Origin of the sequence: Flavobacterium gossypii, assembly GCF_014138495.1 — a bacterium.
GTDB lineage: Bacteria > Bacteroidota > Bacteroidia > Flavobacteriales > Flavobacteriaceae > Flavobacterium > Flavobacterium endophyticum.
The window spans coordinates 2,003,984-2,061,654 of the sequence record NZ_JACJIS010000001.1 but is presented as its reverse complement, the minus strand read 5'-3'; the positions used below and the strand labels follow the sequence as shown (position 1 = coordinate 2,061,654).

Below are 57,671 nucleotides of genomic sequence, written 5' to 3'. Positions count from 1 at the left end.
CGGAATCTGTAAACGATCAAGTGAATATGCCTGTGGTAGAGTTAATTTTAGGACTTGGAAACAGAAAGACTAATCTGCAAAAAGAGCTCCAACATTACCAGCGTGCGCTTTATCTGTACAAAAATCTAAATCACAATGAAGCCATTATATCGATGTATCATAATTTGAGTTTTTTCTATTTCTCGGAGAAAGACTACAGAATGTCCAATACTTATATCGATTCTGCACTCGCTATGGCATCGAAATCGAATGTCTTGAATTATAAGGCCGATATTTTCCAGATGAAAAGCGACATTATGGAAAAACAAAATAAGTCGGATTCTGCTTTATATTATTACAAAACAGCATCAGAAATTTACAAGGAATTCAATAATGAACAGCGAGACCTGAAAGTAAAAGAACTCGGATTGCAATATAATTTTGAAAAAGAACGGTCTGAAAAAAAACAACTGCAAAAAAACATCAGCAACACCCGAAGATTCACTATCAGCTTGCTTATACTACTTTTTGGGCTACTTTTCTTCCTTTGGATGCAAAACAAATACCGGAAAAAAATAGAAAATCAGAGGAAGAAAATTACCCAAAAGAATGAGGCATTACAGAAAAATCTGGAAGAAAAACAATTTCTTGTACAAGAACTCAATCATCGCGTAAAAAACAACCTCGCCGTGATTCTCAGTCTTATAGGATTTCAGAAAGATCAAGCCGACAACGAAGATTATAAAAAACGATTTGACGAACTTTATCAGCGTATCAAAACCATTACGATTGCTCACGAGCTGTATTCGTACAATGTCAATCACAATGACGATTCGTATATCGAGATCAAAAGATATACCCGCAAAATTTTTGAAACCCATTTTTCAAGCGGTAATCGTAACTTTAGTTATGACATAGACATGAATGATATTCAACTAAAAGTAGATAAAACATTACCTTTAGGATTAATTATCAACGAATTGATTACCAATTCGATCAAACACGCAAAGCCAGAATCTGACCTGCTTTCACTTTTTTTCAAACTGAAAAAAACAGAAAAAGGCGAAATTGTGATGGATTACAATGACAACGGAACAGAATTTAGTTTTGATATTAAAAATGATTCGCTTGGAATTTTTATTATCGAAGGTATGGTAAAACAACTAAAAGGTAGCTATACTAGGGAAAAAGCGAATTACAAAATCGTATTTCCAAATGACTGAGCATAAAAGCAGGATATTGATTGTAGAGGACGAAGTTTTAATTGCTTTTTCGCTAAAGAAAATGCTGGATCCTTTTTTCTCAGCTGAGATTGCCAACGATTATGAAGAAGCGCGGATCCTGTTATCTCACAAATTATTCGATCTCGTCTTAATTGATATTTCTCTTTCGGGAGAAAAAACAGGTCTTGATCTGGCCAATTTCATTAATACTACCCTATCGCTTCCTTTTATTTTTACAACCGCATTGACAGATCCCAGCACTTTGGAGAAAGTGACAAACCTGAAGCCTGCAGCTTATCTTTCCAAGCCTGTAGAAAGTGTCAACTTAATTACAGCCATCAATCTGGCATTGGCCAATCAGGATGCGATTATTAAAATTGAAATCGGGAAGCAGATCTACTATTTTCAGTCGAAAGATTTCCTTTTTGCGCAAGCCGACCATATCTATGTGGAAATATATTTGAAATCAGGCAAAGACCAAGTTTTGAGAACAACCCTGTCGTATCTGGAAAATGTCTTTCCTCCCAAATATTTCAAAAGAATCAACAGAAGCGTTGCCGTGAACCCATATCATGTTTCAAAGGTCATAAATGATAAATTGTTTATTGAGGACAAGGTTTTCAAAATCTCCAAAAATTTCTGATTTAGTTTCAGAACAAAAAGAAGGGGTTTCAGAACATTTTTTCAAGTGATTGTATTGGTTGGGTCTAAATTTAGACTCGAAAACAACACAATACATTATGAAAAATACAGATTCTTTAACATTTGGGGCTATTTCTTTTAAAGCTTCTCACAACTCCTATCAGCGCAATGAAACCATTTCTGAGCAATTGGATTTTGACCCAACTGCGCCTTACCAAAGCGGCTGTATGGCCATAGAACTTGATATCATCAGACAATCCAAAGATTATAAGGATGGAGAAATCACTAGTGGGTATTTTAAAGTATCTCATACGTTAGGAGCATCGGCCGCTTCCCATCTTGACGAATGGCTAGGTTATATATTTGGCTGGCACAATAGCAACCCAAATCATTTGCCGATTGTAGTGTATATAGATATAAAAAGCGAAAAAGACGGCTATTTGCATTTTGGAGATCGAATTGACCAGTATTTGACTAAATATTTTGACAAATCGATTATCTATACGCCGGGAATGTTGTATGCATCTCAACCAAAAACGGAAAGCGACACCTATAACGACCTGTGTTCGTTTGTGGTTGAGAAAGGCTGGCCGCAGATTGACCAAATGCGTGGAAAAGTTATCTTCTGTTTAACTGGCAATCCCGATTGGAAAAGGGAGTATGCTGATGCTGCCGATCTGCTCACCAAAAGACTTTGTTTTAGTGATAATGGCTCGGAAGAAGAAAATCCCCCTGAAAAAGGCAATCGGGTATTTTTCAACTTCGATACTAAAAAGAAAGACAAGTGGCAGGATATAGTCAAAAAATACAGTAAGAAAAACTTAATTACCCGAGTATACGAAGTAAACGATGCAGACCTTTGGGAAAAAGCGCTGAATTCTACTTTTAGTGCCATTGCAACAAATAAAATCCGAAACAACAAATGGGCATACGTGAGCAATGAAGGTCAGCCTTACGTTAAAAAAATGATTGATTTGCCACCGTTGCCTCCCTCCGAATTTAAGTCGATGAAGAATATTGCCAACAATGAGTACAGAACCGATCATGCGACAAAAATGACAAAAAATTACGACAGCTCAACTTGCAAGTTCGAATTTGAAAGCCTATATGACGGACCTACTATTTTTGCCATTAAAAACACCAAAAACAAAAAGTATTTCTCTGATCATATTACCACTATGCAGAGTGAAGTCAAGAGCATTAACCAAAAATGGAAATTGATTAAAATTGAAGGTAAGGAAAACCAATACTATATTCAGAATCTTGGTAATCTTAAATATATGACCAAGAGAGCCTCTCAATTATCAGAAAATAATGGCAGTAATGAAATTTACGAATTAGTACCGAGATAATCTGCTTTCCATTTAAATTAAAACAGGCCAAAATTCAAATTCTTTATCATGAAAAAACACTACACTTCTATTTTAATAATGCTATTTTTTATCTTTTTTTCAGATAGCCTATATGCACAACAACCTTACTATACACTACCGGCTACTGGTAATGGAAACTTTAATGTGGGAAACGTTATAGTTTCTGTTACTCGACAAGGAGATGCCAGTACCTTTACTTGTTTTGGAAATCCTTTGCCCTACTTTCAAGGAATTCGTAATAACGGTAAAGTCAGTTATACTTTCAACAAACCTATTGCTGGTGTCAAAATTTACGGTTTTGTTTCTACTGCCGTCAACAATATAATTTCGGTTTCTGTAAATGGAAGTCCTTATGCATTGCAAAATTCCAATTTCTCTGCTTATTCAGGAATGTGTGCCTGGGGTTCAGGAGCAATATCGGGAGGCAAGCTCATCAATGGAGATGGGGTACTGACTATTATTCAGCCTGGTATTACTTCTATCGAAGTAACTAATACAGGAGGACTTCCGGGTGGCGAGTGGATATTCAATACTGACATTTTGCCTCTAGTTACCACAGCTAACGCTCCCTGTTTAGGAAGTGCATTAAACTTGGCATCCGATTTCGGAGGACTCACGAGCGGGGTCACTTACAATTGGACGGGGCCGAATGGATTTACTTCAACGCTTCAAAACCCAAGTATCAACAATGCTTCTACTGTTAATGCAGGTACGTATACCGTAACCGCAAGTAATGGTACGATAACCGCTTCTCAAACACAAGAGGTTTATGTCAATCCAATACCGACAGTAAATAATGTTAGTAATCAGACTGTATGTAACAGCAGTATGACTAATGCTGTAAATTTTAGTAGCAATACTATAGGAGTGTTATGTGGCTCAGTACTCGAAGGAGGCACCCTAAACCTAAAAGCTCCTCCAGGTTCTACATTCACCAATGTATTGTTTGCTAGTTATGGAAATCCGACAGGAAGCTGTGGCAGTTTTGCTTTAGGATCTTGCCATTCGTCAAGCAGCATTAGCGTCGTATCTGCAATTGCTTTGGGGCAGAATTCTTTTCGTCTTAACGCTACGAATGACAATTTTGGAGATCCTTGTTCCGGCACTCCGAAAAACCTAAAAGTTCAATTGAATTACAGCACTCCGGTTACGTATTCCTGGACAAACAATCAACCTTCAATTGGACTTGCTTCATCCGGAACAGGAAATATTCCTTCTTTTACGGCAACCAATACAACCAATGCACCTATTACGGCTACTATAACGGTTACTCCTAGGTATAACAATTTAGGCACTACTTGTTCAGGAGCGCCTATTACGTTTACAATTACGGTAAATCCTTCTCCTAGAATTTCGACCCAGCCTTTGTCAAAAACAATCTGTGCAGGAGCCAACACCACCTTTTCTGCAACAGTTAACAATGCTACAGCTTATCAATGGCAAGTGAATACCGGTTCTGGCTTTACAAATTTGTCTAACACACCTCCTTATTCTGGAACGACAACAGCAACTTTAACCGTTACCGGAGTGACAGCGACCATGAATGGCTATTTGTATCGACTAACTGCAACAGGAAATTGCTCTCCTTCTACGACATCAAACAATGCTACTTTAACGGTTCCGACTATAAGCTGTACTTTGATTGTAGGTAATGTGACTTGCAATGGAGCATCTACTGGAAGCATAAACCTGACACCATCCGGAGGAACTTCTCCTTACGCCTTCGATTGGGGCGGTGGTATTACTACAGAGGACAGGACAGGTCTTGCCGCCGGAAGTTATACCGTAACCATAACAGATGCTAATGGATGTACTGGTATTGTTTCAGCATCTATTGCAGAACCGACTGCCTTATCTGCTGCTGCTGCGTCACAAAACAATGTAAATTGTAATGGCCATGCCACAGGATCTGCTACGGTAAACGTTACTGGCGGAACTGGCTCCTATTCGTATTCTTGGGATACTACTCCAGTACAAACGACTAGCACAGCGACTGGATTGGCAGCCGGAACTTACGTAGTGACTGTAAGAGATTCCAACAATTGCAGCACGACCCGATCGTTTACAATTACCGAAGAAGCTCCGATAATCGCTCCGACAGGAGACCCAGTCCAAAGTTTTAATGCTGGTGATGATCTGAGCGTTTTAGTCATTAATGGCCAAAACATTAAATGGTATGCTACAGCCGAAACAGCTGCCAATCATACTGATGAATTGCCAATCAATACTGTATTAATAAATGATACGGTATATTATGCCACACAAACAATCAGCAATTGCGAAGCTTCAGCCTCTTTAGCTGTTAGAGCTTTTAATCCTGCTTTGGCTATTGGCGAAAATGTGAAATACAATTTCATATTGTATCCCAACCCAACAAAAGATATTTTGAATTTAATTTCAGAAACTGTTATTGAGAAGGTTATTATATATGATATGAACGGAAGAAAAATAATGGAACAGCGACTCAACGGAGATACTAAAATTGATGTACATTCTTTAGCAAAAGGAGCTTATCTGACTCAGGTTTTTGCAGAAAATAAATTTGAAACCCTTTTATTTATTAAAGATTGACAACCTTAATTTTTTGATTTTTCAAAATCCTAATAAAACTTCTACCACCTATACTTCACCATTTCCAAAAAACTGGAAATATCGTGAAAAGCCTAAGTATTAAGATTACTTAGGCTTTTCTTATAAGTAATAAATCCCTAATTATTGAAACATTATACATTCAATAATTCTTAAACAAATGTTAAATATTGTTTTTAGTTAGGATTCCTTACTAAATTTGTACTGCGATTTTGCAATTAATATTTAAAACAACAACATGAAAAATTTAGCACTCCTACTCATCACTTTATTTAGCTATTATACAGCTAGCGCATGCGACAAATGTGTCAATTACAATAACGAAGATTTTAAAATCAAATCGGCCTCTGTCAAACACGATAAAAAACTGGGCGTAACGATTTGGGAAATAAAAGTGGCTGGCCAAGCTGGCGCTACAACTCCTAAAAAAGCTGGACAGCTGAATGGAGCTCCCGTTCTAGGATATGTTTTTCCTACAACATTAAAGCCTACCGATGTTGGATTCAACAAAACAGAAGGCATCGTAGCTTTGGCATTAACATCACATCCTGATTTTGACGACACTCCTATTTGGGACGAAAACGCAGACGGTATATTCGACAATGACGGTATTATCTGGCATCCGCATTGGGTAATTCTCACAGAAGATAAAAGAGTCCCAGGTGGCTTGTCTGTAAAAGAATTTAAGAAAGAGGACAAGTCGGTTATCCTGCCAAAAACGGCCCCTAATATGCCAATGTATATGGACAGCCCTGGATTTAATGTAGTTACAGAAGGAAATTCTATTAAAGTAATTGTTCCAGATTACCGCATAAACAACCAAACTAATTTTAAATTTGATGCTGTAGCCTGTTTTATGGAAGTAAATACTAGCGGAAACAGCGCTCATACAGAAACTGGAGAGAAACCTATGTTAGGCGTTTATAAAGTATATGCTGTAGCCAGCGGAAATTTGTCATTGCCTTACAACGTAAAATAATAACTCTAAAGACACACTTATGAAAGTAGCTGTTTGGGACACTTATGTCACTAAAAAAGACGGAAGCATTATGCATTTTGACATCTTGGCTCCGGATGAAATTTCAGATTTAGAAACCATATACGATTTTGGAAAAAAGTATCTGAAATCAAAAAACGAGGAAGATTCAACATTGACCTCTAAAGAATGTAACTTTTGTCATATCGAAAAGGCAACGGAAGAAATCGTCACCAGTATCGAACAAAAAGGGTATTTTATAATCGAAATGGAAGGTTGCTAGCCAATCAGCAAACGGTTTATTAAGTTTCACATCTAAAATATTGGGTGTGAAACTTTAACGATTTAAGAATCCTAAAAATTTACAGAAGAGAATATAGCTAGCTAAAAATGGTTATTTTTGGCAAGAGACGACAGCAAGAACAGGTAACATGCTTTAAAATTTATATTATGTCGGTTTTTAACCTTACTACGCAAAACGAAAATCTTGACAACAAAATAGTTGCAGGCCTTGAACGGCTGTCGCAAGTTTTTAAGGTATTGTTATGGGAAAAAGCCAAGGAACATTCACTAAGCCCGATTCAGATTCAGCTGCTCATTTTCATTCACAATCATACGCAGGAAAAATCAACAGTAAGTTATTTGGCAAAAGAATTTAACGTCACCAAGCCAACGATAAGCGATGCCGTCCGAATTCTGGAAGTAAAGAATATGATTGAAAAATCAGTCGATTTGAATGATTCACGAAGCTATACAATCCTACTTACTCAATTCGGAAAGAGAATCGTTGTCGAAACGGAAGACTTTCCAAACCCAGTCACTAAAATCATTTCCCAAACCAGCGAATCAGACAAAGAAATTATCTGGAAAAGCATTTCAGATCTTATTATCGGGCTGAATAAATCACACATTATTGATATCCAGAGGACTTGCTATAACTGCAAGTTTTATTCTCAAGTTGGTTCTGAACATTTTTGCGATTTGCTCGTAATGAAATTAGAAGCCAGAGACATTCGTATCGACTGTCCTGAGTTTCAGGATAAATCCATGGCTTACTAGCCTCAAAAACCAATCTTTTATATCGTGTCAATGGTTGTTATTACAGCCGTTGCAACAACTTCATCCGATGCAAAAATTTATCCTTTTTGCATTTATTTTACTTTTTTACTGCAACCTTTTCAGATTTTTCGCTCTTATCATAAAATTAAAGTATATTAACTCAATTTATTTTTTATTATGAAAAAGATTTTACTTACCCTGATGGTATTTACTGGCTTATTACAAATTTCCTGCAGTGAGGATTTAGTGGATACTGATACTCCGACTAACAACTCTGTAGATGTTTATGTTGCTGGCCAGAAAAACAGCCAGGCTTGTTATTGGAAAAACAACCAACTTGTATTGCTAGATTCTGGAGGAATCACGGCTCCAACAGCAAACAAAATTATAGTAGCAAACAATGACGTGTATGTCTTAGGAATCGGTGTTGGAACAACTACAACTGAAACTTTCCCTATGTTTTGGAAAAATGGCGTGCTAACCAATTTAAAAACCAGCCTAAGCACTGATGGAGAGGAAGTCATGGCTATAACTGATTTTGAAGTAGCTGGAAATGATGTTTATTTTGTAGGCTACACCAAAAGAAGGATAATCACTTTTGAAGATTATAGCCTTGCATATTGGAAAAATGGCGTCAAGACGGTAGTTCGTGATTATGGTGCTTACGTTCAGAACTATCCTAAAATAAAAGCAGTAAACAATACTGTTTATATAGCTGCTTCCAATACTGGCGCTTTAACCTTAAATGGTTATTATACAAACAATGTTTTTACAGAAATCCCATTTGCTACACTAACTGGCTTAGCTAAAAATAATAACGAAGTATATGCCTACGGAACTGCAAACAGTGGTGGCTATTATAAAAACATAACTACTGGTACAGAAACTTCTTTTCCAGCTGTCGCTGCAATTTCATCTATGTTTTTTGAGAATAACAACGTGTATCTTACTGATGTTGCTAGCATCTATAAAAACGGCGTATTACATGATGCAGGACAACCTCAATTGGGCGGAATTATGGATTTTAAAATTCTAAATAACAACACTTACAAAATCACTCAGGTAGGGATTGATAGCTATATTAGCTACCTGACCATAAACGGAGTCGAGGCAGCTGAACTTCCAGATTCCCAAGGTACATTCTTATCGCTTTTTGTAGTTCAAAACTAAACCATGAATAGCATCAACTGGAATGATATTTATACAAAGACATCCCCAAAACTCTTGGGGATTTGTCGCAGATATATAAAGGATGTTGCCACAGCCGAGGATATCGTCCAAGATTCTTTTATTGTAGCAATCCAAAAAGAAGACACTTTAAAGGATAAAAGTGCCTTACAAGGTTGGTTGAGCAGAATTGTCATAAACATGGCCATCCATCATTTGAAAGAGGTAAAAAAAATAAACTTTTCAACGCATCAAGATTATGAAATTGTTGATTCAACTACTATTATGAATACCCTAGAAATAGATAACAAAAGTGTACTCCTCTCTGCCGATTTAGAAAGAAATGACATATTAGAGGCCATAGATCATTTGCCTGAACATCATAAATCTGTTTTTAACATGTATGTGGTTGATCAATTTTCACATAGCGAAATTGGCAAAATACTTCATATCTCGACTGGCACTTCAAAATCGCATTTATCCAGGGCTAGAAAAACAATCCAGCTTTTTCTATTGGAAAGAATAAAAGAAAAACCAGTTGATGAGAAAAAGAAACGTCGTATTGCTTTCTTGCTCTTTTTAGGTTTTGAAAACCAAATGTTCGCTAATTTTTATAAAAAACAATTTCAAGATTTTGAAATAAAACCTTTAAAAGCTTTCGAATTAACTCCAAAAAAGACAGCAATTCCAAATCAATTTATAGGCTTGGCTAAAATAGCTTCAGCGTCAAAAATCATAACGATAAGCATCTGTTTGGTATGTGCAATAGGTGTTGCTTTTTATGCCTATGATTTTAATCTAAAAAAGGTGGTGCAAAAAAAAGAACATCAATTGAATGTTGAGACTACAGATAGTATGTCTAAAAATCAACTTGTTATAAGCCCTGAAAATGTTGTAATAAATGAAAAAACTGCGATAGAATCCAAAAAAACAAAAACCATTTTCACACAAGAAAAAGCAACACTTTCAAAGAATAATTCTCAAAAAATGCCAGAAGAATCCACTCATGTTTCTCCCAAAGATTCTGCAAAAAATGAATCTCAAAAAGTAGTGATCATCAAAAAACAAATTATAAAAAAAGATACCATTTATGTTTCAGAATAAATTCCTATTTCTTTTTTTAACCATAACTTCTTTTGCTTTTTCTCAAGAAAAAAAAGTCGATACAATTTTTGTCTATGAGGAAATTATCATACACGATACAATTTTTATCGAAAAGCCGGTAATTAAAATAGATAAAGCAATTTTTACTTCGGAAGACAATAAAAAAGACAAATTAGAACTGACTCAAAACGGAAAAAAAATCCAAATTCCTATTGACACTCTTGTTCTTATCACCAATAAAAGAAATATTAAAAAAGAAGAAAAACAAACCTGGTTTTTTGGAGGCAAATTGCATCTTGGTCTGTCCAGCAACAGTTTGTTTAAAAAGATGGATGCTTCGAATGCCATCGGATTTGGCTTAGGAATTTGGACACGAAAAGAACTTTTCAATTCTAATTTTTCTGTAGGAATTGGAGTCGATGCGTTGTATTGGGCAAGTCCGTTTTCGTTTGACGCATTACAAAAGGACAGCGATCTCAATGGTTATTATTTTACAAACAACAAGCCTAAATTATTTCAGTCTATTGAAAACAAACATTTTCAGTTTCAAGTTCCAATTCAATTCTACTACAAAATAAATAAGTTTATGCCTTCCATAGGTGGGTTTTTCAGTGCAAGCAACTATAAATCCTACTTTTTAGGATCGTCTAAAGAACTGCCTTCTACTCTAAATGAAACACAAACATTTAAAGCCGAAGCCTTACAGATAGGCTATTTAGCCGAAGTGCAGTATTCTCTTTCAAGACATCTTTCTGTTGCGGTGCATTTTAGTTCTGGAAAAGCAAACAATTTGGTTTTCACTAATAAGCAGGATGAGAATGAATCTTTCAAGACTAAAAATGATTTTTCGGAGAAAAGATTTGTATTGCAACTGGTTTATAGTTTATAATTAACAGTTTATAGTTGAAAGTAGATAGTTGATAGTTAGCTCCTCAAAACAGGCATGAACAAATCATAATTTTCTTATAATAAATCCTTCTTAGTTTCCGAGCCTCCATTTTTATAGGTATATTTAAATGAAATACTAAAAGAAATTCTATGGTTTGGTGGAAAAAAGTAGTGATCGGAATTGGATGCTTGCTCGTTTTAACCCTTGTCTTGAACATAGGCCTAAACTATTGGATCAGGAAGCAACTTCCTGTCATCATTAACGAAAACAATAATTCTCCTTATCAGATTACTTACAAAACGCTAGAAGTTGCTTTGTGGGACGGAAACGCAGTTGCTAAAGACATTACTGTTGTACCCAAATCATCTTTGCAGAAAAAAGACGTAAAGTCTGGAATTTACGCTACCATCCAAAGTATTAAAGTAGAAGGAATCAGCGCTTGGTCAATCGTTTTTGGCAAAAGGATTGTAGCTGATAAAATCGTCATAAACAAGCCCGAAATTATTCTTTTTAAAGATAACGACAAGGCTTTAAACGATCCTAAGAGCATTCGCGATAAGGTCATTGCTCCTTTTAAAAATACGATTTCCGTATCCGACATTTATCTTTTTAATTCCGGCCTGCAGATTATTTCTACAGTCAACAATAAAGCTTCGTTGATTGTACACAATCTTTCTATGCAGCTTGACGGCATCACTTTGGACGACACAACGCTAAAAGAAAAAATTCCTTTCAGTTATAAAAATTTTGAAATTGACTGTGACAGTATTTATTATCGAGCCAGCGAATTCTATCATTTGACTGCTAAAAAAATACATACCGACAAATCGGACTTGAAAATAGCCGATTTCAGCATGATACCGGAATACAACCGCCCGGAATTCGTTAGAAAGATTCCGAAAGAAAAAGATATTTTTACCGTAAATGCACAAGAAATAAGCATCAACAATATGGATTGGGGATTTAAGAACAACGTTTTTTATTTCAATTCGACCAACATCTTCTTAGAAAAGGTTTTTGCCAGCATCTACCGTCCGAAAATGCCGCCTGATGATCTTTCAAAAAAGCCTCTGTATAATAAATTGCTCCGTGAAATCAAATTCCCGCTGCATGTCGATACGCTTGCGATTCGGGAATCAACGTTGGAATATGAGGAAGAAAAAACGTTTGAAAAAGGAGCAGGATTGCTCTCTTTCAACAAATTCAATATGTTTGTAACCGACATCAACAGCGGCTATAATCAGAAAAAGCTTCCTGACGTAAAAATCACCATTAATTGCAAATTCATGAACGTCTCGCCTATGAAAGTAAACTGGCGCTTTAATGTATTGGATAAATCTGACGGATTTAACATCAAAGGTAGTATTTTCCAGTTTCCTGCACATAAACTGAGGCCTTTTACAAAACCGTATATGAATGTAGCGGTTGAAGGCAAGCTCAATGAAGTCTATTTCAATTTTACGGGGAACGACGTGAAATCCAAAGGAGATTTTGCTATCAAATACGATGATATAAAAGTTACGGTTTATCAGAAAAAAAATCCGCAGAAGAAAAACAAATTCCTTTCTGCGGTTGGTAATCTTTTTGTGAAAAACGACTCTAATGAAAAAATCGTCGAGACAGAAGTTGAAGTAGAACGAATTCAAGAAAAATCTTTCTACAATTTTTTCTGGAGAAATATTGGCGAAGGCTTGAAAAAGACCTTGCTATAATTTATTGCTGATTTGGCTTCGTTTCTTGGATTTCTTCTCCGGTTTTGCTAAATACTTTGATTTTTGGATTATCCTGTGTTCCTGTCACAACTACTGGTATTCCGATTAATCCAAATGGAGGCAATCCGACACGTATTTTAAGGTTCAACTTGCCATCAAAACTGGTTTCTCCTTGAAGGCGCAGCCTGAAAAGCGCGACCTTCATCTTGGTCTGCTCGATTCTGATTATATTATTTTTGATAGTCGATTTGATATCTACCTGGCTCAAATCTGGGTTGTCAATACTCTCAAAATCGGTCTTGCTACTCAATTGGTTAAAAAGCCTCAATCCATTGACTTTGACTTTGCTGAGCGAAACAACACCTTTTCCAACCAATGTTGGATAAATTGGCTTCATTTCTTCATTTAATTGGCCTTTCACGGTATAATCTAGCGAAATAATACCTTCTGCCTTTTCGGCGGCTGTAGCCAATTTCCTGAACATCTCGATTTCATTATAGGCTTTTTTGACATTGAAGTTTTTAGCCACAAAATGCACATCAAAATCAGCTTGTTTCATATTGTGGTCATCATAAAAACCATTGATTCCTACCCTGCAGCCTATAATCTCGAAACCAATTTTCTGGAAAAGCAGTTTGCCTTTGTTCAGGGCTGTGCTTCCCGTAACATTATCTAAAACCAGCCCGTCGTATTCTAATTTTTTCACATTGGCCAATAACGAAACATTTAAATTTTCCGGCAAAAGGATCACTCCAGATGCTTCCGCTGTTTTTGTATTTTTTTCAGCATCAGATATTGATACTTTTTCGGTTTTGGCAGATTCCTGGGCCATGAATTCGTCCGCTGCAATAAAAGCAGAATTCACTTCGAAATTGCCTTTCAATACAGCATTTTTCTCAAGGACAAAATTAATTACGTTATCCAATCGGCCTTTCATAGCAAAATCTGATTTGCCATAATTAGCGCTGAACTTGTCAAAATTCATCTTGTCTTGGTGAAACGTAAACAGTCCTTCTTTAATAAAAAATGGCTTCGGAAATAATTCTGACGTTGCTTTTATGTCTCTTAGCAACAAGCTTCCTTTATTGTTTAGCTTGCTATATTGTCCTGTCGTAGCATAGCTTTGTTTTCCTTTCAGTGACAGATTTGCTTTTGCATAGCCTCTCACATCTAAACCTTCTTGCCTAAAGACTTTATAAATCTTGGCAATATCAAGTTCTCCTTTTGCCACGATATCATAGCTGACATCATCAAAATCAGACAAGATCGCTTTTACATAAATTGGATTCTGTTCAAAAACAAAGGACGCAGGTGTTACATTTACTTTTAAGTCTTTGTATTTGCCTGTCGGGTTTTTAACCGAGGCGATAAATTTGATGTCGGTAATCGGATTTGGATAATATTCCGTTTTCAAGAAACCCTCCTGAAGATTGATCGTTCCGTCCGTGACCGGAAACAGTTTTTTCTCGCTGTTGTATTCTCCTTTTGAATTGATGTCGGCCAAAAGTTTTCCTTTCAATTCTATATTGCTTATTCCTAAAGCATTGATTGCTTTGGAGAGGTCTAATTTTGATTTCAAGTTAGCAGACAAATCAATATTCTTTATGCCTTTCGATTTTATCTTGGCGCTTAAATAATCATCGCCTATATTAAAATGCAGCGTATCGAGACTTACTTCGAGTTTTTCCGTCTCTAACGAAGGTAATTTTGTGTAAAACTTTAAAGCGATATTAGACGTTTCAAATGGCGCATCTTTATACGCTATATTTCCTTCCCTGATATTCATTCCAAATGCTAGGTCGGGCTTGCGATTCAGCGAGGCGTTATAATTTCCTTTGAAAGTCAGCAACAGGTCTGTTCTGCCTTTTACTTTTGTCTTTTCAAGCCAGGTCACGTATTTTGGAGGCAAAGCTGTAAAAAGATCATTCAGCCTGCTGTTCGTCGACTCAATCTTTATGTCGATGTCATAGCCGTCTTTAAGGAAATTCATCTTTCCTATAAAGCTTATCGGCAGCTTATTGATGAGCAGGTCGTTCTGCTGAAAAACAAAAGACAGGGAATTCGTATTGATTTTGGTAACCAGATCGGCATCAATCTTTTTGTTTTCTAGATATTTTTCTCCATCAAAAGCAAAATCCAAGGATTCTATTTTTGCTTCTGTGTAGAGGTCGAAAATCGATTTGTCGAGATTACCCTTACCGAGATAATTAAACCCTCTGGCTTCTAGATTTATCTTTGCAGAAATATCCTCGTATTTCAGCAATACGTTGTGAATATCGATTCTTTCCAAGCGTATCGAAGTTCCTGTAGTATCTTTTGAAACTTCTTTGTTATCAGAAATATATACATTGTAATTGGCCTGTCCTTTTTCGTTTACTTTTACATTGATAAGGCCTTTAGAAACATAAATTTCGTCAATATTGACAATACCATCAAAAATCAGGTTTTTCAGATTTATACCAAAAGACACATCTTTGGCGGCAACCAGGGTATCATTTTTATAGGGAGCAGAACCTTTAAGCGAAAAATCATCCAAGGTAACTGTAAGAGAAGGAAAATGTTTAAAAAAAGATAGGTTGGATTCTGAGAAACTCAATTCTCCATCCAGTTTTTTATTGGCGAAAGCTTTCACTTGTTCGGCAATCCTTCCAGGGAAAAGCAACGGCAAAAGAAACATCAGCAAGAGAATGCTTGCGATAGTTATACCCGTTATCTTGAGAACTTTAATCCCAATTTTTTTAAATGACATTTTCATACTACAAAAGTAATGGGATGAAAGTTTATTTCCTAACAAGAATTTTCTGCATCTAAATAAAAAAATGCCTTTCCAATTTCTCGAAAAGGCATTTTTAAAAACCTAACTTTAAAACTAACTCAAAAAATTATTGTTTCATCAGTTTCAGCGTAGCTTCTCTGTCTTGAGCGTCTACTACTTTAACGATGTACATTCCTTGATTCAGATTTTCAATTGAATACTGATATTCTTTATTGAAATCTCCTTTAAACTCTTTAATTAATTGTCCAGCAATCGAATAAATCGACACTTGTTTGGTCTCGATACTGATGCTAAAAAGTCCTCTCGACGGATTTGGATATAGCGCTACAGCTTTTGTATTGAAATTAGTTCTTTCCAACAAGGCCTGTTTGTTTCCAAAAATCCTGAACCCGTCAATCTCGATTGGAATAGCCATATTTACATCGGTCACCGTTATCGGCGTACCGTCCATCAAATTGTACCATGTTCCTGCATAAGGAAATCCTGCAGTAGCATTATATGCTGTATTTGTAGCATTGGTCAGGACAAAAACATAGCTCAAATTCTCTGTTTGCGAAGTGCTTGTCCAAATATCAAGTCTTGGTCTTCCGGTCTGAGAAAAGTTCCAAGCATGCGTTCCGTTTTCAAAAACATTTTCATTCTTTTTGAAAGCGATCATTTTTGCCCAATCGTCATATACTTTTTTTCTGGCTACATCAGCAAGCCAATTGCTTGTCCATTGAGGCTGTGGTTTTGTATCTAGCTTGCAATCGCCAGCCGTTGCGTCAGAAGGCGTATTTACCGTTCCATTATTGCATGTAAAGATAGAGCTGTTGTAGCCCAAGTCTCCAAAATGATAGATCATCTTAGGTCCAGGCACTAGCAAATGAAGAGCGCCCATTGCAGACAATCTTGTCAATATTTTTGGCAAGTTTCCGTTAGTCTGACCTGATTCTGTAAGTGCTTTATACACTACTCTTTCTTCGTCATGGCTTTCGGCATAACCGATAAATCTGTCAGTAGCATCTGCAACACCGGCAAGATTTGTACTGTTTCCTTTTAAGAAATTGGCATATGGGTCGGTCATTTTTCTCCATTGCATGATTCCTTTGGAAATTCCGTCAGCATCGCCTGTTTTTCTATAATTGGCCCATTCTACTTCTTCGTTGTAAGAGCCACCAGTTCCTAAATGTTCAAAGATTACATAGAAATTTGGGTCGATAGCCCATTGCAGATCTGCATAGTATTTCAATTTTGCAACACGGTCTGCTTGGTAATTATTGGTACACGCATCTTGAGCGGAAGCACTTCCAGTGTACGGACAATTTTGCGTAAATCCTTTGGTCAAATCCCAGCGGAAACCATCTATTTTGAAATCGTTGATCCAATGCTGTATTGTTCTTTGGACATAATAGCTTGTAAGATTGTTTGGCTCGTTAAAATGATCCAAGTCTCTTCCTACGCTGTACGAATGCATCGCGTTTTGATTGCAATATGGATTTTCAGGTGTAACTCCATTTGCCCAGCCGTCGTTGTCTGTATCGAGCATCCACATTCTTTCTAGTGGTGAACGTCCATATACGTGATTAAGAGCAACGTCAAAAATTACGGCAATACCGTTTTGGTGGCATAGGTCGATAAATTCTTTCAGCTTTGCTTCGGTTCCATATCTTTTATCCAAAGCCAGATGATAAACTGTATTATAACCCCAGCTTTCATTGCCTTCAAATTCCATAACCGGCATGAGCTGGATTGCGTTTATCTTTAGGTTCTTAAAATAATCAATCTTGTCGATTAGGTTTTGGTAGGTTCTGTTAGCATCAAAGTCTCTTACCAAAACTTCATAGATTACTAAGTCCTTTTTGCTTGGTTTCACAAAATTAGTTGTCGCTGGACTCCAATTGTAATTATAGAATGCTGTTGGTCCGGTTTGAAGAACGGTAACTTCTCTTTCTTGGCCGGCAGGATATATCGGCAAGTTTGGGTAAACGCCCAAAGTAGCTATTTCTGGATCATCAAACGGACTCAAGACCAATGTAGAAAACGGATCTGCCGTCTTTACCAAAGCAGGTGAATTCGCAGGAAGATCAGTCTGATCGCAAACCCAATATTGATAAGTATATGCTGTTCCAGAAGTCAGTCCTGTTACTTCAAGCCAAAATTTTCCGGATGCTGGGTCTTTTTTCATGGCATAAGTTCCAGAAGGTTGCCAGTTATTAAAACTTCCCGCTACATATACGAAATCTTTGTTTGGAGCATTTAAAACCAGCGTAGCCTTTGTCGGATCTGCAGAATTATAATTGACTCCGTCGTTCATTCCCGCTGGCAGGGCTTCGCTAATGGCGCCAGGATTTACAATAACTGAAAAGTTTTTTATAATCGTAGTGCCTGTTTGGGTCACTTCCAGGGAATAGTTTTGGTTGGAAGTAATTCCTGTGTGATTAAATGAATAGCTTGCCGTGCTTGCATTTGTATTAATCGTGGCTCCGTTGGATTTCAACACATAACTGGCATTACCGCCTGTATTGGTTGCTGAAATCGTAAAATTGCTACCCGATGCAAGTATCGTACTGCTGTTTTGAACTGGGGCCGTCAAGTTGACTTGAAAAGTTCCAACTTCTACTAAAATGTCTTGGGATTTTTTATCTCCGTTGCCGTTTTTAGCTTTGATCAGAAATCCTATTCTTCCGATACCTGTCCTGTTGTAAAATGTATTCGGCACAAAAGTTATGGAATATCTATCCGTCCCAGCATTATAAGTCAGCCTATTGGCTTCGTTTGAATTATCCCAAGATCCATTCGTAGGGCAATCGGCATTATTTTGATCATTGAGATCGAAAGACCATGACCAAAGGTAAAGCGCATTGCCTGTCACTCCCCACGTTGCTTCATTGATACTGCTTCCGTTGAAGGTTAATGTAATTGATTGGTTTTCTTCAAAGGTTGTCGGAGCCACAGTATAAGTAACTGTTTGTTGCTGCGACCATGCGTAGGAAACCATCAATAGAAATAATAGCGTAATTTTTTTCATCTTATCTTAATTAAAAAAAGGCCGCCTGAAATCGGGCAGCCTTTATTTTTTGTTTTTATAAGCCTCCTACAATAGCTGTACCATCAAAATTAATGGTCAGTTCTAGGTTGGCTGTTCCTCCTGCTACCGCAAAGTTTGGCGCATCAGGATTGTAAGCTACTTTCGGATCGCTGTTACCAACATTAAATTTCCAAGCATTGCTTGCAATATAATTTCCTGCATTTGCTGCTCTGAATTTCATTTCTCCAGCGCTAAGCGGAGCAGAGATTGTAAATTTATTAGCTGCGAAATTATAGGCCATAGCAGTTTCATTTTCCCATGCTCCTGCAGTTGCAGAACCAATGATTCCCCAATTCATCTTAACCGATTTGTATTTTAGGTTATCGATATCAACCCATATATAGTACAAGCCATTTCCGTCATTTTCTGCTACTTTAATGTCGCCACTGTCTCCTCCATTTTTAAGATTTCCGTCTTGAACTCCACCAATAACTCCATAGTTTCCAACTACGTCTGCCCAAGAAGCTTGGTTACCGATAAATTTAAAGGCTTGTCCTACACCCACTTTTACATAAGCCTCATAAATTCTTGTTACTCCGTTTCCAATATATCTCAATTCCATCGCTGTTTCTGGTGACCATTCTCCTAATCCATAAGAACCTTGAGGGTGTCCTACAAGAAACAATTTAGGAATAACTGCTACATAAGGTGTAACTGAAATTGTTGCTACATTACTGTACAATGGCTCAAATGTGTCATTAACACTAGCTTTTATTCTTACTTCATATGTGCCTTCTACAAATGCTTCACCACCTGCAGCTCTCACTTTAGTGTTTAGTGTTTCTACAGAAACTGATAATTGGTTTGCTCCGATTACAGATCCTAAATCTTGTGGATTTGCAAATTCGTTTCCTGCCTTATCAAGTTGCACAGTATAATTCACTGCAACATTTTGATCAAAATTAGCAGATGTCCAAACAAAACGCTCTGCTTGATTTGCCGCATTTTCTATTGCCAATACATAGACATTACTCCCCTCTGGGGCAACAAGTACTGGCGCATCTTTTGCCGTAATTACCGGCCTGTCTTCCACATCGTCTGAGCTACAAGAAACAGCCAAGACAGCGAATAATGCAATTAGTGATTTTGCTATATTTTTCATATTTATGATTTTTATTTTATTAATATCCTGTGTTTTGTACTAAAGTTGGATTAGCTGCTTTTGCTCTATCCGGAATTGGGAACAATTTCAAGTGATCTGAAATAGGCGCTCCATTGGCAGAGTTGCCTTTCCATTGCCACAGATACGAACCTCCTGTGAATTTTCCAAATCGAATCAAATCTTGACGTCTGTGGCATTCCCAATACAATTCTCTCGATCTTTCTGCTAGGATAAAATCTAAAGTAAGATCGGCTTGACCTACAGTTCCGGCATTTGCTCTAGTTCTCAAAGCATTCACATAAGTTACAGCTTGCGATAATGAACCATGGCCTCTGGCTGCTAATTCAGCATACATTAAGTAAGCATCTCCCAAACGGAATAGTGGAAAATCTGTATCTACAAATGCTCCTGAAGGGTTAGAACCATTTGAACCGTCTGATTTTTTATTTGTCCATTTTGTTACGCCATAGCCTTGAGTCTCATCTGCAATACTTGCGATGTCCAAACTCTGACCCGTGGTGTGGAACATCGCTCTGTTGTCTGAAGCTCCAGTTACATCGGCAAACTTGTTTACCAACTCTCTTCTAGCTCTTAGTCCTTTCCATCCACCATCGACACCGAAGTCGCTGGCATTCATTGAGCTTAGGATAGAAGCATGAACTAAATAATTAGTCCCACCACTTGTAGTATATTGTCCGTCAAAACGTACAGGGAAAATAAATTCATTTTGAGCGCCATTCACGTCATTATCCGCCATGAACAGGTATTTGTAAGGAACATTTGCAATCTGATAGCTTGAATTTAAAACTGGCTCTAGCGCAGTTGCTGCTTCAGCATATTTATCTTGTCCGATATATACTTCTGCATTCAAATACAATTTAGCCAACAGCATTTTTGCTGCAATTTTGTCTACCCTGCCATATTCGTTGGTTCTTGATTCTTTCAAATCGGCATCAATAGCAATCAGCTCATCTTTTATATAATTGAAAACTTCAAGCTTCTCTCTCTGCTGCGGATAGAAGAAACCAACAGGATCATTTTCTGTAACGATCGGAACTTTACCAAATAAATCCATAGCATGATACAGTGATAATGCTCTCAAGAATCTAGCTTCTGCTCTATATGATGGCATATCGCTTAAAATGGCCGGATCTACATTTCTGCTTCCTATTTTTTCTGGAGTTGACTGTCTTAGAAACTCATTGGCCAAACTGATTTGGTAAAAAGTTCTAGAGTACATCACATAAATGAATTCATTGTTACTTGTCCATGTATGAGTATTCATTGAAGGCAAATTACCATCCTGCCATGCAATTACAGATTCGTCTGTTGGCAATTGCTGCAAAGTATAGAAAGCTCTCAAATATGGACTAAAGTCATTTCTAATTCCTGCCAAATCTTCTCCGCCATCTCCTTCACCGTTTCCGGCTTTTGCTAAGCCTAGGTAAAGTTTTGCCAAGAACATTCTATATGCTTGAGGATTTTCGTAGAATTTTTCAGCTGTGAAATCGTCATCGTCTTCTGGCGTCACATCTAAATCATCCGTACAAGAAACGCCTATTGCCAAAATAATCAGCAACAACAAGGCTTTCTTCCCTAATAAATCTAACATTTTTTTCATTTTCATATTTTTTAAAAATCTAAATTAAATCCTAACATAAACATTCTTGGTCTTGGATAAATTGTCTTATCAATACCTCCAAAAATTTCAGGATCTACTCCGTCATAATCCGTAATCGTAAATACGTTTTGAACGGCTCCATAGATTCGAAGTTTTGATTTCTCTGTTGCAAACGGGTTTTGTACCGTATATCCTAATGTGATGTTGTCTAATTTAAACCATGAAGCATTTTGGACATAGTAGTCTGAGAAAAGCCTATTGTTTCCTTCTAACAGGAAGCCAGAGTTTAGGTAATCTGCATTAATGTTACTGATTACGTCATTGTAACGAACCCCTGCCTGCAATACTCCTTTATTAGAAGCAACGTTGTTATACATGTAGTTGCCTAAGCTAGCTCTCCATGCAAAAGAAAGGTCAAATTGCTTATAGCTCATGTTGTTCATCATACCAAACGTAAAGTCTGCATTTGGTTTTTTATATCTGTATTGATCGGCTGTTGAGATAACACCATCTTGGTTTCTATCTACATAAACACCTTCTACCGGTTTTCCGTTTGAATCGTAAACCTGTTCGTATACATAAAATGCGTTTGGATTGTAGCCTACAGAGTTGATTTGGATTTTATTACCACCACCACCATCAATATCACCTACAGCATTGTCAGAAGGAATGTCTGTAATTTCTTGGTCGTTATAAGTAGCATTGAATGTTGAAGTCCAATTAAAGCCTTCTCCTCTAAAAATATCATAGCTTACACTAAACTCGATACCTTTTGTAGTAAAGTCTCCATAATTTCTGAATCCTTCGTTGGCCAAGTTGGCACCATCAGGAAAAGGAACTCTTGCTAGAAGGTCTGTTGATTTCTTTTCGTACAAATCCAAAGAACCTCTTAGGCTGTTGTTGAAAAAGCCATAATCGATACCAATGTTTCTGGTTTCAGTTTCTTCCCATTTCAAACCTTTGTTATAACCTTCAGGTCTTCCTACTGGAACGAAAACATTTCCAAACTGATATTGTGCCTGTGTAGTTCCTGTTGTATATCTTTCAATATAAGCGAAACCATCATTAATGTCTTGTTGTCCTGTAATACCCCAACCTAATCTTAATTTCAAGTCAGAGATAACGCTTACGTCTTTTAAGAAACTTTCTTGAGAGATTTTCCAAGCAAATGCTGCTCCAGGGAAGTTACCCCATCTGTTTTCTTTAGAAAATCTAGACGTTCCGTCTCTTCTGTAGTTAAGCGTCAATAAGTATTTATCATCGTATCCTAAGTTCATTCTTCCAAAATAAGACTGTAAGTTTACGGTTGGTCTTGTGAATACGTCAGGTTGTGCATTTGGATCGTATACGTTTCCTGTAGAGAAACCAACCCATTTGAAGTTTTGGTACGAGTAACCTGCTGTAACATCTAAATTGAATTTGCCAATTTCTTTAGTATAAACTAAATAAGCATCTAATAATTTATTCTCCTTGTTTTCATTAAAGTAGGTATGAGAACCAAAATTTTGGTAAGTTCCACCACTATAACTTCCTGTTTGGAAACCTGCCGGGCTGAAAGGCGCCAACGTATTTGTTCCGTTACCATCCTGTTTGTCGAAACCAACATTTACGACAGCCCTGATATCTTCAAAGAAATGCAATTTATAATCTACTTGAAAATTACCATACATTTTACGGTTGTCTGTAACGTTTCTTCTTTGGTTTAATAAAGACACTGGATTTTGCTGTGCACCTGTCACAACTCTATCTCCATCTGGTTCAAGCCATTCGAAATAGCCTCCAAAATAAGAAGTAGGATCATAAACTGATTGTGTAGGATCGAAACTTAACGCATTTCCGATGGCTCCTTCTTCTGCAAAACGGTTATCTTGCCAAGAAATATTGGCATTCAAATTAATTTTTAAATGATTGTCAAAGAAAGAAGGGTTTAACGCTATCGAAGTCGTTGTTCTTTTAAATTCTCCTGTTCTTAATAAACCCGGAATTGAAGTATAACCAATAGATAACCTAGCTGGCATTACGTCAAACAAGTTTCCTCGGATAGAAAGGTTGTTGTCTACCGACATGCTTGTTTGGAAAATCTCATCTTGCCAATCGGTATTAGCAGTTCCTAGCAAACCAATCTGTGTTGGATTCCCAACTTGATTTACTAATGCTCTAAATTGGTCAGCCGACAAAACATCAACTTTTTTGGCTAACGTATTTACAGTTGTCACCGAATTGAAAGATACTTGCATTTCACCTTGACTACCTTTTTTAGTCGTAATAATGATAACCCCATTAGAGGCACGAGAACCGTAGATTGCGGTAGCAGAAGCATCTTTTAAGATAGAGAAAGATTCAATATCATTTGGGTTAATTGAAGAAAGCTTGCTCGTTGCTCCACCACTATCTTCATTGTCAAGAGGAAGACCGTCAATTACAATTAATGGGTCATTTTTAGCATTCAATGAAGATCCTCCACGAATTCTGATTGTAGAGCCCGAACCTGGTGCACCGCCTGTTGAAATAGTCAAACCAGCAACTCTACCGTTTAGTAGATTTTCGGCAGTTGCATTCAACCCGCGGTTAAAATCTTTTGAAGAAATTACTTCTACAGCACCTGTAGCATCTTTCTTCTTAACAGATCCATATCCTACAACTACAACCTCATCCAATTGTGAAGCATCTTCTTGCAAAACAACACTAATAGTGTTTTGTGAAGAATAGGTAATCGTAGTGGATTTGTATCCTAAAAAAGAGAAAGAAATTACGTCCCCAACCTTCACTCCTGAAAGCGTGAAATTTCCGTCAAAATCTGTTGTAGCTCCGTTCGTTCCGCCTTGGACAGTTACACTGACTCCCGGCAACGGCAATCCTGAAACTTCATCCCTGACATTACCATTTAATGTGTTCTGTGCCAGCACACTAAACGGAAGCAGCAGTACTAAAAGCAACAACTTTTTATAAATTGTTTTCATACATTTTGTTTAGGTTAAAATTGAGTTTGTTTACCTTATATTTTTACTTCGAATGTTAAATTTATGTAAATATTTAAGAGAAAAAAATCGTTTTCGTAAAAGCACCCACCGAAAACGTTTGCGTGTTGAAAACTTTATTGAATGCGTAGATTTTTCGGCTAAAAATCGCTATTAATAAAAATTAAATTTATCTTTATTCAGAAATATTTACTTGATATTAAATACCATGCGAAGAAAAGTCACGCTAAAGCAAATTGCCAAAGAGTTAGATGTCTCTATTTCTACTGTCTCAAAATCCCTCAGAGACAGCCCCGAAATCAGCGAAGATACGCGTCAAAAAGTGCAGGCTTTTGCCAAATTATACAACTACAAACCCAACCTGATTGCCTTAAGCTTAAAGAACAAAAAAACCAAGACAATCGGCATCATTATTCCTGAGATTGTCCATCACTTTTTTGCGACAGTAATTAGCGGTATCGAACATGTTGCCAACGAACATGGTTATAATGTTATCGTAACCTTATCTGATGAATCTTTTGATAAAGAAGTCATCAATATGGAAATGCTCGCGAACGGTAGCATTGATGGATTTATCATGTCGCTTTCTAAAGAAACCCAACACAAAAAGGACTTTCATCACATTACCGAAGTCATCAACCAAGGAATGCCCGTTGTTATGTTCGACCGCGTGACCAATGATATCTTGTGCGACAAAGTTATTATAGATGATAATCTGGCCGCTTATGAAGCAGTACAAAACTTAATAGATAAAGGATTCAAAAAAATAGCGTTGATTACTACAGTCGATTATGTGAGTGTCGGAAAATTAAGGACTGACGGATACATCAAAGCGTTAAAGACAAACAATATAGTTGTCGATCCTAAATTGATTCTCAAAATCGAAGATATCGACATCTGCGACCATCAGATAGAAGAACTGATCGCTAATAATGAAATCGACGCTGTATTTGCCGTAAACGAATTATTCGCCGTAACGGCTATCAAGGCAGCCAAAAAAATAAATCTAAAAGTGCCAGACGACATATCGGTTATCGGATTTACAGATGGTATTATTTCCAAATATTCATCGCCAAGCATTACCACGGTAAGCCAAAACGGAATAAAAATGGGTGGAAAAGCAGCCAAAATGCTTATCGAAAGGCTAGAATCTGAAGAGGAAGAAGACGAGCATTACAAAACAGAAGTTATAGAAACTCACTTGGTTTTGAGAGAATCTACGCCATCGTTGTAGTTCATATTAACTAATTGAAAATCAAATAAATAAAAACAGTATTTTTCATTTCTGCCAATTGTTAAATATCTGAAAATTAATTTTAGGCATAAAAAAATTATATATTTGTATCAATTATCAACGCTTATATTTTTACTTCGAACGAAAGATTAAGTCTTGATAAGCAATAACGCTTATCGTATATAAATCAACAAATTACGATAATGAAAAAGCGTAAATTAAGTTTCTTCGATATCTGGAACATGAGTTTTGGATATTTGGGAATACAAATGGGATTTGCCTTGCAAAATGCAAATGCCAGTAGAATTCTGCAGATCTTCGGAGCCGACGTACACAGTCTATCGTGGTTTTGGATTGTAGCCCCTTTGATGGGACTGATTGTCCAGCCGATTATCGGACATTATAGCGACAGAACTTGGACGCGTTTCGGCAGAAGAAAACCTTACTTTTTAATCGGATCAATTTTAGCAGCTATAGGATTAATCCTGATGCCGCAATCTGCTATGCTTACCGCTTTCATGCCTGCTCTTTGGGTGGGTGCCGGAATGCTGATGATCATGGATGCTTCGTTTAATATTGCAATGGAACCTTTCCGAGCTTTAGTAGCCGACCTGCTTCCTGCCGATCAAAGAACGTTAGGATTTAGTGTTCAAACAGCTTTAATTGGTTTTGGCGCAGTCATTGGTTCTTGGCTTCCATACGCATTGAGCAACTGGTTTGGTGTTTCTAGTGAAGCTAATCCTGGAGAAGTCCCGTACCATCTTATTTTATCCTTTATTATTGGAGCTTTTGTTTTGGTAGGAGCTGTATTATTGACCGTTTCTACAACTAGAGAGTATTCTCCCGAAGAACTAGAAGCTTTTGACAAAGCCGAAGGAATTGTCCATGAAAAAGAAGAAAAAGCCAGTCTGCTGAATATTTTTGAAGACTTCAGGAACATGCCTCAAACCATGAGACAATTAGGTTGGGTGCAATTCTTTTCGTGGTTTGCCTTATTTGGAATGTGGGTTTTTACCACTCCAGCCATAGCGCATCATGTCTATAACCTCCCGCTCGAAGACACGCACAGCAAAACCTACCAAGAAGCTGGCGATTGGGTCGGAATCATCTTTGGAGTCTACAATGCCGTTTCTGCTGTCTTCGCCTTCTTTTTGCCAGCAATTGCGAAAAAGATTGGACGAAAATCTACACATTCTTTTTCATTAATCGTAGGAGGAATCGGACTGATTTCAGTCTATTTTGTTCCGAATCCTAATTGGTTGATTGTTTCAATGATTGGTGTCGGAATCGCTTGGGCCAGCATTTTGGCCATGCCTTATGCTATTCTTTCGGGCTCTATTCCGGCCAAAAAAATGGGCGTCTACATGGGAATTTTTAATTTCTTTATTGTAGTTCCTCAAATCATTAACGCCATCATCGGCGGTCCTATCGTTAAATACATTTATGGTGGAAACCCTATCTACGCCATCGTAACCAGTGGAGTTGCCTTCATCATTGCGGCCTTATTTGCCTTCCGCGTAAAAGATGAAGACGACACCGTAAAATTATAATACCTTGAAAACAAAAGCATTCATATTCGATCTTGACGGAGTAATCGTCGACACCGCCAAATACCACTATCTGGCTTGGCAGAAAATTGCAAACCAGCTCGGAATCGAATTTACACCAGAACATAACGAAGGACTAAAAGGCGTGAGCCGAGTCCGTTCCTTAGATCTTATCCTTGAATTAGGAAAAATCGAAGCCAGCCAAGAAAATAAAGACAAATGGCTTGTGGAAAAAAACGAAGACTATCTCTCTTATTTAGTAGATATGGACGAAAGCGAAATTCTAACAGGAGTGGTGCCCGTCCTTCATTATCTAAAAGAGAATAAGCAGCTGATAGCTTTAGGCTCGGCAAGTAAAAATGCAAGGCCTATTCTAGAAAAAACCGGAATCATCCACTATTTTGACGCTATTGTAGACGGCAACGATGTCTCAAATGCGAAGCCCGACCCTGAGGTTTTCTTAAGAGCCGCAGCTTTATTGAATATGGCGCCGGAAAATGCTATTGTTTTTGAAGATTCAGTAGCCGGAATTCAAGCCGCAAATATTGCGCACATGACAAGCGTAGGAATTGGAGATGCCAACATTCTGCATGAAGCTGCATATATCTTCCCTGATTTTGCGCACATAGAAACAAATTTCATAGAAACCTTAGTGAATAAATAAAATGAACCAAGATTATATAGTACCAAATAATTGGTCCGTCATAGAAGAAGGATTTGATGCCGAAAGAGTAAAATCATCAGAAAGTTTATTCAGCATCGGAAACGGCGCTATGGGCCAACGCGCCAATTTCGAAGAAAATTATTCCGGCGAGACCTTCCAAGGAAGCTATATTGCCGGAATCTATTATCCAGACAAGACAAAAGTAGGCTGGTGGAAAAATGGCTATCCGGAATATTTCGCAAAAGTATTGAACGCTCCAAACTGGATCGGAATTGAAATTGAGATTAATGGAGAAGATTTCGACCTAAATACTTGCCTTGAAGTTAAAAATTTCGAGCGCGAACTAAACATGAAAGAAGGCTGGTATCACCGTTCTTTTGAAGCCACCTTAAAAAACGGAACAGAAATAAAAGTAGACGTGCGCCGTTTTCTTTCTTTAGATTCTGATGAATTAGGCGTCATCAATTATGAAATCACGCCGTTGAACAAAGATGCCAAAATTGTCTACAAGCCTTACATTGATGCCGGCGTCAAAAATGAAGATGCGAACTGGGAAGAAAAATTCTGGGAACCTTTAGAAACAAAATATTCTGATAATGAAGCATTTGTTGTTGCCAGAACATTCAAGACGCATTTTAATGTGGCGACCTACATGTCGAACAGCATTTTTTTAAATCATAAAAATTTAAATAGTTCTCCTGTAAAAGTAGATGCTTCAGCAGATAAAATTCAGTTTGCCTATGAAGTGGAAGTTGCTAGCGGCCAAAAATCATCCATTCAGAAATTTGGAGGATATACCGTTTCCTTAAACCATGAAAAATCAGAATTAATTTCTTCTGCCACTAAAGTAATTGCTGCCGCTAAAGCAAAAGGCTATGAAGCGTTATTACAAGAACAGATTGAAGCCTGGTCAAAAATCTGGGAAATGTCAGACATTACCATCGACGGCGATGTAAAAGCACAACAAGGCATCCGTTTTAATATTTTCCAATTGAACCAGACGTACTTAGGCAAGGATTCCCGCCTAAATATAGGGCCTAAAGGTTTTACAGGAGAAAAATACGGCGGTTCCACCTATTGGGACACTGAGGCCTATTGCATCCCGTTTTATATGGCAACCAAAGACCAGCAGGTCGCTCGAAATCTGCTAACCTACCGATACAACCAATTGGACAAAGCGATTGAAAATGCAGAGAAATTAGGCTTTACCAACGGTGCTGCTCTATATCCGATGGTAACCATGAATGGTGAAGAATGCCACAACGAATGGGAAATTACCTTTGAAGAAATCCACAGAAATGGCGCAATTGCTTTTGCTATTTTTAACTATTTCAGATTTACCGGAGACTACAGCTACATTCCGGAAAAAGGATTGGAAGTTTTGATTGCTATTGCCCGCTTCTGGCACCAAAGAGCGACTTTTTCAACACATAAAGACCAATTTGTCATCCTTGGTGTTACAGGACCAAACGAATACGAAAACAACGTCAATAACAATTTCTACACGAACTATCTCGCCAAATGGTGCATCAATTATACCATCGAACAGATTGAAAAAGTAGAAAAAGAATATGCTTCCGACTATTCCAGAATCTTTTCGAAAGTAAATCTAGATGCTGCCGAAATAGTTCATTGGAAAAAAGTGGCAGACAAAATGTACCTTCCTTTTTCAGAAGAACACGATGTTTACTTGCAACAGGACGGCTTTTTGGATAAAGAACTTGTAAAAGTTTATGATTTGGATAAAAGCCAAAGACCAATCAATCAAAAATGGTCTTGGGACCGAATCCTTCGTTCGCCATACATCAAACAAGCAGACGTATTGCAAGGTTTTTACTTTTTCGAAGATCACTTCTCAAAAGAACAATTGGAAAAACATTTTGATTTTTATGAGCCATTTACGGTGCATGAATCTTCGCTTTCGCCATGCGTTCACTCGATTCAAGCTGCCAATTTGGGCAGAATGGAGCAAGCATATACCTTCTACTTGAGAACTTCGCGTTTGGATTTGGATGATTATAACAAAGAAGTCGAAGAAGGCTGTCACATCACAAGCATGGCTGGAACGTGGATGAGCATTGTCGAAGGTTTCGGAGGAATGCGTGTCAAAAACGATGCATTGCATTTCGAGCCAAAAATACCGGAACAATGGCAAGGCTATTCGTTTAAAATCAATTTCAGAAACCAGATATTGCAAGTTTTTGTCAATGCGAACGAAACTAAATTTACGTTAGAAGGAAGCCAAGAACTTACCGTTTATGTCAACGGAAAAGCGGTCTTGGTACAACCGAATACTTTAGTTACCGTATAAATAATCACCACCCACCCTTTCAGAGTTTCAGACTCTGAAAGGGTTTTTAAATAAAAAAGTATGAACTTCAAAAAAAACCTAAGCCTGCTGGTACTGTTTTTATCTGTTTCTGCCTTCGCTCAAATTGATAAAATGGAACCTCCTTTTTGGTATGCCGGAATGCATAATCCTGAGCTTCAGATTATGTTCTACGGAAAAAACATCGCGCAATACGAAGCCTCCGTTTCCAATAACGTAGTAATCAAAAACGTGGTAAAAACTGAAAATCCTAACTACATTTTCATCACCATCGACACAAAAAATACTCCTGCTTCTGATTTTGTCTTTTCTTTCAAGAACAAAAACAAGGTAGCTTTTACAAAAAAATACACGCTGAAAGCAAGACGTCCAAATTCGGCACAACGCAAAAGTTTTGACTCATCTGATATGATCTACTTGATCATGCCGGATCGCTTTGCAAACGGAGATCCGAATAACGACACCGACAAATCGCTTAATGAAAAAGCCAACAGAAACGCTCCTGGAGGGCGTCATGGCGGAGATATCGAAGGAATCATAAAACATCTAGACTATCTGGAAGAATTAGGAGTCACAGCACTTTGGAGCACGCCGCTTTGCGAAGACAATGATAAAACGCATTCCTACCATACTTATGGACAATCGGATGTCTATAGAATTGACCCTCGTTATGGAACGAATGAAGATTATGCTCGCCTTTCGGCAGAATTGAAAAAGCGAAACATGAAACTCATCAAAGATTATGTGACGAACCATTGGGGTGCTGAGCATTGGATGTATAAAGACTTGCCGACTTATGACTGGGTACATCAATTTCCAGGATTTTCGCAGTCGAACTATCGAATGACGACACAATTCGACACCAATGCTTCGGCTATAGATGCTAAAAATTGCATGGACGGTTGGTTTGTTCCGTCAATGCCCGATCTAAATCAGTCGAATCCTTTAGTCTTAAATTATCTAATTCAAAACGCAATCTGGTGGATCGAATATGCCGATTTAGATGGTTTTAGAGTAGATACCTATTCGTATAACGATAAAGTCGGAATTGCAAAATGGACCAAAGCTATCACCGACCAATATCCTTATTTCAACATTGTTGGCGAAGTCTGGATGCATGACCAAGCCCAAATGTCGTATTGGCAAAAAGACAGTCCGATAAGTGCTATCCAAAGCTACAATTCTTATCTGCCAAGCGTCATGGATTTTACGCTGCACGATGCTTTCGGAAGCGTTTTCAACGAAGACAAAGCTTCTTGGAACGACGGTATGATTAAAGTATATGACAATTTTGCTAATGATTTCTTGTATGCAAACACAAATAATCTGTTGACATTTGTTGAAAATCACGACACTGGAAGATTCAACCAAATCTATAAAAACGATTTCAAGAAATACCAGATGGCCATGGCCTTGATTGCTACTGTTCGTGGAATTCCGCAGACGTATTACGGCTCTGAAATTGGTATGGCAGGTGATAAAGGAAAAGGCGATGCAGACATCCGACAAGATTTCCCAGGTGGCTGGAATGGCGATAAAAACAATGCGTTTACCAAATCCGGAAGAACAGAAGAACAAAACAAGTTTTTTGATTTTACTTCAAAATTATTCCAATGGAGAAAGAACAAAACCGTTATCCACACTGGAAAAATGACGCACTATATCCCAGAAGACAACATATATGTGTATTTCAGATATGACGACAAAGAAACTGTAATGGTGGTCATCAATAATACTGTGGAAACCAAAACATTTAAGACAAAACGTTTCCAAGAAAACATCAAGAATTTTACTTCCGGAAAAGATATCTTGACAGGAAAATCAATCGATATAAAGAATGAGATTTTTTTAGACGGAAAATCGGTCTTGATCTTAGAATTAAATTAATTTTAAAAACATACTTATGAAAAGAATATTCTTTTTAGCGCTGACGCTAGCTTTCATCAGCTGTAAAGACGACAAAAAAGCGGAAGAAACAACAGCTGAAAAAACAGAAACTATCGCTCCAATAACCGATGCGACTGCTGAAAATGCCGTTATTTATGAAGCCAACATTCGCCAATATTCTTCAGAAGGGACGTTTAATGCTTTCACTAAAGACATCCCTGAACTGAAAAAATTAGGTGTAAAAGTCATCTGGTTGATGCCCATCTATCCTATTTCTATGAAAAATAGGAAAGCCACTGGAGATCTTTCCGTCGAAGATATCAAAGACCCGAAAGAAAAAGCAAAATATTTAGGAAGCGCTTACGCAATTTCTGATTATACAGCCATAAATCCAGATTACGGTACCAAAGAAGATTTCAGAAATCTGGTAAAAACAGCCCATGAAAATGGTATGTATGTTATTTTGGACTGGGTGGCCAACCACACCGGATGGGATCACAAATGGATTACCGAACATCCTGAATATTACCATAAAAATGCCAAAGGCGAAGTGACCGATCCGCTAAATCCAGAAACAGGAAAATCGTGGGGCTGGACCGATGTAGCTCATTTAGATTATGCTAACCAAGGTCTGCATGAAGCCATGAAAAACGAAATGCTATACTGGGTGAAGCAAGAAAACATCGACGGTTTCCGTTGTGATGTTGCCGATAATGTGCCAGCCGAATTTTGGCAAAAAACAATTCCAGAATTAAAAAAGGTAAAACCTGTTTTCATGCTGATGGAATCTAACAAAAATTATCTTCTAAAAGACGGCCTTTTTGATATGGGTTATGGTTGGGAAGCGCATCACGTAATGAACGATATCAACAAAGGCACAAAAACCGTAAAAGATTTAGATAACGTAATTGCGAAAATTGGCAAAGAATACGAGAAAAACGACTTCTTCATGAACTTTACATCCAATCACGATGAAAATTCTTGGAACGGAACCGAATACGAAAGAATGGGAGACGGCGTAGAAGCTTTTACTGCTTTGACCTATCTACTTCCTGGAATGCCTTTGATCTACACGGGCCAAGAATATGACCTGAACCGCCGATTGAAATTCTTCGAAAAAGACTCAATTCCGAAAGCAAAAGCAAAAATGTTTTCTATCTACGAAAAATTAGGTGCTTTAAAAAACAGCAACATTGCGCTGAACGGAGGAAAAAATGCCGCTTCTTACAAACGTCTGGCGACTTCAGCAGACACCAATATTCTTGCTTTTGAAAGAGGGAAAGAAAATGAAAAAGTGTTCTTTATAGGCAATTTATCTAAAAAAGACCAAGAATTTACGGCTCCAGTTGAAGGAACTTATACCAATTACATGACAGGCGAAAAGGTAACTTTGGCAAAAGACCAGAAGTTCAATTTCAAACCTTGGCAATATTATATTTTGGTTAAATAAAAAAGCGTTAATTATTATTTAGAATGTTTAAAAATGCTAATTTAGTATCTCCGTAAAATAACTTAGCATTTTTAGATATGGCCTTTGAATATATAGAAATAGAAAGGGTTGAAAGACTTACCAAAAAAGAGTTTATCGAAAACTATTATAAGCCTCAAAAACCTGTAGTAATCACGAATCAGATTGAAGATTGGCCCGCTTTTTCTAAGTGGAATTTCAAATTCTTGAGAGAGGTTGCCGGAGATAAGACAGTTCCGCTGTACGATAGCCGAAAGACGGATTATACAAAAAAAGTAAACGAGCCAGATTTCACGATGACTATGTCAGAGTATATTGATATTCTTGAAAAAGGCCCGACTGATTTGCGTATTTTTCTATACAACCTGATGAAAGACGTTCCTTCAATGAAAGATGATATGAAATGGCCGCAATTGGGACTTCGATTAATAAAAAGTTTGCCGTTAGTATTTTTTGGTGGCGAAAATGCCAAAGTTTTCATGCATTATGATATTGATTTCCCGAATATTTTTCATATCCATTTCGAAGGGAAAAAACAGTGCGTACTCGTAGATCCAAAAGAAACAAAATACATGTACCGCCTGCCCTATTCATGGATCTGCAATGAAGATATCGACTTTGACAATCCCGATTTCGAGAAATTTCCAGCGCTCAAAATGGTAAAACCATACATCACGAATCTGCAGCATGGCGAAATGCTTTATATGCCCGAAGGTTGGTGGCATTACATGAAATACCTAACGCCAGGGTTTTCGCTAAGTTTGCGTTCATTGGCAGGAAGACCGAGCAATTTGCTAAAAGGTCTAGCAAATGTAGCCGTCATACGCTACTATGATAACTGGATGCGGAAACGCAAGGGTCAGGCTTGGCTGGATTATAAAGATGCCGAAGCCATCCGCAGGACAAACGAACTTCTCAAATAATTTAAATGCCCAGCAAAATTTGCTGGGCATTTTTATTTTAGACCATGCAATCCATCCTTAAACTTTGCCCAACATTTCCAAAAGCGTTACTTTTACCAAATAAAACCGGCTCTTGAAAAAAACACTTAATATCGGACATCGCGGTGCCAAAGGCCATGAGCCTGAAAACACGCTTCCTTCTTTCCAAAAAGCATTAGATCTGAATGTTGATGGAATTGAATTGGACGTTCATGTCTGCAAGACCGGCGAGCTTATCGTTATCCATGATTTCACTGTCGACAGGACTACAAATGGTTCTGGAACCGTATCAGAGTTAACACTTTCTGAAATAAAAGCATTGCGTATTAATGGCCATATTGAAGTGCCTACTTTAGAAGAAGTTTTGGAATTAGTCGGCAAAAAATGCCTGATTAATATTGAATTGAAAGGTCGCCACACAGCTAAACCCGTTTCACACCTTATTGAAAAATATATTCTCGAAAAAGAGTACAAATACGAAGATTTTATCGTTTCCAGCTTCCAAAGAGAAGAACTAGAAATGATGTATCTCATCAATCCAAAAGTCCATCTAGGCGTTTTATCTCAAGCGAGTGTCACACAAGCTTTAGAATGGGCAACAGCGTTTTCAGCCAAAGCCATTCATCCACATTTTAGCCTTTTGACAGAAGAAAACGTACAAAAAACGCAAGAGCAAGGTTTCAAAATCTATACTTGGACCATCAATGAAACTGAAGATATCGAGAGAATAAAAACCTATAACATTGACGGAATCATCACTGATTTCCCAGAAAGAATATGAGCCAAAATTTTGACATAATCATCGTAGGCGGCGGAGCCGGAGGTTTTTTTACGGCTATAAACTGTGCAGAAAAGAATCCGAAATTAAAGATTGCCATACTAGAACGCGGCAAGGAAGTGTTGACAAAAGTCAGGATTTCTGGCGGAGGAAGATGTAATGTGACACATGCTTGTTTTGAACCTAACGAATTGGTAAAGTTTTATCCCCGCGGCGAAAAAGAGCTTCGCGGTCCGTTTCATCAGTTTTGTTCTGGCGATACGATTGAATGGTTTGAAAGACATGGTGTCGAGTTAAAAATTGAAGACGACGGACGCATGTTTCCCGTTTCCAATTCGTCTCAGACCATTATTGATTGTTTTACGACAGCCACAAAAAAATTAGGCATTCAAGTCTTGACTGGACAAAGCGTGCAATCTATTTATAAATCCGAAACTCCTGATGGAAATTTTTGGAAAGTCGAAACCCAGAACGAAAAATACCTCTGCGAAAAATTAGTTTTGGCTACAGGAAGCAATCCGAAAATGTGGGAAATGCTCCAAGAATTTGGACATTCCGTCGTAAGTCCGGTGCCATCTCTATTTACGTTTAACATCAAAGATCCTCGCATCAAAGAATTGCCAGGCGTTTCGGCACAAGTTTCCGTAAAAGTCAAAGACACTAAATTGACTTCAACCGGACCATTATTAGTCACGCATTGGGGAATGAGCGGTCCTGCAATCTTAAAATTATCCGCTTGGGGTGCCCGAATCTTGTTTGAGAAAAATTACCAGTTTACCATTTTCGTCAACTGGTTGAATGATATTGATGCTGAAGATGCAGAAATTATCCTGAAAGATTTAAAACAAGAACATTCCAAAAAAACAGTTTCAAAGAAATCGCCTTTTGATTTTCCGAATCGTTTATGGGAAAGCTTGGTTTTGGCCTCAGGAATTTCCGAAGAAACAAAATGGGCCGATTTATCTAAAAATCAACTGCAAAATCTAACAAACCAACTTACAAATGCGCAATTTCAAGTCAATGGAAAAAGTACTTTTAAAGAAGAATTTGTAACTGCTGGCGGAATTGATCTAAAAGAAATTAATTTTAAGACGATGGAAAGTAAAATCCATCAAAATCTTTATTTCGCTGGAGAAATCACGAATATCGATGCGATTACAGGCGGGTTTAATTTCCAAAATGCTTGGACAAGCGGCTTTATCGTTGCCAATTCAATTTAGATTACTGATTCAGCCACCAAATACTCGCATTCAAAACCGTCGCAAAACTTACCCAAAGTAGATAAGGAACAAATAAATACCCTGAAAATTTATTGATTCTCACGAACTTTATGTATGTTTCATAAATCATCAACCAAAGCAAGACAATCTCGACTAAAGCCAGCAACGGATTTTTCAATCCGAAAAACAAATACGACCACAAGGCATTCAGTGCTAATTGGATGGCAAAAAATTTCATTGCTTTTTTGACTTCTTCTTTTCTTGAGGAATCGATTTCATGCCAAACAAGGCCTCCGGCAATTCCCATCATGATATATAGCGTTGTCCAAACAGGTGCAAAAAGCCAGTTTGGCGGATTAAAGCTTGGTTTTTGAATCGTTGGAAACCAGCTTTCAACAGCCGGACGCGTTACAAGACTTGAAAAGTAGCCTACAGCCAGACAGGTTACGACCAAAACTAAAATTCGTGTGTATTTATTCATCTTTCCTTATTTTTATCAAAATTAAGTTATTTTCACAGATTAGCCCTAATGCCAATCTGCTATTTGGCTAAAAAAAGTATCTTTGCGCAAATTCATGACTATGATTTCTGAAAAGGATTTTATTCCGTCAAACTATACGCATTCAATAGAAAAAGGACTTTATAAATGGAGCGCTCCGAGCAATATTGCTTTGGTGAAATATTGGGGAAAAAAAGACCATCAGATTCCTGCGAATCCCTCCATCAGTTTTACATTAAACAACTGCAAGACCTTGACTTCTTTAGCTTTTGAAAAAAAAGAAGGAAATGACAATTTTTCATTTGACTTATTGTTTGAAGGGAAACCGAAAGAAGATTTCAAACCAAAAATCCAAAAATTTTTTGAACGAATAGAACAATACCTTCCTTTCCTAAAAGAATATCATTTTACGATAAATACTGAAAATACGTTTCCGCACAGCTCCGGAATTGCCTCTTCCGCGTCTGGAATGGCCGCCTTGGCTATTAATTTGATGAGCCTTGAGAAAGAGCTCAATCCAGAAATGACCGAAGAGCATTTCTTTCAAAAAGCTTCATTTTTAGCAAGATTAGGTTCAGGCAGTGCCTGCAGAAGCGTAAAAGGGAATGTGGTCGTTTGGGGAAATCACAACGAAATTGACGGAAGCTCTGATTTATTTGGAGTAGAATTCCCAAGCAAAATTCATGAAAATTTCAAGAACTACCAAGACACTATTTTATTAGTTGACAGGGGCGAGAAACAAGTTTCAAGCACAGTCGGTCATGATTTGATGCACAACCATTCGTATGCCGAAAGACGATTTGAGCAGGCCCATGAGAATCTTTCTAAAATAAAAGCAATCCTTGAATCTGGAAACCTTCAAGAATTCATCAAGATTGTAGAAAGCGAGGCTTTGACCTTACATGCCATGATGCTAACATCAATGCCGTATTATATCTTGATGAAGCCAAATACGCTGGAAATTATCAACCGAATCTGGAAATTTAGGAACGAGACCAATATTCCGGTATGTTTTACGTTAGATGCTGGAGCCAACGTCCATGTTTTATATCCCGAAAACGTTAGAGAAGAAGTTTTAGAATTAATTAAGAATGAATTAGTTGGCTTTTGCCAAAACTCGCAATATATTTGCGACGAAATTGGATTTGGCGCAAAAAAGTTGTAATTTTAACAAAATTCCAGACACGACATGAAAGGACCATTATTTTACTCCAAAATATTACTCTTCGGCGAACACGCGATTAACAAAGGTTCCCGAGGTTTGTCCATTCCTTATAATTTTTTCAACGGTGGATTGAAAGTTGACAATAATCTTTCCGATGAAGCCCAAAAATCAAACGCCAGCCTGAAACGTTTTGTTGCTTATTTGGAAACGATGCAACAAGAAAATCCAGAATTGGTGACTTTTAATATTGAATTGCTAAAATTGAATGTTGAAGCCGGAATGTATTTTGATTCCAGCATTCCACAAGGTTATGGCATTGGAAGCAGCGGCGCTTTAGTGGCGGCTATCTACGACCAATATGCCGAAAACAAAATCACGGTTCTTGAAAACTTGACTCGTGAGAAATTATTGAAATTAAAGCAAATTTTTTCAAAAATGGAATCGTTTTTCCACGGAACAAGCTCTGGATTGGATCCGTTAAACAGCTATTTGAGCATTCCTATATTGATTAATTCGCACGACAATATTGAAGCTACAGGCATTCCTACTCAAAGCCTTCAAGGAAAAGGAGCCGTATTTTTGCTGGATTCTGGAATGGTAAAAGAAACTGCTCCAATGGTAAGTATATTCATGGAAAGCCTGAAAGACAAAGGATTCAGGGCTATGGTGAAAAACCAATTCGTAAAATATACCGATGCCAGTATTGATGATTTTCTACACGGCGATATCAAATCTTTGCTTTCTAATACTAAAAAACTTTCCAAAGTGGTCTTGAATAATTTCAAGCCGATGATCCCAGAGCAATTTCATGGAGTTTGGCAGAAAGGATTGGATTCAAATGATTACTATTTAAAACTTTGCGGTTCTGGCGGCGGCGGTTATATTCTTGGATTTACGCATGATTACGAAAAAGCCAAAGAATCTTTGAAAGATTACAAACTAGAGGTTGTCTACCAGTTTTAGTCGAAAGTCTTAATCAAAAAATCATAAGTTAAAGGTCTGCCGTTATAAAATAGGGCATAAAACTTTTTACTTCAAACCCAAAATCTTGTATCAGAAATGTTAAGCAGAAAGAACAAGCTTCTAGTAATGAAAATTATCAGTTTGTTTTCTGTCGTTCGCGGATATAATATTCCCGTGATTGTTTTAGCGCAATACCTTTCTGCTATATTTATCTTAGCTCCAGAAAACACTCGGGCTTTGGATGTTATTTTGGACATCAATCTTTTTATCTTGGTTTTGGTTTCCAGTTTTTGTATTGCTTCAGGCTACATCATCAATAACTTCTATGATGCGCAAAAAGACTTGATCAATCGTCCAAACAAATCAATGTTGGACCGACTCGTAAGCCAGAAGACCAAGCTCTATGTTTATTTCGGACTGAACTTTTTAGCAGTTTTTCTAGCCTATTTTGTTTCTTGGAGAGTTAGTATCTTTTATTCTGCGTATATTTTCCTGATTTGGTTTTATTCGCACAAGCTCAAAAAATATCCTATTATTGGAAACCTGACCGCTTCCATCTTGGCCATTTTTCCTTTCTTCGGGATTCTCCTTTATTTTTTCAAAGGCCAATACGAAGAATACGATTGGCAGAAAATCGGAATTATTTTTGGACATGCGAGCTTCCTGTTTTTATTGATTCTTATCCGAGAAATGGTCAAGGATTTGGAAAACATGAAAGGTGATTTTGTAAGCGATTACAAAACCATTCCAGTAGTTTACGGAGAGTCTATTTCAAAGAAAGTCATTACAGCACTGACCCTACTGACAATTCTTCCCGTCTATATTTTAGTTGATGTCTATGAAGTAGGCTATATGGTCATTTACTTTTATATCTGCCTCATGTTGCTGATTTTCTTTTTGTTGAAACTTTGGAAATCGAACACAAGAGAAGAATTTTTAAAGCTCCACAATCTTCTTAAATTTATTATTGTTGCGGGGGTTTTCTGCATCGTATTGATTGAGCCTGCCGTTTTATGGCATGGAAAAAAAATCTTATTGGCCATCAACTTCTGCTAATTTCTGCTTCTGAAGCAGAACCAGTCCGTCCCGAAAAAATCTAATCTCCCGATAGTTGAGCGATTTAACGTTCAAATCGCTATCTTTGCACAAATTAGACACTAATGAACAAGAATGAAGGAGGCAACAGACGTAGTGCCTCAAATCGACCTGGAGGAAAAAGCAGTTTTGGGAAATCAAAACCACCATTGCCAAAAAGAGCCCAAGGCCCTAAAAAAGACAAGCCTACTCCAGCAAAAGCAGCCAGTGCAAATCCTGAAAAGCCTGTTAAAAAAGCGAACCAAGCTCCAAAAAGACAAAAAGCAGCAGACGAAATACGTCTTAATAAATACATCTCAAACTCGGGAATATGTTCCCGTCGTGACGCTGATATCTATATCCAATCAGGCAATGTAAAGGTTAATGGGATTCCTGTTACTGAAATGGGATATCTTGTAAAACCTACAGATGTTGTCAATTTTGACGGGGCGATTTTGACTCCAGAGAAAAAAGAATATATTTTACTGAACAAGCCAAAGAACTTTACGACAGCATTAGACGAAGGTTTTGAGCACAGAAATGTTTCAGAATTGGTAAAAGGTGCCACAAAATCGATCTTATCGCCTGTGGGCCGTATGGACAAGAACACCACAGGATTGTTATTGTTTACGAATGATACCGATATGATTCGTAAATTCACGATTCCGAACCAAAAATCGTCCAAAATCTACCAAGTTTCATTAGACAAAAATTTGAAATTTGAAGATCTTGAGAAAATCCAAAAAGGTCTTACGATTGAAGGCCATCGCGTAAGTGTTGAAGAAATTAGCTATATCGACGATCAGCCTAAAAGCGAAATCGGATTAAAATTACGCACAGCTAACGTAAAAGTAGTGCGCCATATTTTTGAACATTTCAGCTATGATGTATTGAGAATTGACCGCGTTGCTTTTGCCGGACTTACAAAAAAGAATCTTCCAAGAGGAAATTGGAGATTTTTGACCGAACAAGAAATTATCAACTTGAAAAACGTTTAATCAAACGAATTCTACAAAGTTTGAAACATAAAAAAATCCCGAAAAATAAGCTTTCGGGATTTTTGCTTTTGTAGCTTTGCGTAGTACACAAAACAAACTTATGACACCAGAAACATTACAATCTATAGCTTTCAAATGGTTTGATGCTTTTAATTCACATCAACTAGAGCAGCTCTTAAGCCTTTATGATGACGAAGCCAGACATTTTAGTCCGAAACTGAAAATCAGAAAGCCAGAAACAAACGGTTTTGTAGAAGGAAAACAAGCATTACGCGAATGGTGGCAAGATGCTTTTGAACGCCTGCCCTCTTTACATTATAAGGTTACTTCACTAACCGCCAACGGCGACAGGGTTTTTATGGAATACATAAGAAATGTCGATGGCGAAGATGATATGCTCGTTGCAGAAGTTTTGGACGTCAAAAACGGAAAAATTATTGCTTCTCGTGTTTATCACGGATAAAACAAAAAAGCCCTTGGTTTCCCAAGGGCTTTTATTTTAACCTTTAATCTTTTTAGAAGTTTCTTCTTTTTTGTCGAGACCGCGTTTTCTTAATAATGGTTCCACGCTAGGCTCTGCACCTCTGAATCTTTTATACAAAACCATCGGGTCTTCTGTACCTCCTTTTTCAAGGACATTTTTTCGGAATAATTTTGCTTTTTCTGGATTGAAAAGATTTGTTGTCTTGAAGGCCTCAAAAGCATCTGTATCCAAGACTCCTGACCAGATATAGCTGTAGTATCCTGAAGAATAGCCGCCAGCAAAAATATGACTGAAATAGGTACTTCTGTATCTTGGAATAATCGCATCGATCAAGCCAATCTTTTTCATGGAATTCTTTTCAAACGAATTAGCATCTAGTTGTATAGGCGCTGTCTGCGCATGATAATCCATATCCAGGAACGAAGCCGCTAGATATTCTACTGTCGCAAACCCTTGATCAAAAGTTCCTGATTTTTGAAGCTTTTGGATTAGCGCATCAGGAATTACTTCGCCCGTTTTATAATGCTTCGCATACATTTTCAGTACTTCTGGTTCAGCGGCCCAGTTTTCCATAATCTGCGATGGCAGTTCGACAAAATCTCTCGGAACGCTTGTTCCCGCAAGGCTTTTATAGGTTACGTTAGATAATAATCCGTGTAATGCATGGCCAAATTCATGGAAGAAAGTCGTTACTTCATCAAAAGTTAGCAATGCTGGCGTATCGCCGGTTGGTTTTGTAAAATTGCAGACAATTGAAATTACCGGAGCTTTTCTTTTACCGTCAACTGTTTTCTGGCTTCTGTAGGATGTCATCCAAGCACCGCCTCTTTTGGAAGCTCTCGGGAAGAAATCCATGTATAGAATCCCGACATGTGTTCCGTCAGCTTCTGTGACTTCCCAAGTAGTAACTTCTTCATGGTATTTTGGAACATCATTGAGTTGCTTGAATTTTAGGCCATATAGCTTTTCTGTGACTTGAAAAACACCTTTCCTGACATTGTCTAAACTAAAATAAGGCTTCAATTCTTGTTCGTCTAGATCAAAACGCTGCTTCCTGATTTTTTCAGTATAATACCTCCAATCATACGGCTTGACTTTGTCCTTGATGCCTTCTTTGTCCATCATTTTTTGGATATCCGCAGCTTCCGTCTTGGCAATTGCCAAAGCCGGCTTCCACAAATCATTCAGAAGCTTGGCTACATTTTCAGGGGTTTTGGCCATCGATTCTTCCAGCACGTATGCGGAATGTGACTTATAACCTAACAATCGAGCTTTTTCGCCTCGAAGATTGGCGAGCTTAACCGCATTTTCCTTATTATCAAATTCATCATCATGATTGCCTCGTGTCTGATAGGCCTCCCAAATCTGCTGGCGTAATTTTCTATTCGAACTGTATTGCAAAAAAGGCATCACGCTAGAATTCGAAAGCGTAAAAACCCATTTCCCTTCTTTGCCTTTTGTTTTAGCATCTTCTGCTGCTGCATTGATTAGCTCTTGCGGCAATCCTGCCAAATCTTTTTTATCATCAATTACCAATTCAAATTTATTGGTTTCTGCTAGAATATTTTGTCCGTATTTTAAAGAAGTAAGCGAAAGTTCTGCATTTATTTTACGAAGCTTGTCTTTATCAGCATCGGCTAAATTAGCACCACTTCTGACAAATGCTTTGTGCAGATTCTCTAGAATTTTTGCCTGTTCTAAATTTAGATTCAGCGACTCTTTTTTGTTCCAGATTGCTTTTACTCTTGCAAATAATTTCTCATTTAAATAGATATTATCATTGTGAGCAGCAAGATTGGGAGAAACTTCTTTTGCTATTTTTTGGAGTTCTTCGTTTGTGTTAGCGCCATTTAAATTCGAAAAGACCACATTTACGTTTGACAATAGTTCTCCTGCATTCTCCATGGCAAGAATCGTATTCTCAAAAGTTGGAGCTTCAGAATTATTGGCAATGGTATTAATTTCGGCTTCATGCCTTTTGATTCCTTCTAAAATTGCCGGCTTGAAGTGCTCGTTTTTTATCTTGTCAAAAGGCGGAACTTCAAATGGCGTAGCGTAGGCCTGAAAAAATGGATTCATAGTTTGCTTGTTTTCTTGGGCTTCAATTGCCAGCATATTTCCGATTGCCAACAAAATGAAAAGGGATTTTTTTCTCATCTAAAATTATATTGAAATGTAAATTTAGAGGAAATTGATTTTTAAAACTACTTAGGAATGTTAATTAATAAGATTTGGAAAGGAGAGTTTATTCCAAAAAAAAAGTCCCTCGACTAAGAGAGACTTTTCAGTGCGGGTAATAGGACTCGAACCTACACACCTTGCGGCACCAGATCCTAAGTCTGGCGTGTCTACCAATTTCACCATACCCGCAGTAGACCTTTGATTTTGACTATTGTCTCAATCGAGGTGCAAATATAGTCATAGTTTTGAACTTTCAAATAAAAAATTAAAAAAAATTAAAATATTCTTTTTCGTATTTTTGGCAGACAACATATCAATTTACCATTCATGGATACTATAAAAGACTACGTTCAAAAAAACAAAGAACGTTTCCTCAACGAACTTATTGATTTACTGAAGATTCCATCTGTCAGCGCTGATTCTGCCTATTCTCAAGATGTTATTGACACAGCAAATGCTGTTAAAGCAAGCTTAGAAAAAGCGGGCTGTGATTTTGTCGAAATTTGCGATACTCCAGGCTATCCTATTGTGTATGGGGAGAAAATAATCGATAAAAACCTGCCTACAGTTTTGGTTTATGGACATTATGACGTACAGCCGCCAGATCCGTTGGATTTGTGGACATCGCCTCCTTTTGAGCCTGTAATCAAAAAAACGGACCTGCATCCTGACGGTGCTATCTTTGCCCGCGGAGCATGCGATGATAAAGGCCAAATGTACATGCATGTGAAGGCCTTGGAATACATGGTACAAACGAATAACCTTCCTTGCAATGTGAAATTCATGATCGAAGGCGAAGAAGAGGTCGGCTCTGCCAGCTTGAGCTGGTTTGTAGAAAGAAACCAAGAGAAATTAAAAAATGATGTCATCTTGATTTCTGATACGGGAATGATCTCGAATACACAGCCGTCAATCACAACAGGATTACGCGGACTAAGCTATGTAGAAGTGGAAGTTACGGGACCGAACCGCGACTTGCATTCTGGCTTATATGGCGGTGCTGTTGCCAACCCGATAAACGTTTTGGCCAAAATGATTGCTTCGCTTCATGACGAAAACAACCATATCACCATTCCAGGATTTTACGACAAAGTAGAAGAACTTTCTGATGCGGAAAGAGCTGAAATGGCGAAAGCACCATTTTCTTTAGAAGCTTACAAAAAGGCCTTAGACCTAAACGATATCTATGGTGAACAAGGCTATACTACCAACGAAAGAAACTCTATCCGCCCAACCTTAGACGTTAACGGAATCTGGGGCGGTTATACGGGCGAAGGCGCCAAAACGGTTATTGCAAGCAAAGCGTATGCAAAAATCTCGATGCGTTTGGTTCCGAATCAAGACTGGCATGAGATTACAGAATTGTTTACAAAACATTTTGAAAGCATTGCTCCAAGCGGCGTTACCGTAAAAGTAAAACCGCATCATGGAGGACAAGGCTATGTCACTCCAATTGACAGTATTGGTTACCAAGCCGCTGCCAAAGCCTATAATGAAAGCTTTGGAGTACAGCCGATTCCGGTTCGTTCTGGAGGAAGTATTCCTATCGTAGCATTGTTTGAAAAAGAATTAAAGAGCAAGACTATCTTGATGGGGTTTGGTTTAGACAGCGATGCTATACACTCGCCTAACGAACATTTCGGAGTTTTCAATTACTTAAAGGGAATCGAAACTATTCCGTTGTTTTATAAATATTTTGTGGAGCTTTTTAAAGTTAAATAATGAAAAAGGCTTTTATTGTATTTGCTTTGACCTTCAACTTATTAAGTATTGAAAGCAAAGCGCAAACCACAACAGTAAATTCAAACCAGCTGGAGCCAAGTATTGACGACGTATACGATGTCGTAGAACAATCTCCAGAATTCCCTGGAGGCATTAATAAGTTTGGGCAATTTGTCTATACTAATTTTCGCTTTCCGGAAGGAATCACGGAAAATATCCGTATAAATGTCACTTTTGTGGTCGAAAGAGACGGAACTTTAAGCAATATTAAACTCCTGAAAGATCCAGGCTACCGCGTTGCTGACGAAGTAGTACGAGTCTTGAGCAAATCGCCAAAATGGAAACCGGGTTATCAAAAAGGAAAACCTGTCAAAACTCTTTATCATTTTCCGGTGACATTACGTTTCGAATAAATTCATACAAATCCGTTCCTTATCGAACGGATTTTTTTATTTCCAAAAAAAACTTTGCTCTACACTTGTAGAATTGAATTTTATTTCTACATTTGTAGAGTAAATTCTAATTTTGTAGAATGAAATTTACAAAAACAGTATCTAAGTCTTGACAGAAAATGAAATGCACTGGTTTTATAATGGCGACTGGAAATTTTATGACGAAAGCGGCCAACTTATAGGCATCAGAACGTATGAAAACGGTGCTATACTTAATGAAACAGAAATAAAACAATAAAAAATGCAACTATCCAATTCAGAAGAACAGTTAATGCAACACCTGTGGAAGCTTGAAAAGGCTTTCATGAAAGATTTACTGGAATGCTATCCAGAGCCAAAACCAGCAACCACAACTGTGGCTACGCTGCTGAAAAGAATGATTGACAAAAAATTTGTAACATATACTGAAATAGGCAACTCCAGAGAATATTATCCACTAGTCAAAAAAACGGACTATTTCTCAAAACACGTGAACGGCTTGATCAAGAATTTCTTTAATAATTCAGCTTCACAATTTGCCTCATTTTTTACGACGGAAACCGATTTGACCAAAACCGAATTGGAAGAGCTTCAAAAGATTATCGACAAAGAAATCCAAAAAAAGAAAAAATGATCGACTTTTTAATCAAATCGACCATAAGCTTGACATTGCTCTTAGGCTTATACCATCTTTTTCTAGAAAAGGAGAAGATGCATACCTTCAACAGATTTTATCTTTTATTCAGCCTATTGTTTTCTTTTGCTCTTCCTTTCATAACGATTGAAATAGCAGTCGAATCCATTTCAAAACCGTTACTTCTTCCAAATCCGATTCTGACAAAAAATGAAACTGTAGCTATTATCAAACAAGAAGATGTAAATTATATTCCAATATTACTTTGGAGCTTATATGCTGCGGTAACGATTTTCTTTATTGTTAGGTTTGGCAAAAACATATATGCCTTGCTTTCAAAAGTGAGAAAAAACAGGACGGTCTCCTTCTTCTATTCCACATTAGTATTGGTAAGAGAAAAGTCGCTACCTCATACTTTCCTGCAGTACATTTTCATAAATGGCGATGATTATAACAACCGAAACATACAAGAAGAATTATACACTCACGAATTGACTCATGTAAGGCAAAGACACAGCTATGATATCCTGTTCATTGAAATCATAAAGACAGTATTCTGGTTCAATCCTCTATTACTTCTTTATAAAAAAGCGATACAGCTAAATCATGAATTTCTCGCAGATGAGAAAGTGGTAGAATCGTATAATAATGTCCCTTTTTACCAAAGCCTGCTCTTGCAAAAAGCATCGTGGAACAACAACTTTTACTTGGCCAGTAATTTGAATTTTTCAGTAACCAAAAAACGATTAATCATGATGACAAAAAAGACATCTAAAAACATAGCTATAGCTAAGAAATTAGCTTTATTACCTTTATTAACCGGAATCATTTATTTCACGTGTGTAAAAACTGTAGCACAAGAAAAAGTGATGCAAAACACGGCAAAAAAAGAAGCACTTAATGAAAAAGACAAAAGAGAAGCTTCTTATTATGCTGGCACCCGATTTATCATCTATAAATATGGAATCCAGACAAAAAAAGGAGTAGAAGGTAAAGACATTATATTTAACAAAGTCTATGAAGAATTAACGGCGGAAGACAAAGAACGTTTAAAAGTATGGCTCTTCTTAGTTCCCAAAGGGTATGTAAAGAACTCGCCAACACAAAAAGAGTTAGACGGTTTTAAAAATGTAAAGAATTATGCCATTTGGGTCGATGGAGTAAATGTCAGGAATAGTGAATTGAATAAATTCAAACCCTCTGATATTGCCTATTTTTCTGGAAGCGTAATCTTAAAAAATGCCAGGACTAAAAAACATCCGCAGCCATTTCAATATTCGTTTTATACTCATGATTATTTTGATAAAAACGAGATGGGTAAAGATCCCGAGAAATATGCTGGTGATAAAATGGAAGTTTTCGAGAAGATAATTAAAAAAAAGGCAAATCCAGAAATAAAATTGGTTCCTTACAAAGCGAACAAATCTAAAAAAGAAAACGAAAAAACCGAATATGTAAATGCCAATGGGCAAACCTTATAGTATGCCGTTGAAAACGGAAACAAAAAGTATTTTGACAGATGGGGAAATAGAGTAAACGACAAAGGGAAAAAATTACAATAGTTAGTTATAATTTCCATTATAAATCCGCTAGTTTAGCGGATTTTTTTGTCTCTAAGCCAAAACCTATCAACGGTTTATACCATAATCAAAAAATTGGCGTTACTTTTGTAGACATCATCATCAATCATCTCATATTGGACATGTTTCTAATATGCTAATCATCAATCATTATGTTAAAACACTTCTTTATTGTCTGCTCCGGTGTAGACAAAAAAATCATCGAAGGCTGTTCCAATGGCGAACAGAACAAATATGCGGGAATTGGAGCTACCGTATTTTTCACAGCCGTCATGGCTTTTATTGCCAGCAGTTATGCACTTTATACCGTTTTCGACAATCTTTATGCAGCAATGTTTTTTGGATTTGTATGGGGACTACTCATTTTCAATCTGGATCGATTTATTGTTTCGACCATTCGAAAAAGGGATAGCTTTTCAAACGAATTTATCCAAGCAACGCCAAGGATTGCACTTGCCATAATTATTGCGATCGTAATTTCAAAACCTTTAGAGATTAAGATTTTCGAAAAGGAAATCAACACCGTTTTATTGAAAGAGAAAAACGCGATGGCCTTAAACAATAAAAAAGAAGTCGCTAATTATTTCAAATCAGACTTAGAGAAAAATAAAGCCAAAATCGAGAGCCTAAAATCTGAGATGGCCAAAAAAGAGAAAGAGGTCAATACGCTGTACACAACCTATATTACGGAAGCTGAAGGAACTGCTGGGACAAAAAAATTGGGCAAAGGTCCTGTTTTTAAGGAAAAAATTGCCAAACACGATCTGGCAAAATCAGAATTGGATACTTTAAGAAAAACCAATTTAGCAAAGATTGCAGAAGCTGAAAAGCTGTCCAAAAAACTGGAAGCCGATTTAGACAAAAAAGTAACCGAAACACAGCCAATCATCGATGGATTTGATGGTCTGATGGCAAGAATCAATGCCTTGAACAAATTGCCTTGGTTGCCTTCTTTCTTTATTATGCTGTTGTTTTTGGCCATCGAAACTTCTCCGATTATCGCAAAATTACTGTCTCCAAAAGGCGAATACGATTTTAAGCTCGAAGATTTAGAAACGGCTCTGAAAGCGACAATCAATCAGGACAAGTACCAAAGGGAATTGCTCGTGAAAACTAGCGCTCAAATGCACGATAAGGTATATGAAGATATCGCTTCTGATAAGGAATTGTTTAATCTGCAAAGAAGCAAGGCAAAAGAATTGTTAGAACTACAAGCTAACAATTTTGTTGAAAAACAGAAAAGAACTTTTTAGCATTAACCCTTTCAGAGTTTAAAACTCTGAAAGGGTTATCTATTAAACTACATGTGGCTCAAGATTTCTTTTTTCAAAGTATCATATTCCCCTTGCATAATCAATCCGTTATCTAGCAATTTTTTATAGTTCTGCAGCTTTTCAAACAATTCATCTTGCGATAATTCTCCCATTGTTTTTTCTTTTGCAACTTCTGGTTTTTCATCCGGATATTGCTTTTCATCGCGATAGCCCGATTGCGAAACTGGAATTATTTCTGCAAAATCGGTCACTTCCTCTGTTTCCATTTCTTCAATTGCTTCTGGTTCTTCTATTTCTGAAAAAACTTCAGGAATGACAGCTTCTTCTTGAAAAACATCCATTTTTGGTTCTTCAACAAAAGTTTCAGCTACTGGAATTGCTCCATTTTTTAAAATATCCAATTGTTCTTTTGCGAAAGTATAAATCTTTCTTGCCTGGGTTTTAGGAATATAATCGATAGAAATCGTCAGGTCTGTTTTGGTCGTAAACGAAAATTCCGAACCTAGAATATTCTCCTTTACAAAAGTTCCAGCAATATCATCCCAAGTATAATCTGTGAAATCCATCGACAGACCTAAATTTTTAGGCTTGCAGATAATGATTCTTTTATTGGTCAGAACAATACTATCTGGAAAAACAGTAATGGCAGGCTTTTTCTGTACCCCGATGTATCCAACTTCCTCATTTTTCATAAGCAAATCGGTCAGTTTCGAAGTGATTTTTTCAATCGCTTTAGGATCTTGTTCTTCGTTTAAAAATTTTTTTATTTGTTCTTTCATCTTTCAGTTACGTTACTGTATTGGTAGACTTTTTATACAACAAAAGTAATACCTAATTTGTTAATTCAATAATTTCGGTTTGGATTTTCTTTGTTAAGCTTTTGAAAACCAAATCATAGGAATGGTCAATCAATTCTCTCACAAATTTATCAGAAACATCGCCATTCAATGAAACCGTATTCCAATGCACTTTGCTCATGTGATAGCCTGGTTGTATATCATCAAACTCGGCGCGAAGCTCTTCTGCGCGTTCCGGATCGCATTTTAAATTGATAGACGGCGTTCCTTTTTCCCAGCCATTTAAAGACGATAACGCAAACATTTTTCCGCCGACTTTAAACACCAACGTATCTTCATCAAACGGAAAGTGTTCGGTTACTCCTTTTTTGGAAAGGCAGTATTCAAAATAAGCTTGTATATCCATTTATCTTATATTTTATACAGTACTGGCTTGCTAGGGCTCGCATCATTTTCAAAAGAAGCAATCTGGAGATTGAGCAAATAACTTCCGTCTTCTACCTCATCACGAACAAAAATTAATTCTGTAATCGTCGCATCCAGCCTGGCATCGTCATTGAGTTCTTGGGTATTTTTTACGTTCCAAAAAGCTTTGTGTGCCAGCAATTTTCCTTGGTCTTTTTCTTTGTCGACGCTTGGCAAATCAATCAACAAATGCTTGATTCCTTTTTCTCGGATAAAAACCGCCGCTTTTTCTTCAAGATAAGGCGGATTGGTATCGGAATATTTTTTAGAACGTTTTTCTTGCAAATTCGGCAATGTCCTGATAACGATGGCTTCTGGAAGCTTTCCTTCCAACGCTTTTTCAATTTGGCTTCTGGTTATGACTAAATCTTCGCCGCGGATTTCTGGCTCGACCGAAACGACTTCAGCCGTAAAGAAAAATGTCTTCAAGTGCTGATTGATACTGTAGAATTCTGTGGTAATATGCCCCAGACATTCCGTATGCGTCCCGTGTCCGTGCGGATTAAAGAAAATATTATTAAAATTCGTGGAAGAACTTCCTTCCGAAACTTTTCCTACCCAATGGCCGAAACGAACGGGTTCGATTACCGGTTTTTCAATATACCAAGCAATCGGATTTTCATCTGTATTTGTCAACGGCAGTGAAATATCTATCGGCTTTGATAAATCTACTTCGAAATTTTGGTCTTTATGTTGGATTCTAGCTATCATTCAAAGCAAAATTTTGGTTGTTGCATTAGGTCTAGGCTTAGCATCTTATTGAAGAATTGGACCCGACTTGCCTTTAATTATCATCCAAATTTATCAAAAACAAATCACTTGCAATTCCATCTGCCAAAAACTTTCCTTTTGGAGTCGTCTTGAGGATTTTATTTTCAATAGAAAGCAGTCCGTCGGAAAGAAATTTCTCCGATTGCTTTTGCAGATACTGCAGTTTGCTTTCTCCAAATTCTTTTTCAATCCGATCCAGCGAAACGCCCCAAATAGTACGCAATCCCGTCATGATATACTCGTTATAGCGGTCTGTTTGCGATAAAATCTCGATTTCATTCGGCAGATTATTCGCTTCTATTTCTTTTAGATACAGTGCATTGTTTGCCATATTCCAGCTTCTCGAAATGCCGTCATAACTATGGGCCGAAGGTCCGATGCCGATGTACTTTTTCCCCAGCCAATAGGCCGAGTTATTTTTAGAAAAATAGTTTTCCTTTCCAAAATTGGACAGTTCATAATGGATAAAACCGTTCTCTTGAAGCGTGTCAACCAAAATCATAAAATGCTCTTGGGCAACATCGTCTTTTGGCTCAGAGATTTTTCCGGTCTGGATTAGTTTTTTCAGGGCCGTTTTTGGCTCTACCGTCAACGCATAGCTTGAAATATGTGGAACACTGTAGCGTAACGCCGTCTCAATATTCTGTTTCCACATTTCATTAGTCATTCCTGGAATGCCATAAATCAGGTCGATAGAAATGTTGTCGAAATATCGCGTCGCAATTTCTAATGATTTCTTGGCTTCTTCTGCATTGTGCGCCCGATTCATCATTTTCAAATCTTCTTCAAAAAAAGATTGGATGCCGATGCTGAGACGATTGATTCGATTCTTCGAAAATTCGATTATTTGGCCTTCAGACAAATCATCTGGATTGGCTTCTAATGTAATTTCTGGATTCTCTGCCACATTGAAATTCTCATACACCGCATCAATCAAAAATCGCAATTCCGAAATCGACAATACCGAAGGCGTTCCGCCTCCAAAATAAATCGTTTCTACAGTTTCATTATCGAATTCTAATTTTCGCAAACGCATTTCTTTCGCCAAAGCCAGCACCATCTCGTCTTTCTTTTTCATGGAAGTCGAAAAGTGAAAGTCGCAGTAATGGCAGGCCTGCTTGCAAAAAGGTATGTGAATATATATGCCGCTCATGTTTCGTCTTAAGCTTTGATTTTCTCCTACGGATAAAAATCGGCTATTTTTTTACTCTATCTTCATTTTGTTTCACAAAAGCATCCCAACCCGAATAGCTTTTTGTGCCTATTACTTTCCCTGAATTAAAAAAATGACATACTGCTGCGGCCAGTCCGTCTGTACTGTCTAGGTTTTTAGGCAATTCTTTTAAGCCTAAAAGCTGCTGGAGCATTTTGGCCACCTGCTCCTTTGTGGCATTTCCGTTTCCGGTAATCGCCATCTTTATTTTTTTTGGCTCGTATTCGGTAATCGGAATCTGTCGCGAAAGTCCCGCCGCCATGGCAACGCCTTGCGCCCTGCCCAGCTTGAGCATCGACTGTACGTTCTTGCCAAAGAAAGGCGCTTCAATTGCAATTTCATCGGGATGATGGGTTTCTATCAATTCGATAGTCCGTTCAAAAATAACTTTCAGTTTGGTATAATGATCGTCATATTTGCTTAAGATCAATTCGTTCAGCTGGAGGAATTCCATCTTTTTGTTGATGACTTTTATCAATCCGAAACCCATAATGGTTGTTCCGGGGTCAATTCCTAATATGATACGTTCGTTTGCCAATTTTAATTTGTTATTTTGCCGAATGATTGCAATTCCTCACAAAGCTAAACAATTCCTAGTGTTTCTGACCAAACTTTTGATTGTTGGCGGCGCATTTTATTTTATATGGAATCAATTGGCTCATAACGAGCAATTGGACTGGCAGAAATTTCTGGATTTATTAGACCGCAAGAAATCATTTTGGGGCATCTTATTCCTTTTGTCTTTCAGTTTTTTTAACCGCTATTTTGAAATCTTGAAATGGCAAAATCTGGCTCAGGTTATCGAAAGAATTTCTATCGGCAAAGCAACAGAACAAGTTCTTAGTGCCTTGACAGCTTCTATTTTTACGCCAAACGGCATAGGCGAATACGGCGCCAAAACTTTATATTTTAAGAAGAAGGAGGCTAAGAAAGTCATCTTCTTAAACCTGATCTGCAACGGAATCCAGATGATCTTGACGATTGTTTTTGGTACTCTAGGATTGCTTTATTTTAATTACAAATTCCCAATCGTTTCAACTAAAAACATCCTATTGCTGTTTGGTTTATTGGCTTTGGTCTGCGGCCTGCTGTTCGGCTTGAAAAAAATTACCATCAAAGGGTATTCCTTAGCTCTTTTATTTGAAAAGATCAATGAAATTCCAAGACAGATCCATCAAAAAAATATAGTCCTGGCCATCTGCCGCTACTTGATTTTTTCACACCAATACTACTTTCTATTTCTAGCTTTTGATGTCGAATTGCCTTATTTTCTATTAATGGCAGCAATTACGAGCGTTTACTTTCTGGCTTCTTCGTTGCCTACATTTCAGTTTTTAGATTTTGCTGTTAAAGGAAGCGTGGCCGTGTATTTCTTCGGATTGTTGGGCGTGAATGAATGGATTGTTGTTTTTATTAGTACCTTGATGTGGTTTTTGAACGTAGTCCTTCCTGTTCTCTTAGGAAGTTATTATGTTTTTAATTTTAAATCGAAATGGAAATCATAGCGTTTGTATTTTTCGGAATCGTCGGAATCTATTCTATTTTTATTCTGTGGCTGGCCTACGGGTTTAGAAGAATTGCGGTTTCTAAAAATCTGGCTGCTGAGCCAAAGACCAATTTTTCCATCATCGTTCCTTTTCGAAATGAAGCCGATCGTCTTCCAGAACTGCTGCATTCTTTTACGCAGCTTAATTACCCGAGAGCCCAATTTGAAATTATCTTCGTCGATGATTCTTCTACAGACGATTCTGTTTCGGTCATCCAAAACTTTCCGGCATTAAGTTTTCACTCCAACATAATTGACAACATACGAAAATCCGGCTCGCCGAAAAAAGATGCCATTTCAACCGCTATAAATAGTATCGATAACGAATGGATCATTACGACCGATGCAGATTGTTTTGTGAATCCAGATTGGCTGACAGCCATCGACAGTTATATCCAGAATCATGGACCATCAATGATTGCCGGAGCTGTAGCTTTTAGCGCAGAAGATTCTTTTCTGCATCAGTTTCAGCAGATCGACCTCATGAGCCTGCAGGGAGCTACCATCGGAAGTTTCGGAATCGGGAAAGCGTTTATGTGCAATGGCGCAAATCTGGCATACAAGAAAGAGTTATTTCTTGGCCTAAATGGTTTTGACGGCAATAATGGCATTGCCAGTGGCGACGATGTGTTCTTATTGCAGAAAGCTGTAGCAAAACACCCTGAGAAAGTACATTATTTGAAATCGGAAGCAAACATCGTGCTTACAAAACCCTTAGACGAATGGAAGTCTGTTTTTCACCAACGAGTACGCTGGGCTTCAAAAGCTGCTTCGTACCAAAGTCTTTTCGGAAAAATACTGGCATTGGTTGTTTTTGGAGGCAATCTGGCTATTGTTTTAGGATTGCTGCTGACTTTGGCGCATCTCTTTTCGTTTTGGACGTGGTACTTGCTCTTTGCGGTAAAAATATTCGTCGACTTTTCTCTATTATACCAAACCGGAAAGTTCTTACAACCAAAATCGGTCAAATTCTTTCTGATTAGCAATCTGGTCTATCCTTTCTTTAGCGTAGCTGTCGCTTTGTATTCTTTGTTTGGAAGGTATGAGTGGAAGGGAAGAAAATTCTAGGGCACTTATTCTACATTCAAGATTACCGGCAAGATAAATTGTGTTTTTACTGGAATTCCTCTTTTCAACGCTGGGTTTATCTTTGGGAAGTCCGTCAGCCTAGCATGCAGGATGCTGTCGATTTTTATCTTATCATACGCTAAGCTATCCACAGGAAATTGCGGTTCAAATTCTAATCTAGAATCGGGATAAACCGTAACTTTGACTTGTATGGTATCAATCTGTGGATAAAGAATGGACAACGTGTCCAGATCCAATTTCTGCTGGATCGTAACGGTAAGGAAGTCAAAAAAGCATTGCTTCCGAGTCGCCTCGTCTTTGATGGAGTCACACGTCGCCACAGATGGAAATTCGTCTACTTGGTTCCAATTAATTTTTTGGAGCTCCTGTTTGAGCAGTTCTTCTTCAGAAATCTCCTGTTTTTGAAGATTCTGGCAAGAAGCGCATAAAAGTCCTAAAAAAAGAATTGCTGTGAGTTTTCTCATACTATGATTGGCAGGCATTTTGTAATATTACACATTTCAAAAATACTAAATTTAATTTATGGAATACTTTTTATTGATTGCCGGATTTATTTGCATGATCGGAGGAATTCTTGGCAGTTTCCTTCCCGTTCTTCCAGATGCGCCGCTCTCTTGGATAGGCCTGCTCCTGCTGTATTTTTGTGACGGAATTGAAACGGAGTATTGGACATTAGGAATCACGCTTGTATTGGCAATCATTTCAGGTATTTTAGATTATGTAATTCCCGCAAAGGGAACAAAGCGGTTTGGCGGAAGTTCTTATGGAATCTGGGGAACCAACATCGGACTTGTCGTAGGACTGCTTGCGCCGATTCCGTTTGGCTTTATTATCGGTCCTTTTCTGGGCGCTTTTATAGGAGAAATGATGTATGACTCCAAAGATCACGCACGTGCGCTAAAAGCAGCTACAGGATCGTTTATAGGATTTCTGGCTTCTACTTTTATAAAGTTTGTGGTATGTATGGGCTTTTTGGGACTTTTCCTTTACAAAGTATGGCAGTATCGGGAAATCTGGTTTTAGTCAGAGCTGTTCCATTAGCAGCAGTACACGGGCTATCTAAAATCAAAAAAGCCCTCCAAGTGAATGGAAAGCTTTTCATTGGTCTAACTACTAAACCTGGTACTTTCGTACCTAAACAACACAACTAATCTTAAAAACCTTTTTGGGCAAAAAAGCCTTTCTTTCGAAAGGCTTCTCCCAATTTAGCGGTCTGGACGGGACTCGAACCCGCGACCCCATGCGTGACAGGCATGTATTCTAACCAACTGAACTACCAAACCAGCGCTTAATTGCGAGTGCAAATATACCACAGTTTTTTACTTCTGCAAGCGTTTTCGCAAAAAAAATTAAACTTTTTTTTAAGAACTTATCCAAACATTTGTTTTTCAATCAAGTATGTTGTCAAGATTTTTTCGAAATTTTTGCCTGCCGCGACAGGAACATATTTGATTTTATTTTGCGCGCAGGTCAACGATAGCTTCTTGAAATAGCTTTCGGCTCGCTTTTCATATTCTTCTTTGATGTTATCAGCAAAAAGATTTACTTCTTCTCCCGATTCGAGGTCAATAAATTTCCTCGGCGTATTGTCGAAATCAAAGTTTAATTCTGTTTTATTGTCGATGACATGAAAAAGGACGACTTTGTGCTTGTTGTGTTTTAGATGCTGCAAGGCATTCAGCAATGCTTCTTCGTTTCCAGGCTGGAACATATCCGTAAACAAGATAATCATCGAACGGCGGTGCATTTTTTCAGCAATCTGATGCAGGAACATAACCGTATCGGTATTTCGGGATTGTTTTGGTTCGGCCAGCAGATTCTCCAGCTTGTTCAAAATCATTCGGTGGTGGCGGTCACTGCCTTTTTCTGGAGCATAATATTCATACGTATCCGAATAGACGCTCAATCCCACAGCATCTCGCTGTTTCTTGAGCAGATTCATTAATACAGCAGATGCCAAAACAGAAAAACCTATTTTGCTTTCGTAAAACTGCTGGCCTTCGCTTAGTTTCGGATAATGCATTGAAGACGAATTGTCGATAATCAGATGGCAGCGGAGATTGGTTTCTTCTTCAAAACGCTTGGTGTATAGCCTATCGGTTTTCGCAAAAAGCTTCCAGTCGATGTGTTTGGTACTTTCGCCTGCATTATACACTTTATGCTCTGCAAATTCTGCAGAAAATCCATGAAACGGACTCTTATGCATTCCAGAGATAAATCCTTCGACGATTTGGTTGGCTAGCAATTCCAGATGCTGAAAGCTGGATATTTTTTCTATTTGCGATTCAATCTTCATACCTCAAATATATTGAAAGATTGATTGATTTAAAAATTAAAAAACGGTATTCTGCTTTCTGCTCTCCGTAGCAACTGCAGTTGACGCCTTGAAATGACTTCACTTTAACCTGTCAACTGTGGTTGACACCCTGAAACGACCTCACTTTGACCCGTCAACTG

At 37.7% G+C, this 57,671-nt stretch carries 48 protein-coding genes and 2 tRNA genes (1 of these 50 cut by a window edge); 34 read left to right on the top strand and 16 right to left on the bottom strand.

Features of this window, described 5'->3' with window-relative positions; all coding sequences use genetic code 11:
• The 11 genes from GGR22_RS09330 to GGR22_RS09280 all read left to right on the top strand — a co-directional run.
• Nucleotides 1–1,202: the 3' portion of a sensor histidine kinase gene (locus tag GGR22_RS09330; RefSeq protein ID WP_182493402.1), read on the top strand. It extends 430 nt beyond the left edge of the window; 1,202 of the gene's 1,632 nt are visible here — the last part of the coding sequence; the start codon falls outside the window, past its left edge; the stop codon is at nt 1,200–1,202.
• A complete protein-coding gene (locus GGR22_RS09325; protein ID WP_182493401.1) occupies nt 1,195–1,845 on the top strand; it encodes a response regulator transcription factor in 651 nt (216 codons plus the stop codon). Before GGR22_RS09330 ends, GGR22_RS09325 begins: the two co-directional genes overlap by 8 nt.
• A gap of 97 nt (nt 1,846–1,942) precedes the next feature.
• The gene (locus tag GGR22_RS09320; protein WP_182493400.1) at nt 1,943–3,196 is read left to right on the top strand and encodes a Ca2+-dependent phosphoinositide-specific phospholipase C; all 1,254 of its coding nucleotides are present in this window, start codon (nt 1,943–1,945) and stop codon (nt 3,194–3,196) included.
• A 48-nt stretch (nt 3,197–3,244) separates the two neighbouring features.
• Nucleotides 3,245–5,788, top strand: coding sequence for a T9SS type A sorting domain-containing protein (locus GGR22_RS09315; protein WP_182493399.1), 2,544 nt, complete (start codon nt 3,245–3,247; stop codon nt 5,786–5,788).
• A 256-nt stretch (nt 5,789–6,044) separates the two neighbouring features.
• Entirely contained in the window at nt 6,045–6,785 is a 741-nt protein-coding gene (locus tag GGR22_RS09310; RefSeq protein ID WP_182493398.1) for a hypothetical protein, read from the top strand.
• 19 nt (nt 6,786–6,804) lie between these two features.
• Nucleotides 6,805–7,065, top strand: coding sequence for a DUF2024 family protein (locus GGR22_RS09305; protein ID WP_182493397.1), 261 nt, complete (start codon nt 6,805–6,807; stop codon nt 7,063–7,065).
• Nucleotides 7,066–7,232: 167 nt separating this feature from the next.
• The gene (locus tag GGR22_RS09300; protein WP_182493396.1) at nt 7,233–7,841 is read left to right on the top strand and encodes a MarR family winged helix-turn-helix transcriptional regulator; all 609 of its coding nucleotides are present in this window, start codon (nt 7,233–7,235) and stop codon (nt 7,839–7,841) included.
• Between the two features lie 177 nt (nt 7,842–8,018).
• Nucleotides 8,019–9,011, top strand: coding sequence for a hypothetical protein (locus GGR22_RS09295; RefSeq protein WP_182493395.1), 993 nt, complete (start codon nt 8,019–8,021; stop codon nt 9,009–9,011).
• Nucleotides 9,012–9,014: 3 nt separating this feature from the next.
• The gene (locus tag GGR22_RS09290; protein WP_182493394.1) at nt 9,015–10,112 is read left to right on the top strand and encodes an RNA polymerase sigma factor; all 1,098 of its coding nucleotides are present in this window, start codon (nt 9,015–9,017) and stop codon (nt 10,110–10,112) included.
• A complete protein-coding gene (locus GGR22_RS09285) occupies nt 10,099–11,001 on the top strand; it encodes a hypothetical protein (protein ID WP_182493393.1) in 903 nt (300 codons plus the stop codon). Before GGR22_RS09290 ends, GGR22_RS09285 begins: the two co-directional genes overlap by 14 nt.
• 149 nt (nt 11,002–11,150) lie before the next feature.
• The gene (locus GGR22_RS09280) at nt 11,151–12,713 is read left to right on the top strand and encodes a hypothetical protein (protein ID WP_182493392.1); all 1,563 of its coding nucleotides are present in this window, start codon (nt 11,151–11,153) and stop codon (nt 12,711–12,713) included.
• Between the two features lies 1 nt (nt 12,714).
• On the opposite strand, the gene GGR22_RS09275 is transcribed toward GGR22_RS09280, so the two are convergent.
• From GGR22_RS09275 to GGR22_RS09255, 5 genes are all read right to left on the bottom strand, one after another.
• A complete protein-coding gene (locus GGR22_RS09275) occupies nt 12,715–15,468 on the bottom strand; it encodes an AsmA-like C-terminal region-containing protein (RefSeq protein ID WP_246336933.1) in 2,754 nt (917 codons plus the stop codon).
• 127 nt (nt 15,469–15,595) lie between these two features.
• Nucleotides 15,596–18,499, bottom strand: a complete 2,904-nt coding sequence (locus tag GGR22_RS09270; RefSeq protein WP_182493391.1) for an alpha-amylase family glycosyl hydrolase — start codon at nt 18,497–18,499, stop codon at nt 15,596–15,598.
• Between the two features lie 55 nt (nt 18,500–18,554).
• Nucleotides 18,555–19,661, bottom strand: a complete 1,107-nt coding sequence (locus GGR22_RS09265) for a SusE domain-containing protein (protein ID WP_182493390.1) — start codon at nt 19,659–19,661, stop codon at nt 18,555–18,557.
• Between the two features lie 19 nt (nt 19,662–19,680).
• Nucleotides 19,681–21,282 (bottom strand): RagB/SusD family nutrient uptake outer membrane protein, encoded by a 1,602-nt coding sequence (locus tag GGR22_RS09260; protein WP_182493389.1) that lies wholly within the window; start codon nt 21,280–21,282, stop codon nt 19,681–19,683.
• Between the two features lie 11 nt (nt 21,283–21,293).
• Nucleotides 21,294–24,242, bottom strand: a complete 2,949-nt coding sequence (locus GGR22_RS09255; protein WP_182493388.1) for a SusC/RagA family TonB-linked outer membrane protein — start codon at nt 24,240–24,242, stop codon at nt 21,294–21,296.
• A 226-nt stretch (nt 24,243–24,468) separates the two neighbouring features.
• Between GGR22_RS09255 and GGR22_RS09250 the strand changes: the two genes are divergently transcribed.
• The 9 genes from GGR22_RS09250 to GGR22_RS09210 all read left to right on the top strand — a co-directional run bounded on the left by GGR22_RS09250 (nt 24,469) and on the right by GGR22_RS09210 (nt 36,328).
• The gene (locus GGR22_RS09250) at nt 24,469–25,494 is read left to right on the top strand and encodes a LacI family DNA-binding transcriptional regulator (protein ID WP_121376044.1); all 1,026 of its coding nucleotides are present in this window, start codon (nt 24,469–24,471) and stop codon (nt 25,492–25,494) included.
• 203 nt (nt 25,495–25,697) lie between these two features.
• A complete protein-coding gene (locus GGR22_RS09245; RefSeq protein ID WP_182493387.1) occupies nt 25,698–27,044 on the top strand; it encodes an MFS transporter in 1,347 nt (448 codons plus the stop codon).
• A gap of 4 nt (nt 27,045–27,048) precedes the next feature.
• A complete protein-coding gene (gene pgmB / locus GGR22_RS09240) occupies nt 27,049–27,705 on the top strand; it encodes a beta-phosphoglucomutase (RefSeq protein ID WP_182493386.1) in 657 nt (218 codons plus the stop codon).
• A gap of 1 nt (nt 27,706) precedes the next feature.
• Nucleotides 27,707–30,016, top strand: coding sequence for a glycoside hydrolase family 65 protein (locus GGR22_RS09235; RefSeq protein WP_182493385.1), 2,310 nt, complete (start codon nt 27,707–27,709; stop codon nt 30,014–30,016).
• 60 nt (nt 30,017–30,076) lie between these two features.
• Nucleotides 30,077–31,921 (top strand): glycoside hydrolase family 13 protein, encoded by a 1,845-nt coding sequence (locus GGR22_RS09230; RefSeq protein ID WP_182493384.1) that lies wholly within the window; start codon nt 30,077–30,079, stop codon nt 31,919–31,921.
• Nucleotides 31,922–31,937: 16 nt separating this feature from the next.
• Entirely contained in the window at nt 31,938–33,371 is a 1,434-nt protein-coding gene (locus GGR22_RS09225; RefSeq protein WP_182493383.1) for an alpha-amylase family glycosyl hydrolase, read from the top strand.
• 77 nt (nt 33,372–33,448) lie between these two features.
• Nucleotides 33,449–34,312, top strand: a complete 864-nt coding sequence (locus tag GGR22_RS09220) for a cupin-like domain-containing protein (protein WP_121376038.1) — start codon at nt 33,449–33,451, stop codon at nt 34,310–34,312.
• A gap of 112 nt (nt 34,313–34,424) precedes the next feature.
• The gene (locus tag GGR22_RS09215; protein ID WP_182493382.1) at nt 34,425–35,111 is read left to right on the top strand and encodes a glycerophosphodiester phosphodiesterase; all 687 of its coding nucleotides are present in this window, start codon (nt 34,425–34,427) and stop codon (nt 35,109–35,111) included.
• A complete protein-coding gene (locus tag GGR22_RS09210; RefSeq protein WP_182493381.1) occupies nt 35,108–36,328 on the top strand; it encodes a BaiN/RdsA family NAD(P)/FAD-dependent oxidoreductase in 1,221 nt (406 codons plus the stop codon). Before GGR22_RS09215 ends, GGR22_RS09210 begins: the two co-directional genes overlap by 4 nt.
• A 1-nt stretch (nt 36,329) precedes the next feature.
• Here GGR22_RS09210 and GGR22_RS09205 read toward each other — a convergent pair whose 3' ends face one another.
• Nucleotides 36,330–36,809, bottom strand: coding sequence for a TspO/MBR family protein (locus tag GGR22_RS09205; protein WP_182493380.1), 480 nt, complete (start codon nt 36,807–36,809; stop codon nt 36,330–36,332).
• Between the two features lie 100 nt (nt 36,810–36,909).
• On the opposite strand from GGR22_RS09205, the gene mvaD reads away from it, so the two are divergent.
• The 5 genes from mvaD (at nt 36,910) to GGR22_RS09180 (ending at nt 41,490) form a co-directional block, all read left to right on the top strand.
• Nucleotides 36,910–37,992, top strand: coding sequence for a diphosphomevalonate decarboxylase (gene mvaD / locus GGR22_RS09200; RefSeq protein WP_182493535.1), 1,083 nt, complete (start codon nt 36,910–36,912; stop codon nt 37,990–37,992).
• 24 nt (nt 37,993–38,016) lie between these two features.
• Nucleotides 38,017–38,955 carry a mevalonate kinase family protein gene (locus tag GGR22_RS09195; protein ID WP_121376034.1) on the top strand — a complete coding sequence of 313 codons (939 nt, stop codon included), beginning with the start codon at nt 38,017–38,019 and terminating at the stop codon, nt 38,953–38,955.
• A 96-nt stretch (nt 38,956–39,051) separates the two neighbouring features.
• Complete coding sequence (locus tag GGR22_RS09190) at nt 39,052–40,011, top strand: geranylgeranylglycerol-phosphate geranylgeranyltransferase (protein WP_121376033.1); 960 nt, start codon at nt 39,052–39,054, stop codon at nt 40,009–40,011.
• A 104-nt stretch (nt 40,012–40,115) separates the two neighbouring features.
• Nucleotides 40,116–41,027 (top strand): pseudouridine synthase, encoded by a 912-nt coding sequence (locus GGR22_RS09185; protein WP_182493379.1) that lies wholly within the window; start codon nt 40,116–40,118, stop codon nt 41,025–41,027.
• Between the two features lie 100 nt (nt 41,028–41,127).
• Nucleotides 41,128–41,490, top strand: coding sequence for a nuclear transport factor 2 family protein (locus tag GGR22_RS09180; RefSeq protein ID WP_121376031.1), 363 nt, complete (start codon nt 41,128–41,130; stop codon nt 41,488–41,490).
• A gap of 36 nt (nt 41,491–41,526) precedes the next feature.
• On the opposite strand, the gene GGR22_RS09175 is transcribed toward GGR22_RS09180, so the two are convergent.
• Both GGR22_RS09175 and GGR22_RS09170 read right to left on the bottom strand, forming a co-directional pair.
• Nucleotides 41,527–43,668, bottom strand: a complete 2,142-nt coding sequence (locus GGR22_RS09175) for a M3 family metallopeptidase (RefSeq protein WP_182493378.1) — start codon at nt 43,666–43,668, stop codon at nt 41,527–41,529.
• Nucleotides 43,669–43,799: 131 nt separating this feature from the next.
• Nucleotides 43,800–43,881: transfer RNA gene (locus GGR22_RS09170), tRNA-Leu, on the bottom strand.
• 138 nt (nt 43,882–44,019) lie between these two features.
• On the opposite strand from GGR22_RS09170, the gene GGR22_RS09165 reads away from it, so the two are divergent.
• From GGR22_RS09165 to GGR22_RS09145, 6 genes are all read left to right on the top strand, one after another.
• Nucleotides 44,020–45,414 (top strand): dipeptidase, encoded by a 1,395-nt coding sequence (locus GGR22_RS09165; RefSeq protein ID WP_182493377.1) that lies wholly within the window; start codon nt 44,020–44,022, stop codon nt 45,412–45,414.
• Nucleotides 45,414–45,827, top strand: coding sequence for an energy transducer TonB (locus tag GGR22_RS09160; protein ID WP_182493376.1), 414 nt, complete (start codon nt 45,414–45,416; stop codon nt 45,825–45,827). Before GGR22_RS09165 ends, GGR22_RS09160 begins: the two co-directional genes overlap by 1 nt.
• 148 nt (nt 45,828–45,975) lie before the next feature.
• Nucleotides 45,976–46,104, top strand: coding sequence for a hypothetical protein (locus tag GGR22_RS17180; RefSeq protein WP_262671878.1), 129 nt, complete (start codon nt 45,976–45,978; stop codon nt 46,102–46,104).
• Nucleotides 46,105–46,107: 3 nt separating this feature from the next.
• On the top strand, nt 46,108–46,479 hold the full coding sequence (locus GGR22_RS09155; RefSeq protein ID WP_121376027.1) for a BlaI/MecI/CopY family transcriptional regulator: 372 nt from the start codon (nt 46,108–46,110) through the stop codon (nt 46,477–46,479).
• Nucleotides 46,476–47,960, top strand: coding sequence for a M56 family metallopeptidase (locus GGR22_RS09150; protein ID WP_182493375.1), 1,485 nt, complete (start codon nt 46,476–46,478; stop codon nt 47,958–47,960). The genes GGR22_RS09155 and GGR22_RS09150 overlap by 4 nt, the downstream gene beginning before the upstream one ends.
• Before the next feature lie 251 nt (nt 47,961–48,211).
• A complete protein-coding gene (locus tag GGR22_RS09145) occupies nt 48,212–49,312 on the top strand; it encodes a DUF4407 domain-containing protein (RefSeq protein WP_182493374.1) in 1,101 nt (366 codons plus the stop codon).
• Between the two features lie 47 nt (nt 49,313–49,359).
• Here GGR22_RS09145 and GGR22_RS09140 read toward each other — a convergent pair whose 3' ends face one another.
• The 5 genes from GGR22_RS09140 to ruvC all read right to left on the bottom strand — a co-directional run bounded on the left by GGR22_RS09140 (nt 49,360) and on the right by ruvC (nt 53,117).
• Nucleotides 49,360–50,112 carry a PH domain-containing protein gene (locus tag GGR22_RS09140; RefSeq protein ID WP_182493373.1) on the bottom strand — a complete coding sequence of 251 codons (753 nt, stop codon included), beginning with the start codon at nt 50,110–50,112 and terminating at the stop codon, nt 49,360–49,362.
• Nucleotides 50,113–50,164: 52 nt separating this feature from the next.
• A complete protein-coding gene (locus GGR22_RS09135; protein WP_182493372.1) occupies nt 50,165–50,536 on the bottom strand; it encodes an MmcQ/YjbR family DNA-binding protein in 372 nt (123 codons plus the stop codon).
• A gap of 5 nt (nt 50,537–50,541) precedes the next feature.
• Nucleotides 50,542–51,306 (bottom strand): cyclase family protein, encoded by a 765-nt coding sequence (locus tag GGR22_RS09130; protein WP_182493371.1) that lies wholly within the window; start codon nt 51,304–51,306, stop codon nt 50,542–50,544.
• A gap of 73 nt (nt 51,307–51,379) precedes the next feature.
• Nucleotides 51,380–52,519, bottom strand: coding sequence for a radical SAM family heme chaperone HemW (hemW, locus tag GGR22_RS09125; protein WP_182493370.1), 1,140 nt, complete (start codon nt 52,517–52,519; stop codon nt 51,380–51,382).
• A 43-nt stretch (nt 52,520–52,562) separates the two neighbouring features.
• Nucleotides 52,563–53,117 carry a crossover junction endodeoxyribonuclease RuvC gene (gene ruvC, locus GGR22_RS09120; RefSeq protein WP_121376020.1) on the bottom strand — a complete coding sequence of 185 codons (555 nt, stop codon included), beginning with the start codon at nt 53,115–53,117 and terminating at the stop codon, nt 52,563–52,565.
• A gap of 22 nt (nt 53,118–53,139) precedes the next feature.
• Here ruvC and GGR22_RS09115 point away from each other — a divergent pair, with 22 nt between their 5' ends.
• On the top strand, nt 53,140–54,084 hold the full coding sequence (locus tag GGR22_RS09115; protein WP_182493369.1) for a lysylphosphatidylglycerol synthase domain-containing protein: 945 nt from the start codon (nt 53,140–53,142) through the stop codon (nt 54,082–54,084).
• Nucleotides 54,072–55,193 carry a glycosyltransferase gene (locus GGR22_RS09110; RefSeq protein ID WP_182493368.1) on the top strand — a complete coding sequence of 374 codons (1,122 nt, stop codon included), beginning with the start codon at nt 54,072–54,074 and terminating at the stop codon, nt 55,191–55,193. The genes GGR22_RS09115 and GGR22_RS09110 overlap by 13 nt, the downstream gene beginning before the upstream one ends.
• A gap of 5 nt (nt 55,194–55,198) precedes the next feature.
• Here GGR22_RS09110 and GGR22_RS09105 read toward each other — a convergent pair whose 3' ends face one another.
• Nucleotides 55,199–55,678 carry a hypothetical protein gene (locus tag GGR22_RS09105; protein ID WP_121376273.1) on the bottom strand — a complete coding sequence of 160 codons (480 nt, stop codon included), beginning with the start codon at nt 55,676–55,678 and terminating at the stop codon, nt 55,199–55,201.
• 58 nt (nt 55,679–55,736) lie between these two features.
• Between GGR22_RS09105 and GGR22_RS09100 the strand changes: the two genes are divergently transcribed.
• The gene (locus GGR22_RS09100; protein WP_182493367.1) at nt 55,737–56,237 is read left to right on the top strand and encodes a DUF456 domain-containing protein; all 501 of its coding nucleotides are present in this window, start codon (nt 55,737–55,739) and stop codon (nt 56,235–56,237) included.
• A 186-nt stretch (nt 56,238–56,423) separates the two neighbouring features.
• On the opposite strand, the gene GGR22_RS09095 is transcribed toward GGR22_RS09100, so the two are convergent.
• A tRNA-Asp gene (locus GGR22_RS09095) sits at nt 56,424–56,497 on the bottom strand.
• A gap of 86 nt (nt 56,498–56,583) precedes the next feature.
• Nucleotides 56,584–57,510: a DUF58 domain-containing protein gene (locus tag GGR22_RS09090; RefSeq protein ID WP_182493366.1), complete on the bottom strand. Its 927-nt coding sequence runs from the start codon at nt 57,508–57,510 to the stop codon at nt 56,584–56,586.
• Nucleotides 57,511–57,671 lie beyond the last annotated feature (161 nt).

Coding starts and splice junctions, on each gene's coding strand:
- GGR22_RS09325 (WP_182493401.1), top strand. CDS start 1,195: ATGACTGAGCATAAAAGCAGGATATTGATTGTAGAGGACGAAGTTTTA.
- GGR22_RS09320 (WP_182493400.1), top strand. CDS start 1,943: ATGAAAAATACAGATTCTTTAACATTTGGGGCTATTTCTTTTAAAGCT.
- GGR22_RS09315 (WP_182493399.1), top strand. CDS start 3,245: ATGAAAAAACACTACACTTCTATTTTAATAATGCTATTTTTTATCTTT.
- GGR22_RS09310 (WP_182493398.1), top strand. CDS start 6,045: ATGAAAAATTTAGCACTCCTACTCATCACTTTATTTAGCTATTATACA.
- GGR22_RS09305 (WP_182493397.1), top strand. CDS start 6,805: ATGAAAGTAGCTGTTTGGGACACTTATGTCACTAAAAAAGACGGAAGC.
- GGR22_RS09300 (WP_182493396.1), top strand. CDS start 7,233: ATGTCGGTTTTTAACCTTACTACGCAAAACGAAAATCTTGACAACAAA.
- GGR22_RS09295 (WP_182493395.1), top strand. CDS start 8,019: ATGAAAAAGATTTTACTTACCCTGATGGTATTTACTGGCTTATTACAA.
- GGR22_RS09290 (WP_182493394.1), top strand. CDS start 9,015: ATGAATAGCATCAACTGGAATGATATTTATACAAAGACATCCCCAAAA.
- GGR22_RS09285 (WP_182493393.1), top strand. CDS start 10,099: ATGTTTCAGAATAAATTCCTATTTCTTTTTTTAACCATAACTTCTTTT.
- GGR22_RS09280 (WP_182493392.1), top strand. CDS start 11,151: ATGGTTTGGTGGAAAAAAGTAGTGATCGGAATTGGATGCTTGCTCGTT.
- GGR22_RS09275 (WP_246336933.1), bottom strand. CDS start 15,468: ATGAAAATGTCATTTAAAAAAATTGGGATTAAAGTTCTCAAGATAACG.
- GGR22_RS09270 (WP_182493391.1), bottom strand. CDS start 18,499: ATGAAAAAAATTACGCTATTATTTCTATTGATGGTTTCCTACGCATGG.
- GGR22_RS09265 (WP_182493390.1), bottom strand. CDS start 19,661: ATGAAAAATATAGCAAAATCACTAATTGCATTATTCGCTGTCTTGGCT.
- GGR22_RS09260 (WP_182493389.1), bottom strand. CDS start 21,282: ATGAAAAAAATGTTAGATTTATTAGGGAAGAAAGCCTTGTTGTTGCTG.
- GGR22_RS09255 (WP_182493388.1), bottom strand. CDS start 24,242: ATGAAAACAATTTATAAAAAGTTGTTGCTTTTAGTACTGCTGCTTCCG.
- GGR22_RS09250 (WP_121376044.1), top strand. CDS start 24,469: ATGCGAAGAAAAGTCACGCTAAAGCAAATTGCCAAAGAGTTAGATGTC.
- GGR22_RS09245 (WP_182493387.1), top strand. CDS start 25,698: ATGAAAAAGCGTAAATTAAGTTTCTTCGATATCTGGAACATGAGTTTT.
- GGR22_RS09235 (WP_182493385.1), top strand. CDS start 27,707: ATGAACCAAGATTATATAGTACCAAATAATTGGTCCGTCATAGAAGAA.
- GGR22_RS09230 (WP_182493384.1), top strand. CDS start 30,077: ATGAACTTCAAAAAAAACCTAAGCCTGCTGGTACTGTTTTTATCTGTT.
- GGR22_RS09225 (WP_182493383.1), top strand. CDS start 31,938: ATGAAAAGAATATTCTTTTTAGCGCTGACGCTAGCTTTCATCAGCTGT.
- GGR22_RS09220 (WP_121376038.1), top strand. CDS start 33,449: ATGGCCTTTGAATATATAGAAATAGAAAGGGTTGAAAGACTTACCAAA.
- GGR22_RS09210 (WP_182493381.1), top strand. CDS start 35,108: ATGAGCCAAAATTTTGACATAATCATCGTAGGCGGCGGAGCCGGAGGT.
- GGR22_RS09205 (WP_182493380.1), bottom strand. CDS start 36,809: ATGAATAAATACACACGAATTTTAGTTTTGGTCGTAACCTGTCTGGCT.
- mvaD (WP_182493535.1), top strand. CDS start 36,910: ATGATTTCTGAAAAGGATTTTATTCCGTCAAACTATACGCATTCAATA.
- GGR22_RS09195 (WP_121376034.1), top strand. CDS start 38,017: ATGAAAGGACCATTATTTTACTCCAAAATATTACTCTTCGGCGAACAC.
- GGR22_RS09190 (WP_121376033.1), top strand. CDS start 39,052: ATGTTAAGCAGAAAGAACAAGCTTCTAGTAATGAAAATTATCAGTTTG.
- GGR22_RS09185 (WP_182493379.1), top strand. CDS start 40,116: ATGAACAAGAATGAAGGAGGCAACAGACGTAGTGCCTCAAATCGACCT.
- GGR22_RS09180 (WP_121376031.1), top strand. CDS start 41,128: ATGACACCAGAAACATTACAATCTATAGCTTTCAAATGGTTTGATGCT.
- GGR22_RS09175 (WP_182493378.1), bottom strand. CDS start 43,668: ATGAGAAAAAAATCCCTTTTCATTTTGTTGGCAATCGGAAATATGCTG.
- GGR22_RS09165 (WP_182493377.1), top strand. CDS start 44,020: ATGGATACTATAAAAGACTACGTTCAAAAAAACAAAGAACGTTTCCTC.
- GGR22_RS09160 (WP_182493376.1), top strand. CDS start 45,414: ATGAAAAAGGCTTTTATTGTATTTGCTTTGACCTTCAACTTATTAAGT.
- GGR22_RS09155 (WP_121376027.1), top strand. CDS start 46,108: ATGCAACTATCCAATTCAGAAGAACAGTTAATGCAACACCTGTGGAAG.
- GGR22_RS09150 (WP_182493375.1), top strand. CDS start 46,476: ATGATCGACTTTTTAATCAAATCGACCATAAGCTTGACATTGCTCTTA.
- GGR22_RS09145 (WP_182493374.1), top strand. CDS start 48,212: ATGTTAAAACACTTCTTTATTGTCTGCTCCGGTGTAGACAAAAAAATC.
- GGR22_RS09140 (WP_182493373.1), bottom strand. CDS start 50,112: ATGAAAGAACAAATAAAAAAATTTTTAAACGAAGAACAAGATCCTAAA.
- GGR22_RS09135 (WP_182493372.1), bottom strand. CDS start 50,536: ATGGATATACAAGCTTATTTTGAATACTGCCTTTCCAAAAAAGGAGTA.
- GGR22_RS09130 (WP_182493371.1), bottom strand. CDS start 51,306: ATGATAGCTAGAATCCAACATAAAGACCAAAATTTCGAAGTAGATTTA.
- hemW (WP_182493370.1), bottom strand. CDS start 52,519: ATGAGCGGCATATATATTCACATACCTTTTTGCAAGCAGGCCTGCCAT.
- GGR22_RS09115 (WP_182493369.1), top strand. CDS start 53,140: ATGATTGCAATTCCTCACAAAGCTAAACAATTCCTAGTGTTTCTGACC.
- GGR22_RS09110 (WP_182493368.1), top strand. CDS start 54,072: ATGGAAATCATAGCGTTTGTATTTTTCGGAATCGTCGGAATCTATTCT.
- GGR22_RS09105 (WP_121376273.1), bottom strand. CDS start 55,678: ATGAGAAAACTCACAGCAATTCTTTTTTTAGGACTTTTATGCGCTTCT.
- GGR22_RS09100 (WP_182493367.1), top strand. CDS start 55,737: ATGGAATACTTTTTATTGATTGCCGGATTTATTTGCATGATCGGAGGA.
- GGR22_RS09090 (WP_182493366.1), bottom strand. CDS start 57,510: ATGAAGATTGAATCGCAAATAGAAAAAATATCCAGCTTTCAGCATCTG.